Annotated in this window: 54 protein-coding genes (1 of these 54 running past the window's edge); 18 read left to right on the top strand and 36 right to left on the bottom strand. The window is 35.7% G+C overall.

All coding sequences use genetic code 11. The annotated features are described in order from the left end of the window. Together SCA31_RS00270 and SCA31_RS00265 are read left to right on the top strand one after the other, a co-directional pair. Positions 1-1,299, top strand: partial view of a reprolysin-like metallopeptidase gene (locus tag SCA31_RS00270; protein ID WP_410694752.1) — the 3' end only. The gene continues 1,632 nt to the left of window position 1, outside the view; 1,299 of the gene's 2,931 nt are visible here — the last part of the coding sequence; its start codon lies off the left edge, out of view; the stop codon is at positions 1,297-1,299. Between the two features lie 178 nt (positions 1,300-1,477). After that, a complete protein-coding gene (locus SCA31_RS00265; protein WP_410694751.1) occupies positions 1,478-3,709 on the top strand; it encodes a reprolysin-like metallopeptidase in 2,232 nt (743 codons plus the stop codon). Between the two features lie 236 nt (positions 3,710-3,945). Here SCA31_RS00265 and SCA31_RS00260 read toward each other — a convergent pair whose 3' ends face one another. Continuing rightward, on the bottom strand, positions 3,946-5,073 hold the full coding sequence (locus SCA31_RS00260; RefSeq protein WP_410694750.1) for a hypothetical protein: 1,128 nt from the start codon (positions 5,071-5,073) through the stop codon (positions 3,946-3,948). Positions 5,074-6,013: 940 nt separating this feature from the next. Here SCA31_RS00260 and SCA31_RS00255 point away from each other — a divergent pair. The 6 genes from SCA31_RS00255 (at position 6,014) to SCA31_RS00230 (ending at position 9,575) form a co-directional block, all read left to right on the top strand. Next, positions 6,014-6,724 (top strand): hypothetical protein, encoded by a 711-nt coding sequence (locus tag SCA31_RS00255; protein ID WP_410694748.1) that lies wholly within the window; start codon positions 6,014-6,016, stop codon positions 6,722-6,724. A 14-nt stretch (positions 6,725-6,738) separates the two neighbouring features. Further along, complete coding sequence (locus SCA31_RS00250; protein ID WP_410694747.1) at positions 6,739-7,158, top strand: hypothetical protein; 420 nt, start codon at positions 6,739-6,741, stop codon at positions 7,156-7,158. A gap of 161 nt (positions 7,159-7,319) precedes the next feature. Next, on the top strand, positions 7,320-7,787 hold the full coding sequence (locus SCA31_RS00245; protein WP_410694745.1) for a hypothetical protein: 468 nt from the start codon (positions 7,320-7,322) through the stop codon (positions 7,785-7,787). A gap of 3 nt (positions 7,788-7,790) precedes the next feature. After that, positions 7,791-8,354 carry a TlpA family protein disulfide reductase gene (locus tag SCA31_RS00240; protein WP_410694744.1) on the top strand — a complete coding sequence of 188 codons (564 nt, stop codon included), beginning with the start codon at positions 7,791-7,793 and terminating at the stop codon, positions 8,352-8,354. A 3-nt stretch (positions 8,355-8,357) separates the two neighbouring features. Beyond that, the gene (locus tag SCA31_RS00235; RefSeq protein ID WP_410694743.1) at positions 8,358-8,963 is read left to right on the top strand and encodes a DUF4230 domain-containing protein; all 606 of its coding nucleotides are present in this window, start codon (positions 8,358-8,360) and stop codon (positions 8,961-8,963) included. Positions 8,964-9,389: 426 nt separating this feature from the next. After that, a complete protein-coding gene (locus tag SCA31_RS00230; protein ID WP_410694742.1) occupies positions 9,390-9,575 on the top strand; it encodes a hypothetical protein in 186 nt (61 codons plus the stop codon). A 148-nt stretch (positions 9,576-9,723) separates the two neighbouring features. On the opposite strand, the gene leuB is transcribed toward SCA31_RS00230, so the two are convergent. The 4 genes from leuB to SCA31_RS00210 are packed head-to-tail and all read right to left on the bottom strand — an operon-like array spanning position 9,724 to position 14,030. Continuing rightward, entirely contained in the window at positions 9,724-10,848 is a 1,125-nt protein-coding gene (gene leuB / locus SCA31_RS00225; protein ID WP_410694741.1) for a 3-isopropylmalate dehydrogenase, read from the bottom strand. Beyond that, entirely contained in the window at positions 10,829-11,437 is a 609-nt protein-coding gene (leuD, locus tag SCA31_RS00220; RefSeq protein ID WP_410694740.1) for a 3-isopropylmalate dehydratase small subunit, read from the bottom strand. Before leuD ends, leuB begins: the two co-directional genes overlap by 20 nt. 12 nt (positions 11,438-11,449) lie before the next feature. Next, positions 11,450-12,838 (bottom strand): 3-isopropylmalate dehydratase large subunit, encoded by a 1,389-nt coding sequence (gene leuC, locus SCA31_RS00215; protein ID WP_410694739.1) that lies wholly within the window; start codon positions 12,836-12,838, stop codon positions 11,450-11,452. Positions 12,839-12,866: 28 nt separating this feature from the next. Continuing rightward, on the bottom strand, positions 12,867-14,030 hold the full coding sequence (locus SCA31_RS00210; RefSeq protein WP_410694738.1) for a 2-isopropylmalate synthase: 1,164 nt from the start codon (positions 14,028-14,030) through the stop codon (positions 12,867-12,869). Positions 14,031-14,178: 148 nt separating this feature from the next. On the opposite strand from SCA31_RS00210, the gene SCA31_RS00205 reads away from it, so the two are divergent. Further along, complete coding sequence (locus tag SCA31_RS00205; protein WP_410694737.1) at positions 14,179-15,723, top strand: hypothetical protein; 1,545 nt, start codon at positions 14,179-14,181, stop codon at positions 15,721-15,723. 198 nt (positions 15,724-15,921) lie between these two features. On the opposite strand, the gene SCA31_RS00200 is transcribed toward SCA31_RS00205, so the two are convergent. Together SCA31_RS00200 and SCA31_RS00195 are read right to left on the bottom strand one after the other, a co-directional pair. Then, positions 15,922-16,896 (bottom strand): dipeptidase, encoded by a 975-nt coding sequence (locus SCA31_RS00200; protein ID WP_410694736.1) that lies wholly within the window; start codon positions 16,894-16,896, stop codon positions 15,922-15,924. 22 nt (positions 16,897-16,918) lie between these two features. After that, positions 16,919-18,106 (bottom strand): DUF4932 domain-containing protein, encoded by a 1,188-nt coding sequence (locus SCA31_RS00195; protein ID WP_410694735.1) that lies wholly within the window; start codon positions 18,104-18,106, stop codon positions 16,919-16,921. A 91-nt stretch (positions 18,107-18,197) separates the two neighbouring features. Between SCA31_RS00195 and thrS the strand changes: the two genes are divergently transcribed. From thrS to SCA31_RS00160, 7 genes are all read left to right on the top strand, one after another. Further along, entirely contained in the window at positions 18,198-20,117 is a 1,920-nt protein-coding gene (gene thrS / locus SCA31_RS00190) for a threonine--tRNA ligase (protein WP_410694734.1), read from the top strand. A gap of 168 nt (positions 20,118-20,285) precedes the next feature. Continuing rightward, positions 20,286-20,786 (top strand): translation initiation factor IF-3, encoded by a 501-nt coding sequence (infC, locus tag SCA31_RS00185; RefSeq protein WP_172625635.1) that lies wholly within the window; start codon positions 20,286-20,288, stop codon positions 20,784-20,786. Between the two features lie 147 nt (positions 20,787-20,933). Continuing rightward, complete coding sequence (locus SCA31_RS00180) at positions 20,934-21,755, top strand: alpha/beta fold hydrolase (protein ID WP_410694733.1); 822 nt, start codon at positions 20,934-20,936, stop codon at positions 21,753-21,755. A gap of 340 nt (positions 21,756-22,095) precedes the next feature. Continuing rightward, the gene (gene rpmI / locus SCA31_RS00175; protein WP_002979658.1) at positions 22,096-22,293 is read left to right on the top strand and encodes a 50S ribosomal protein L35; all 198 of its coding nucleotides are present in this window, start codon (positions 22,096-22,098) and stop codon (positions 22,291-22,293) included. A gap of 121 nt (positions 22,294-22,414) precedes the next feature. After that, positions 22,415-22,759, top strand: a complete 345-nt coding sequence (rplT, locus tag SCA31_RS00170) for a 50S ribosomal protein L20 (protein ID WP_034694451.1) — start codon at positions 22,415-22,417, stop codon at positions 22,757-22,759. Between the two features lie 301 nt (positions 22,760-23,060). Then, on the top strand, positions 23,061-24,242 hold the full coding sequence (locus SCA31_RS00165; RefSeq protein ID WP_410694732.1) for a M28 family peptidase: 1,182 nt from the start codon (positions 23,061-23,063) through the stop codon (positions 24,240-24,242). A 215-nt stretch (positions 24,243-24,457) separates the two neighbouring features. Then, a complete protein-coding gene (locus tag SCA31_RS00160) occupies positions 24,458-25,633 on the top strand; it encodes a M28 family peptidase (RefSeq protein WP_410694731.1) in 1,176 nt (391 codons plus the stop codon). A 1,056-nt stretch (positions 25,634-26,689) separates the two neighbouring features. Here the strand turns inward: SCA31_RS00160 and SCA31_RS00155 are convergent. The 23 genes from SCA31_RS00155 to SCA31_RS00045 form a co-directional block, all read right to left on the bottom strand. Beyond that, a complete protein-coding gene (locus SCA31_RS00155; protein WP_410694730.1) occupies positions 26,690-26,977 on the bottom strand; it encodes a hypothetical protein in 288 nt (95 codons plus the stop codon). 12 nt (positions 26,978-26,989) lie between these two features. Continuing rightward, positions 26,990-27,343: a hypothetical protein gene (locus SCA31_RS00150; protein ID WP_410694729.1), complete on the bottom strand. Its 354-nt coding sequence runs from the start codon at positions 27,341-27,343 to the stop codon at positions 26,990-26,992. 365 nt (positions 27,344-27,708) lie between these two features. Then, positions 27,709-28,269 carry a hypothetical protein gene (locus SCA31_RS00145; protein ID WP_410694728.1) on the bottom strand — a complete coding sequence of 187 codons (561 nt, stop codon included), beginning with the start codon at positions 28,267-28,269 and terminating at the stop codon, positions 27,709-27,711. A gap of 9 nt (positions 28,270-28,278) precedes the next feature. Continuing rightward, positions 28,279-31,935 carry a DUF6443 domain-containing protein gene (locus SCA31_RS00140; protein WP_410694727.1) on the bottom strand — a complete coding sequence of 1,219 codons (3,657 nt, stop codon included), beginning with the start codon at positions 31,933-31,935 and terminating at the stop codon, positions 28,279-28,281. Positions 31,936-31,945: 10 nt separating this feature from the next. Further along, complete coding sequence (locus tag SCA31_RS00135; protein ID WP_410694726.1) at positions 31,946-35,326, bottom strand: hypothetical protein; 3,381 nt, start codon at positions 35,324-35,326, stop codon at positions 31,946-31,948. A gap of 14 nt (positions 35,327-35,340) precedes the next feature. Beyond that, positions 35,341-36,930, bottom strand: coding sequence for a T9SS type A sorting domain-containing protein (locus SCA31_RS00130; protein ID WP_410694725.1), 1,590 nt, complete (start codon positions 36,928-36,930; stop codon positions 35,341-35,343). 199 nt (positions 36,931-37,129) lie between these two features. Beyond that, positions 37,130-37,717, bottom strand: a complete 588-nt coding sequence (gene hisIE, locus SCA31_RS00125) for a bifunctional phosphoribosyl-AMP cyclohydrolase/phosphoribosyl-ATP diphosphatase HisIE (RefSeq protein WP_410694724.1) — start codon at positions 37,715-37,717, stop codon at positions 37,130-37,132. Next, positions 37,714-38,466, bottom strand: a complete 753-nt coding sequence (hisF, locus tag SCA31_RS00120) for an imidazole glycerol phosphate synthase subunit HisF (RefSeq protein ID WP_410694723.1) — start codon at positions 38,464-38,466, stop codon at positions 37,714-37,716. Before hisF ends, hisIE begins: the two co-directional genes overlap by 4 nt. After that, positions 38,459-39,181, bottom strand: a complete 723-nt coding sequence (gene hisA / locus SCA31_RS00115) for a 1-(5-phosphoribosyl)-5-[(5-phosphoribosylamino)methylideneamino]imidazole-4-carboxamide isomerase (protein WP_410694722.1) — start codon at positions 39,179-39,181, stop codon at positions 38,459-38,461. Before hisA ends, hisF begins: the two co-directional genes overlap by 8 nt. Further along, entirely contained in the window at positions 39,181-39,762 is a 582-nt protein-coding gene (gene hisH, locus SCA31_RS00110; RefSeq protein WP_410694721.1) for an imidazole glycerol phosphate synthase subunit HisH, read from the bottom strand. The genes hisA and hisH overlap by 1 nt, the downstream gene beginning before the upstream one ends. Before the next feature lie 3 nt (positions 39,763-39,765). Further along, on the bottom strand, positions 39,766-40,860 hold the full coding sequence (gene hisB, locus SCA31_RS00105) for a bifunctional histidinol-phosphatase/imidazoleglycerol-phosphate dehydratase HisB (RefSeq protein ID WP_410694720.1): 1,095 nt from the start codon (positions 40,858-40,860) through the stop codon (positions 39,766-39,768). After that, on the bottom strand, positions 40,857-41,888 hold the full coding sequence (hisC, locus tag SCA31_RS00100) for a histidinol-phosphate transaminase (RefSeq protein WP_410694719.1): 1,032 nt from the start codon (positions 41,886-41,888) through the stop codon (positions 40,857-40,859). Before hisC ends, hisB begins: the two co-directional genes overlap by 4 nt. Positions 41,889-41,893: 5 nt before the next feature. Beyond that, a complete protein-coding gene (gene hisD, locus SCA31_RS00095) occupies positions 41,894-43,168 on the bottom strand; it encodes a histidinol dehydrogenase (RefSeq protein ID WP_410694718.1) in 1,275 nt (424 codons plus the stop codon). Positions 43,169-43,178: 10 nt separating this feature from the next. Further along, positions 43,179-44,036: an ATP phosphoribosyltransferase gene (gene hisG, locus SCA31_RS00090; protein WP_410694717.1), complete on the bottom strand. Its 858-nt coding sequence runs from the start codon at positions 44,034-44,036 to the stop codon at positions 43,179-43,181. 248 nt (positions 44,037-44,284) lie between these two features. Further along, positions 44,285-45,382 (bottom strand): glycosyltransferase family 4 protein, encoded by a 1,098-nt coding sequence (locus tag SCA31_RS00085; protein ID WP_410694716.1) that lies wholly within the window; start codon positions 45,380-45,382, stop codon positions 44,285-44,287. Then, positions 45,379-46,155: a polysaccharide deacetylase family protein gene (locus SCA31_RS00080; RefSeq protein WP_410694715.1), complete on the bottom strand. Its 777-nt coding sequence runs from the start codon at positions 46,153-46,155 to the stop codon at positions 45,379-45,381. Before SCA31_RS00080 ends, SCA31_RS00085 begins: the two co-directional genes overlap by 4 nt. 1 nt (position 46,156) lies before the next feature. Further along, positions 46,157-47,086: a glycosyltransferase family 2 protein gene (locus SCA31_RS00075; RefSeq protein WP_410694714.1), complete on the bottom strand. Its 930-nt coding sequence runs from the start codon at positions 47,084-47,086 to the stop codon at positions 46,157-46,159. Between the two features lie 5 nt (positions 47,087-47,091). After that, positions 47,092-48,261 (bottom strand): glycosyltransferase family 87 protein, encoded by a 1,170-nt coding sequence (locus SCA31_RS00070; protein WP_410694713.1) that lies wholly within the window; start codon positions 48,259-48,261, stop codon positions 47,092-47,094. A gap of 31 nt (positions 48,262-48,292) precedes the next feature. Further along, on the bottom strand, positions 48,293-49,105 hold the full coding sequence (locus SCA31_RS00065) for a 2,3,4,5-tetrahydropyridine-2,6-dicarboxylate N-succinyltransferase (protein WP_106915771.1): 813 nt from the start codon (positions 49,103-49,105) through the stop codon (positions 48,293-48,295). An 83-nt stretch (positions 49,106-49,188) separates the two neighbouring features. Next, positions 49,189-49,800 carry a methyltransferase family protein gene (locus SCA31_RS00060; RefSeq protein ID WP_410694712.1) on the bottom strand — a complete coding sequence of 204 codons (612 nt, stop codon included), beginning with the start codon at positions 49,798-49,800 and terminating at the stop codon, positions 49,189-49,191. 139 nt (positions 49,801-49,939) lie between these two features. Further along, positions 49,940-50,311, bottom strand: a complete 372-nt coding sequence (locus tag SCA31_RS00055; protein ID WP_410694711.1) for a DUF2255 family protein — start codon at positions 50,309-50,311, stop codon at positions 49,940-49,942. A 108-nt stretch (positions 50,312-50,419) separates the two neighbouring features. After that, positions 50,420-50,746 (bottom strand): LytR/AlgR family response regulator transcription factor, encoded by a 327-nt coding sequence (locus SCA31_RS00050; protein ID WP_410694710.1) that lies wholly within the window; start codon positions 50,744-50,746, stop codon positions 50,420-50,422. 27 nt (positions 50,747-50,773) lie between these two features. Next, positions 50,774-51,346 (bottom strand): C40 family peptidase, encoded by a 573-nt coding sequence (locus SCA31_RS00045; RefSeq protein ID WP_410694709.1) that lies wholly within the window; start codon positions 51,344-51,346, stop codon positions 50,774-50,776. A gap of 96 nt (positions 51,347-51,442) precedes the next feature. On the opposite strand from SCA31_RS00045, the gene SCA31_RS00040 reads away from it, so the two are divergent. Beyond that, positions 51,443-52,138 (top strand): hypothetical protein, encoded by a 696-nt coding sequence (locus tag SCA31_RS00040; RefSeq protein ID WP_410694708.1) that lies wholly within the window; start codon positions 51,443-51,445, stop codon positions 52,136-52,138. Between the two features lie 36 nt (positions 52,139-52,174). Here the strand turns inward: SCA31_RS00040 and SCA31_RS00035 are convergent, their stop codons facing one another. Beyond that, positions 52,175-52,543, bottom strand: coding sequence for a hypothetical protein (locus SCA31_RS00035; protein WP_410694707.1), 369 nt, complete (start codon positions 52,541-52,543; stop codon positions 52,175-52,177). A 389-nt stretch (positions 52,544-52,932) separates the two neighbouring features. Here SCA31_RS00035 and SCA31_RS00030 point away from each other — a divergent pair, with 389 nt between their 5' ends. Further along, the gene (locus SCA31_RS00030; RefSeq protein ID WP_410694706.1) at positions 52,933-53,619 is read left to right on the top strand and encodes a hypothetical protein; all 687 of its coding nucleotides are present in this window, start codon (positions 52,933-52,935) and stop codon (positions 53,617-53,619) included. Between the two features lie 134 nt (positions 53,620-53,753). Here SCA31_RS00030 and SCA31_RS00025 read toward each other — a convergent pair whose 3' ends face one another. The 5 genes from SCA31_RS00025 to SCA31_RS00005 form a co-directional block, all read right to left on the bottom strand. After that, the gene (locus SCA31_RS00025; RefSeq protein ID WP_410694705.1) at positions 53,754-54,086 is read right to left on the bottom strand and encodes a helix-turn-helix domain-containing protein; all 333 of its coding nucleotides are present in this window, start codon (positions 54,084-54,086) and stop codon (positions 53,754-53,756) included. Beyond that, entirely contained in the window at positions 54,034-54,333 is a 300-nt protein-coding gene (locus SCA31_RS00020; protein WP_410694704.1) for a hypothetical protein, read from the bottom strand. Before SCA31_RS00020 ends, SCA31_RS00025 begins: the two co-directional genes overlap by 53 nt. Positions 54,334-54,349: 16 nt before the next feature. Continuing rightward, positions 54,350-54,787 carry a transposase gene (locus SCA31_RS00015; RefSeq protein WP_410694703.1) on the bottom strand — a complete coding sequence of 146 codons (438 nt, stop codon included), beginning with the start codon at positions 54,785-54,787 and terminating at the stop codon, positions 54,350-54,352. Positions 54,788-55,730: 943 nt separating this feature from the next. After that, a complete protein-coding gene (locus tag SCA31_RS00010) occupies positions 55,731-55,928 on the bottom strand; it encodes a hypothetical protein (protein ID WP_410694702.1) in 198 nt (65 codons plus the stop codon). Positions 55,929-56,491: 563 nt separating this feature from the next. After that, positions 56,492-57,253 carry a hypothetical protein gene (locus SCA31_RS00005; RefSeq protein WP_410694701.1) on the bottom strand — a complete coding sequence of 254 codons (762 nt, stop codon included), beginning with the start codon at positions 57,251-57,253 and terminating at the stop codon, positions 56,492-56,494. Between the last annotated feature and the right edge of the window lie 418 nt (positions 57,254-57,671).

The raw sequence follows: 57,671 nt of genomic DNA, 5'->3' as shown, positions 1-57,671 counted from the left end.
GCAGTAATCTCTGTTAATGGAACTGCTGGTCCGTTTACTGTAACTTCTCAAAACTCATCAACAACATACACTGGAGGAAGCTCTCAAAACATAACTTGGGATGTGGCAGGAACTACTGCAAACGGAGTAAATACAGCTAATGTAGACATTCTTTGGTCAACGGACAGCGGAAATACATGGACTACTCTATTATCAGCAACTCCAAATGATGGTTCGCAAGCGGTAACTATTCCTAACGCTACCACTACCACAGGAAGACTTATGGTAAAAGGCTCTAACCATATTTTCTTTGATGTAAATAATGCTAATATTTCTGTAAATGCAGGTTCAGGAACTCCTGATACTATTGCACCAACCGCTCCTACTCTTGCTGCTTCAGGCACAACATCAACAAGCACTAACCTTTCCTGGTCCGGAGCTACAGATAATGTAGGCGTTACGGGATATGATGTATATCAAGGAGCTTCATTAATTGGTTCTACAGCATCTACCACGTATACAGCAACAGGGTTGACACCTTCTACCACGTATAGTTTCTCCGTGAAAGCAAAAGATGCAGCAGGTAATGCTTCTTCTTCAAGTAATACCGTAAGTGTTACTACTCTTGGAGGGGGAACTGTTACTTATTGTTCATCTTCTGCCTCCAATACAGCAGATGAAAGAATAGGAAATGTGAAATTCGGAACAATTAATAACACTTCAACAGGAACGGCAGGGTATGAAAACTTCACTTCTATTTCAACAAACGTTACAAGAGGAAGTGCTTATACGCTATCAATCACACCAGTTTGGACTTCTACAAAATATAGTGAAGCATATGCTGTTTACATTGATTATAATGGAGATGGAGACTTTACAGACAGTGGAGAACTAGCATGGTCAAAAGCCGGTTCCACAACAACTCCGGTTACAGGATCTATTACGATTCCGGCAACTGCTACTGTAGGTTCTACAAGAATGAGAGTAATGATGAAATATAGTTCTATCCCTACTTCTTCATGTGAGGCTTATACATATGGACAAGTTGAGGATTATACACTTAATATTGTTTCTTCCGGAAGAGGTGAACTTAGTAATACCAAAGATTTGATCACAGGTATTAAGTTATATCCTAACCCTGCAAAAGACATATTAAATATTTCAAATACGACATCTGAAGATTATAAGATCTTAGATATGGGTGGAAAACTAATTGACTCAGGAAAACTTCAAAGAGGTTCTGTAAATGTAAGCGGCTTGATTAAGGGAGCTTACATGATCCAGATCGGAGAAAAGGCTCAGAGATTCATTAAGAATTAATAGTCTATTAAAATTTTAAACGATGTGAAGGCTGCTCTGTACAAGGGCAGCCTTTTTATCTATTTATAATCAATAAGTTAAATATTTTTCTTATTCCTTATTTTGAATTATTCTAAAGAAAAATTATTTTCTTACTAATATTTTTGCTAGTTTTGACCTACAAAAAATTCACGGCAACATGAAAAAACAACTATTAATGATGGGAATGCTTGTCCTGTCAGGTCTTTCTTTTGCACAAACAGACCGTCTATGGACCAAGGGAACTCAAAAAAAATCTTCATCTATCTTTGAAAACATGTCAAGTATTGATGGCCCAAGACTTTTTCACCTGGACATCAATAGTTTGAAAAGTTTACTAGCAAGAACTCCAAAAAGATTAACAGAAAAATCAGAGATTATTATTTCGTTTCCTAATTCAGTAGGAAAAATGGAGAACTTTAGAGTCACTGAAAATTCCAATTTTGATCCTGAATTGGCAGCAAAGTATCCGGATATTAAATCTTATATAGGCCAAGGAATAGAAGATCAATCTTCAACAGTTTATTTTAGTATTTCTCCTCTAGGGCTCTCCTCAATGGAGATATATGGAGATAAATCCGCTGTTTTTATTGAGCCTTACACCAAGGATCTTTCTACCTATGTTGTTTATAAAAAGTCTGACAGAAGAGACGATTTAAATAAACTGGAATGTAAAGTACTTGAAACTGCTGAAAAAGGAACTTCTAATACAAATACAGCTAAAAATGCCAATGATGCTGTATTGAGAACCTTCAGACTGGCACTTTCATGTACCGGAGAATATACAACCTATTTCGGAGGAACAAAGTTACAGGCTTTGGCTGCCATGAACAATACCATGACAAGAGTAAATGCAATATTTGAAAATGATTTTGCAGCAAGAATGGTACTTATTCCTAACAATGATGCAATTATTTATACCAATGCTTCCGGAGATCCCTATTCTGACTCTTTAGAAATGGATAAATGGAATTTCGAACTTATGAATGCACTAAGTTCTATCATTGGCAATGAAAACTTTGATATAGGCCATTTGTTTGGTAAAGATGGTGGTGGTGGTAATGCAGGATGCATAGGTTGTATCTGCAGCAATGACATGTCTACTTATGTATACCAAGGAATAACTTATCCTAACGATTATAAAGGAAGCGGATACACATCTCCTGCCAATGGAATCCCGTCCGGAGATACCTTTGACATTGATTATGTAGCTCATGAAATGGGGCATCAATTTGGTGGAAACCACACATGGTCTTATACTTCTCAATCAAGTTTACAGCCCGTAGAACCGGGTTCAGGGTCCACTATTATGGGATATGCAGGCATTACACCATATGATGTTCAAAAAAATTCAGATCCGTTTTTTCATGCCAGAAGTATAGAACAAATTACAAATACCATTAAGGCAAAAACCTGTTCTGTCAATACACCAACGGCTAATACAATTCCTACAGCCAATGCAGGATTGGATTATACGATTCCTAAAAGTACCCCTTTTGTGTTAACAGGTACCGGAACTGATGCAGACGGAGATTCTCTTACTTATATCTGGGAACAGGTGGATAAAGGAACTTCTTCCCAAACAGGAAGTAATTCTGCTGCTACTGCTACAAAAACAGCAGGTCCTACATTCAGATCATGGGTCCCTACAGCTTCTCCTGTAAGATATTTTCCAAGAATGGCCTCTGTTCTGGCAGGAGCAACCACTACGGCGGGAATGGAAATTAACGTAGAGGCCTTATCTTCTGTAGCAAGAGATCTTAATTTCAGATTTACAGTAAGAGACAATAAATTAGGAGGTGCCGGAAACAGCTCAGATGATACTAAAATCACCGTGAATGCTGCTGCTGGACCTTTCACAATAACTTCACAAAACAGCGCTTCTTCTTATACAGGAGGCAGTTCACAGACTATAACATGGAATGTAGCAGGAACTACGGCTAACAATATCAATGCCGCGAATGTAGATATTCTTTGGTCAACTGACAACGGAGATTCGTGGACTACTCTATTAGCCGGAACCCCAAATGATGGATCCGAAGCGGTAACAATTCCTAATGCTGCAACTACCTCAGGAAGAATTATGGTGAAAGGAAGCAATCATATCTTCTTTGATGTGAATAATGCCAATATCTCCGTAACAGCAAGTGAATTGTCTACCTCAGAAACAACACTGGCAGGATCTACAGAGATTAAGCTTTATCCTAATCCGGTGAAAGATATACTTACCCTTTCAAATACGAAGAATGAAGAGTATAAAATTTATGATATGTCAGGAAAGCTAGTAATGGAGGGCGCTCTTCAGAGCGGCACTCTCAATGTAAGCAGATTGGTAAAAGGTACCTATGTACTTCAGGTTGGAAAATTTGCCAAAAGATTTATTAAAAAATAAAGAATATTAAAATCTCCCTTTTATCGCGGGATGATCGCGACTATGAAATGATCTTAATAGTCTATTCAATATAGGCTTGTTAAAAATAAAATGGTATGAACCTCAATTGAGGTTCATACCATTTTATTAAGTATTATGTTAAGACAATTGCGTTATTTAAATAACCTGATTGGCTGACGCAAAACATCAGTTTCTATTCTTCACAAATAGTAAGTCACTGTTGTAAAAAATATTTATTAATTGAGAGCAATGGCAAAAATAGAAGTTTCGTCATGATAATTTCCAAATTTAGATAGTTTAGTGGTAGGGATTGATCTATTTGTTTCGGTCCTTCCTGCCAAATATCTATACGTTTTATTACCTCCTGATGTATTCTCAATAATAGTATTCCCTTGAATAACAGAAACTTGATAATTCGGCAACCCTGCTTCTGATCCTTTTAACCTAAAACATATCCAGGGAGCTGCCTTTATATCAAGTGTCCATGTTCCCTCATCTCCTATGTTTAAGTTTTGATCAGAAAATATAGTTCTGACATACATCCAGTCATCAATTCCTAAATTACCTTGAATATCAGTCATTTGAATCGTAGTAATCATCCATTTCCCGGGTGGTAATGTAATATAAACACCGGTATATCTTAATGCTTCATCGTGGACAAAAGGAATATCAATACCAGACCCTGCTTCTAATCCTCCAATTACTAAATTTGTCTTGGATCTTTCCCAGGAAGGAGCTGCTCCGCCCCCATTAGAAGTAAGAACCTGACTAACCGTTCCGGATGAACCCTGTGAAGTAGCGCTTCCGCCTACATTCAGTTCATCAGTAAGCTGCAAACTTCCATTAATATGTAATTTTTTTTGTGGGGAAGCGGTACCTATCCCTACCCTGTGGTTTGAAGCATCTACAGACAGGTTATCCCCATCCACTGAGAATTGATTAACTGCTGATCCTGTAAAGGCCAATGTATAATCTCCTTGATCGACCACCCTGTTCCCTTCCAGGCTTCCGTTGGTATTATAAATATTCATATTGGCCGATGCAGGTATTAACTTTTTCCATACATTACCATCGTAATAATAATACCCGACAGCATCTATATTTACGGCTGTTCCTGTGATGGTTCCCGTTGTAGTATCATTAACGTAGATCATAGTAGAAACTGGTACACGAGCCATACTTTGAGCCCTTTCCCTATCCACTCTTGGAATTAAAAGTCCATCCACATGAGTACTGTTTCCTGTTGCATTTTTTGCTGTAATATCCAGGCTGGAAGCTGGATTAGATGTATTTACACCGACTTGAGAATAAACAGTTGCTGCAAAAAAAAATGCAATAACTGATAAATATAATTTTTTTTTCATACTTGTTTTGTTACCCTATTATAGTATAACGTGTTATTAAAATTAAATTAAAATGAAAAAACAACTGTATGCTAGAAATTCATTCAAAAAAAATTCTGGGGGAAGTCATTAGCTGACTTGGGAATTCCTCAAAGAATTAATGGGAATCATCCCATGATTTAGTATAATCTTTTTTTCATCATTTTTTTACGTTACAAAAATATACTGAAGTTTCTACATCTACAACAAAATGGCTGTTAATATTCGCGAATATTAACAATATAAAAACATCATAAAATTCTGATATACAACAAGTTACACTACGACTCGGTTCAAGTAATTTATACTTCAAAAATTAGAGTTATTTTAAGTGCCAAATGGATATTTTCAGTATGACAATGGTATTTTAATTTCAAAATTCCCCTATGCTATTTCAAATCGCTTAAGGAAAACTGGATGTATTTATTCTGTAAAAATCTGCCTCGTTTCCAAGGTAGATTAACAAAAAAACAAGAATAAAAAATTACTTATCGTATTATTTTAATCGTTTTTTGTGTGTATAGATCCATCTTTTAGAAACCATATTATCTTAAATAAAAATCACTTATAAACATTTATACATGCATCTAATTTTTAATATTTTCTTTATTTTAAAATAATATCACTACTATTTGAGTTTTTTAATTAAATTTACACTCGATACTATTCTTAGCATTGTACCGCTTACCCAGTTTGTATTTAAGGGAAGACTCATTGGTTATTTCTTGACCATTATGGTACTTTTTCGTTATTTATTTTCGTAGATACACTTTGCTTTAAACATGCTACATCAAAACATGATAAAATATTGTTGTCCTGTAAAAACATTGTCAATGATTGAGAAAAAAAATCAAAATAGATTTCTACTGCTCTTCCCGGATAATACCTGACTAAATTTTCTACATAATTTTAATTTTTATATATGAAACATTTATTTAAGTACATTTTTTTCTTTACCATTGCATCTTTTTCCATTGCCTGTAGTTCGGACAGAGAAGACGAGATTGAGAATCCCCCCAACCCTGTTAAAATTGTATTCTATAAAAATGCTGATGAACTTGCAGCAACCTATGATACAAACGGTACAGTAAACCAAACTATCAGAAATCAGGCCTACGACTTATACAAGCAGGGCAAATGGAAAGAATTGGAAGCGCTCTTTAAAGCCAATAACCTGAATGGCGGTTGGCCTCCGGCAAATGGAGGATTCAATATCGTAGATGAAGTTCCTATTCTGGCAGGGCAAAAGTATGACAGATATAGCGGAGCCATTAACTATAGCGGAAGCGGAAATCCTACCTTAGGAGGAAGTTTTACCAGCCCAATCATCAATGGATATGTGTATACTTTTACGGAAAGAGCATTAAATCAGGAAGAAAATAAATATGATTTCTATTATGAAATTGATGTTTTAAACAATGCACTCCCTTTCAAGTCTCAAACTGCCGATATTATCCCTTGGTTTAATCAGAAAGGAAACGGTAAGCAAACCATGTGGAAAATTCCCATTGATATCACAACAGGATTTCAAAAAACATGGAATAAACTGGCTGAAGAAGGATATGTAAAGATCACCATCAAAAAAAGTCCAAGCGGAAAATACAATAACTTGGTAGGAACCGTTATTCAGTAATAAATTAAACTCAGATGTATTCAATATCAAAAAAAATAAGCATTGGTAAAAAGGCTACTATTGCAAAGAATAAGTTCATCAATGATGAAACTATTCCTGCAGCAAAAACTACTTTCACCTGCTGTCACTGTACCCAGGAAAATACCATTGAAATTTCTCCATATCAATCAGGGTTTCCAATCTTTCAAATCTACGCCGACGATAAAGTATTGTCAAAAGCTGAACTATTGAAACACGGCATGACTACAGAAACTTCACAAAGAATGCAGCATTTTGGGGAACTTACGGTAAATGATTTACCCACCTTATATTTCGGAACCAATTGTTCATCTTGCTCATCAACATATATTTGTGTATTTAGCTATGGTGAATGGCAGCCGGGATTAGAAGTCTTAAACATTTCCGGAATCTGGGAATATAAAGAAACAGAATAATTGAATACCAACCATAAATTTTAAAACAAAAGCCACAACTTTGAAATTGTGGCTTTTGTGTTTTTAAATATCTTATTCTTTCTTTCTCACAGGCATATTTTACGCTGTACATTTTACCATTAACAAATCGTTTTCTATCTTTGTCATAAATAAAAAATTTCATGGATAAAATTGATAGTTTGAACCAAGTAGCAGAATTCCATACTACTTTCAAAGCCCCTATTCTAGACACCCCACAAATCCCTTCCCCAGAAAGATGCAATCTTAGAGTAGAACTTCTACAGGAAGAATTAAATGAACTGAAACAAGCCATTGCAGATAATGATATCGTAGAAATTGCTGATGCATTGTGTGATTTACAGTATGTTTTAAGTGGTGCAGTACTGGAATTTGGACTTGGCAATAAATTTGTAGAGCTATTCAACGAGGTTCAGCGTTCTAATATGTCGAAAGCATGTGATAATGAAGAGCAGGCCAATGAAACTGTTGAATTCTATAAAGAAAAGGAAGTAGAATCTTTTTATGAAAAGTCTGGAGAAAAATTTAATGTATACAGAAAGGCTGACCATAAAGTATTGAAAAACAAATATTACTCTCCTGCTGATTTAAAATCAATTATCGAGAAATAAAATATGAAAAAATTTATTACAAATATTGTTGCCACTTCAAGTTTATTTTTAGCTACTCAGCAGCTTAGTGCTCAAAAAGTAGTGGTTAATCGTGAGGTTGAAACTCAGAAGGATGGAAAAATGCTTTTGGGAAACCAACTAAAAGAGCAGTTCTTAAAAGCGCCCTACGCAGATTGGTATGTAAAGGAACATGATGAGTATGCCCTTGACCAAAAGGCAATCAGTGAACTAAAAAAAGAAAAGCTGGGAACCTACAATATCATTACGTTCATTGGGACGTGGTGTGAGGACAGCCACAGAGATTTCCCAAGATTGATGAAAATACTGGAAGAAATAGGCTATCCTGAGAATAAACTGACGATTATTGCGGTTAACCGTAAAAAAGAATCTCCTGCGGGGGATGAAACTCTTTATAATATACAAAAAGTACCAACCATTATCCTTAAAAGATATGGAAAGGAAGTGGGACGAATTGTAGAAATGCCAACCAGCGGTTATATTGAAAGAGATTTGGTTGAAATTCTGAAAAAGAATGACTCTTCTGTAATTAAAGAAATTTTTAAATAGATTTTGAGAAATAATAAAACAATCATATCGTTTGTTGCAGGTGCAGGGGTCATGGTCCTTCTGTTCTTTGGTCTTAAATCCTGCCTGAACCTTGGTGAAAAAACGGAGAAATCGGATTATTATATCCTGACCAACCAGATCTCCAAGATGAATAAGATGGTGGTAATGGAGCAAAACAGCTCCAGCATGCAGAAAACCAAAATGGGATATGAAGTATTGGGTAAGGAAGTATCAAGCAATAGTATTATTACTTATACAAAGACCACTGCGCAGGTTTCCTATGATCTGAATAAAATGAAGATTGAAGTAGATTCCATCAATAAAAAACTGGTTATTACTGAACTTCCTGATGCAGATATAAGAATTACACCAAGTGTTGAAATCCAATCTCTGGATGACTCTTTTTTCAATAGAATTTCAGAGAAAGACATTAAAAATGTAACCGCTAAAGCTAAGGAAACGGCTATTAAATCTATTGACCAAAATCAATTAAGAAACGAAGGACGTAAGCAGCTCATAGAGAATCTTAATAATATCTTCGTTTTGGCCAAAGCCCTGAATTATACCATAGAAGATGAAACCGGAAAAGTTGGTATATTAGGACTTTAGATTATAGTTAGTAAAATATATGATAAAATTATTAGAAATCATTAATTTAATCTGCTCGCTCCTATTTTTTTCTTCGGGAATTTTGGTGTATTATAGAATTTTTCTTGGGCCAAATGGATGGCTCATCAATTTTATAGTAGGCTCATTATTTATTTTGTATTCAGCTTTTAATTATGGCAAGATTAAAACTATAATAAAATTTATTAAACAAAAAAGAAACGACGAATACGCAGACAAAGCAATTATATATGAACTGGTTTCACAATTTTTTATATTCATAATATCACTTGTGCTTATTTCAGGTATCATTTCAAGAGTTTTTATAGAAAAAACAAGTGTGTTCGATTAGGCATAATTAATATTTTGTATTTTGGCAAAGACTTTGGACTATATTCTCAATATTTTTGAAATTTAAAATTTGAAGTTATGGTCTCAAAAGAAAATAGCAAAAAGAAAGAATCTGCCAATACAGCAGAAACTAAAGGACAGAATCAGGATTTCCAGAATATACCTGCTTCCTCGAAAAAGGTTAATCCACCTGATATTAAAAAAGAAGACATCCAAAAAGCTTCCAAGAATACATCAGGAAAAACGGATAATACCAAAGAGTAAAATGAATCATTAAGATTTTAATAATTTCATTTTTCTTACTAGTTTTAAGACTATTATAAAACAATTACTAAATAAAATCGAAAGGTTCTGTCTCATTACGAGGCAGAACCTTTCTTCTAACTATCCTAATTTAAGTGAACTTTAAAAACTATACAATGGTAGATTTTCCGATTTTTACATTTTCAAAATTATAATACGACTTATCAGAATACCTGATATGATCTGCAATAAAACTTCCCACTTCACTGGTAGAATAATACTGCTTCGTATTAAGGTCAATGGTAACATATTTATTTTCAATGGCATGTTCTACAGACTGTCTCAATTTATTGGCTGCAGGCTGTAAGCCAAGATGATCCAGCATCATAGCCACACTCAAAATAGAGGCAATAGGATTGGCAATGCCCTTTCCTTTTGCTTGTGGATAAGATCCATGAATAGGTTCAAATAATGCATTATTTTCACCAACGGATGCAGAGGGCAGTAATCCGATAGAACCTCCAATCACACTGGCTTCATCAGAAATAATATCACCAAACATATTCTCTGTTAAAATAACATCGAACTGCTTTGGATTAAGAATCAGCTGCATAGCTGCATTATCCACAAACATATAATCAAGCTGTACCTCCGGATATTCTGAAGCAATTTCCTGACAGATCTTTCTCCATAATCTTGACGTATCAAGAACATTGGCCTTATCAATAAGGGTAAGCTTTTTATTTCTTTTCTGAGCTTCCTGAAATGCCATATGAGCAATGGGAAGAATATCTTCACGGCTGTACTTGCAAACATCATAAGCATATCCGCCATCAGGATCCGTAAATTTTTCGCCAAAATAAATTCCACTTACCAACTCCCTGAAAATCTGAATATCTGCGCCCTCAATAATTTCTCTTTTAAGCGGACTTTTTTCAATCAGTGAAGCATAAGTTTTTAAGGGGCGGATGTTGGCAAAGAGTCCCAATTCCTTACGAAGTTTCAATAATCCCTGCTCGGGTCTTACTTTGGCATCAGGATTATGATCAAATGCAGGATCTCCTATCGCCCCGAAAAGAACAGCATCAGATTCCTTACAAATCTTCAACGTTTCTTCAGGCAAAGGATCTCCGGTTTTAAAAATAGCTTCTGCACCAATCAACCCATAGTCGAAGTGAAACTTATATTGAAAAGCTTCTGCAATGACATCCAGAATTTTGATACTCTCACTGATGATTTCCGGTCCAATTCCGTCTCCTGGAAGAACCGCGATTTTAAAATAATTGTTGCTCATTTGTTTTCTGTGTTTTTAGTTCAAACTGTGTGATCGCCTGTTTTCTGCTGATTAAAAAATCAATATCGTCATACCCGTTTAGCAGGCATATTTTTTTATAAGAATCAAGCTCAAAGGTTTCAGTGGTATCTTTAAAGCTAACTGACTGTAACTCCACATCAATGGCAATTTCATTGTCAGGATTTTCATTGATTCCTTCTAAGATTTCTTTTAAAAACTCTTCAGAAACCTTTACGGGAAGAAGCCCGTTATTCAAGGCATTCCCTTTAAAGATATCTGCGAAATAACTGGAAATAATCACTTTAAAGCCATAGTCCGTTAATGACCAGGCAGCATGTTCACGACTGCTTCCACATCCAAAATTGTTTCCTGCCACCAGAATCTCACCGCTAAATTTAGGATTGTTTAAAACAAAGTCAGAATTTGGTTCTCCTGTATGAATATTAAATCTCCAGTCTCTAAACAAATTTTCTCCGAACCCTTTTCTGTCTATACTTTTTAAAAATCTTGCCGGAATAATTTGATCCGTATCTATATTTTCTGCCGGCAATGGAACTGCACGGGATTTTATAATAACTAATTTTTGCATGTACTTCTCTATCTAATTTAAGTTTTCAAAGGCTGAAATCCTACCTTCTATTGCTGCTTTTGCTGCGGTAAGCGGACTTGCCAAAATGGTTCTTGCTCCCTGTCCCTGTCTACCTTCAAAATTTCTGTTGGAAGTAGATACGCAATATTCTCCCTCAGGAATTTTATCATCATTCATAGCCAGACAGGCAGAACAGCCTGGTTGACGGATCTGGAATCCGGCTTCATTAAAGATTTTGTCCAATCCCTCGTCATAGATTTGCTTTACCACCTGCTGTGAACCGGGAACAATTAATGCTCTTACTGCATCTGATTTACTTTTCCCTTTAATATATTGAGCTGCAGAACGGAAATCTTCTATCCTTGCATTGGTACAGCTTCCTATGAAGACATAATTCACCTTGATACTGGAAAGAGCCTGCCCTGCTTCCAGCCCCATATACTGTAAGGCTTTTGCTTCAGATTCACTTTTTGGTGAAGGAATAGCCTCATGAATTGAAATTCCCATTCCAGGATTTGTTCCATAGGTAATCATCGGGTAAATTTCTGAAGCATCAAAGGTCAATTCTTTATCAAATACAGCTTCTTCATCAGTCTTCAAGGTATTCCAATAGGCTACTTTTTCAGCCCATTTTTCTCCTTTTGGAGCAAACTTTCGCCCTTGTACATATTTAAAAGTAGTATCATCAGGAGCAATCATTCCCCCTCTGGCTCCCATTTCAATACTCATGTTACAGACAGTCATCCTTCCTTCCATAGACATTTCTTCAAACACATTTCCTGCGTATTCACAAAAATATCCGGTTCCGCCATCTGTTCCGATTTTTGAAATAATATAAAGAATAACGTCCTTAGGCTGAACATGTTCATTAAGCTTACCATTTACGGTAATCCTCATTGATTTCGGTTTATTCAGCAACAGACACTGGCTGGTAAAAACCTGAGCTACCTGGCTGGTTCCAATTCCAAATGCAATGGCTCCAAATGCTCCGTGAGTCGAAGTGTGACTATCACCACAAACAATACTCATACCGGGTTGTGTAATGCCAAGTTCTGGCGCAATAATGTGTACAATTCCCTGATATTGATGCCCTAATCCGAATAATTCGATATTATTTTTCTGGCAGTTTTCTGTCAGTTGCTGAACTTGATTTCTTGATAGCTCATCCCGAATAGGCTGCTCCTGATGAAGTGTTGGTACATTATGATCAGCTGTTGCGACAATCTGCTCCGGTCTGAATATTTTCAAATCTCTGGATTCAAGTTCTGCAAAGGCTTGTGGGCTTGTTACTTCATGTATCAGATGTTTGTCTATATAAATAATTTGTGGCCCGTCCGGTACCGTATCCACCACATGAGCATCCCAAACCTTATCGAAAAGTGTTTTTTTATCGTTGTTCATTTTTACTTTATCTTGAATTAAATCAAACCTATACTATTTTTCTGCTGCAGACTTCCATGATCAAGGCTAGATCATCATTGTCTATTTCTTTCTTAAGGTCTGCTATCTTTAAGAATTCCTGATACAGATAATCAAGTTCATTCTTCGTTACATCATATCCAATATGCTTAAAGCGATATGCCAATGCTGAGCGTCCGCTTCTTGCTGTAAGAATAATAGTCGAAGCATTTACACCTACTTCTGCAGGATCAATAATCTCATAGGTTTCCCTGTTTTTGATCACCCCATCCTGATGAATCCCGGAACTGTGGGCAAATGCATTAGCTCCTACAATTGCTTTATTGGGTTGCACAGACATTCCCATCAGGTCGGAAACCATTGTACTCATTTCATTCAGCATTCTTGGATTGATATTAGTGTACAGATTTAAATCTTTATGTTGTTTCAGGATCATTACCACTTCCTCTAAGGCAGTATTTCCGGCTCTTTCGCCCAATCCGTTAATGGTACATTCAATTTGGCGGGCACCATTGATAGCTCCGGCAATGGAATTTGCAGTTGCCAAGCCCAAGTCATTGTGACAATGACATGATAAAACTGCTTTTTCAATTCCCTTTACATTTTCTCTCAGGTATTTTATTTTCTGACCATACTCCTCAGGAAGACAATATCCTGTAGTATCCGGAATGTTCAGAACAGTAGCTCCTGCTTTTATTACAGCTTCACACACCTGAGCCAGATAAACATTATCTGTTCTACCAGCATCTTCAGCATAAAACTCTACATCTTCTACATAAGCCTTGGCATAGCGTACCGCTTCAGCAGCACGTTCAATAATATTTTCTCTTGTTGAATTGAACTTATACTTGATATGAGAATCAGAAGTACCGATTCCGGTATGTATTCTTGGTTTCTTTGCAAACTTTAAAGCTTCAGCTGCTGTATCAATATCTTTTTTATTGGCTCTTGTCAATCCACATACCTTTGCATTTCTTACCAGTTTTGAAATTTCAGAAACAGATTCAAAATCTCCAGGACTGGAAATTGGAAACCCTGCTTCAATGATATCAACCCCTAGTTCATCCAGCCTTTCAGCAATAATCAGTTTTTGCTCTGTATTCAGTTTACATCCTGGAACCTGTTCCCCATCTCGCAGTGTGGTATCAAAAATTTCAATTTTTTCGGAATTCATAAATGAAGTTTTTTACTTAATTTTGGTTCAAAACTACAGCTTGCAATATTTTTAAATTTTCAATTTTCCTGAAAATTACAATATTCAATAGTTGAAAAAATAGTTTTATCTATTTGAAAATTAATTATTTAAATTCCAAAAATTTACAATGGCAGAATTGCAGAAAGATTTTTTGTTTGTATTGGTAAAGTCATTGACCACCTCCGAGAAACGGCAGTTTAAACTATACGTGAACCGTCTCGGTATTAATGTAGATGCTAAATTTTTGCTCCTTTTTTCTGAAATGGATAAGATGAAAGAGTATGATGAAACTATCATCATTGAGAAAAAAATATCTACAAAACAGCAGCTTTCAAATTTAAAGGCACACCTTTATAAGCAAATTCTGGTAAGCCTCCGTATGAATCCCAGTCATCAGAATTATAGAATTCAGCTTCGCGAACAGCTTGATTTCGCGAACATCCTGTACCAAAAAGGGCTTTATAAGCAAGCCTTAAAAATTCTTGACAAAACAAAACAAACGGCCCTGGAACTTGACGAAAAAAGTATTGCTTCCGAAATCATCGATCTCGAAAAAGTAATTGAATCACAATTCATTACACGAAGTATTGAGGGACGGGCTGAAGAGCTGATCAGGCAATCTCAGGAACTCAGCAAACAGAACCGATATACCACGAAACTCTCTAATCTTTCTCTGAAATTGTACAGTGAAATGCTGACTCATGGCTATGTGAAAAACGATGCAGACAGAGAAGAAATTCTTGAAGTTTTCAATGCTCAGATTAAAAACATCAGATTTGACAGATTGAATTTCACTGAAAAACTTTGGTATTTTAAGGCTCATGTCTGGAAAAATCAGCTTCTGCAAGATTATAAATATACCCTGAAATATGCCTATCAATGGGTGGATTTATTTCATAAAAATCCTGAGATGATCCATAGCCATCCCGTTTGGTATATAAAAGGCAATACCTACCTTTTGAAAATTCTCTTTCTGTATGGGAATATTGATATTCTAGAGGAAAATTTTGAGAATTTCAACACCATGGTTAATGCCGAAAATTTTTCTCAAAATGAAAACCTTCAATCCCTTATCTTTCTTACCCATTATAATACATTAATGAATATTCATTTTGTAAAGGGTGAGTTTTTTACAGGAACAAAGCTTATTCCGGAGGTTGAACTGAAAATGGAAAGGCTTCGGGAAAGAATTGACGAGCATCATTTTATGATCCTTTATCTTAAGATGGCAGCCATGTTTTTTGGAAGTAAAATGTATAAGAAAGCCATTGAATACTCCATGCGTATCATAGAGTCGAAAGGCAATGTACAGGAGGATTTACTATTCCATACCCGAATCCTGATTTTAATGTCAAAATATGAGTCCGGAAATGATGAAGATTATGATGAATTTATCACTTCCACACTTAAGTTTGCCAAAAAAATGAAAAAACCGGAAACGTTTCATTTTGAAAGCATTCAGTTTTTTAAAAATCTGAATAATCAGGTATTGGACCAAAGACAAAAAGCATTCGAAAGTTTTGATAAAAAGCTGGAGGAGTTCTCTAATAATGAATATTATAGACGGTCATTATTTTATATCGATATTCATGGATGGATCAAATCTAAAGTCCATAATGTAGATGTAATTGAAATTATTAAGCAGAAAGTGAAGTACAAAAGAAAACATTAAATAGAATATCATAAATATTTATTTTAAAATAAGTTACGGTATTTTATTTAATGTAAAATTGAACATTAAAAACAAAGAATTTATTTTAATGTTAATCTCTCGCAGATTGAGCTGATTCCACAGATACACATAAAAAATCTGCCTGCTTTGCTAAATCTGCGAGAGAAAAAATGATCTTAAATATTCTAAACGCAAGTTTTACTTATAGATATTCTCTATAAAATTCAACACATTTCCATGACTGATTTTTTCTGCCAATTCAGATGAAAATCTCTTTTCGATCTCGTTATTGATTTCAGGATATACTGAAGCATTGGAATGTCCTGTAAAGAAGAAAGGATGGCGTGATTTATCCGGATGGTCTTTCCAATAAAAATAGTCTGCTCCGTAAGCTATGCTGTTTTCCCCACCCAGATCCAATCCGTACTGAATGTGTTCATAAAGTTTTTCAGGATTTTCTAGGTCAATATAATCCTTGATAAAGTTGAGACCAATCAAACCTTTTCTTTTAATCACTTCTTTGGCTAATTCATCAGGTAGGTTCCTGTTGTTCTTATAGACTGTTCTGTAATTGGAATGGCTTGCCAGAATTGGTATTGAATAATTTCTTTGATCAATATAGGTAAAAATATCATATGCTAACTGATCACTGGTATGAGCCAGGTCGATAGCAATTTTTTTATCAGCAATATAATCAATTAATGCTTTTCCGTCCTCTTTCAATCCTGCTTCAGCATTGTTTCCGCCGCCAAAACGGTTTTCCAGGTGATGGGTAATTCCTATATAAAGAACTTTCTGTGTGTTCTCAATAATGGTTTCCAGCTTTTTGAAACCGGATTCCAGGCTTTCAGTTTCATCACAGAAAGAAGAAGCATTTTCGATGGAAGCAATGACTCCCACCCGATTTTCATTTTGTGGATTTTTATAATTTTCGTGCTCAAAGAGAAAAAAGTTTTCATTTTTGATCAAATTTGAAAATAATTTGCTTTGTTCTAATCCATACACTGTGCTATCTGCACCTGTTCCAGAATAGATCGCCATTATCTGAAGCTTTACATTCCCCTCTTTTAAATAAGGTAATGAACAACCCAGCTCTTTATCATCAATGGTTGAATTTGATCTTAATAAATGGTATAATAGATCACAGTGTAGATCAATGTTTATTGTATTCATAGTTAGGTGCAATTTATGGTTTTTATTTCTGGTCCTGCGTCAACGCATTATTGATAAATTCAATACTGCTATTTTCAAAAACCTCTAGCAATTGAGGAACAAAGTCTCCAAATGTTTTATATTTTTTCCTATTGGAATTATATTCCCTCAATTTTTTCTCTAATGGTAGAAGAAAAATAAAGTTGTTTTTTAAATGATACTCTTCCAGCCTCTTTGCTCTTTCAAAATCTTTTTGAATTCTTGCCGTTTGAATTTCACCCAGTCTCACCAGATGTTCAGCAACACAAGTCTGATAATCACCGTAACCTCCTGTTTTGATCATCACTTTCTTTAGTCTTGAATTTTCAAACAGGGTCTGAAATTTTTCGAGCTTATCTTTGTGTTTGTATACTTCTTTATTAACGAATGAATGTCCAAATTCATGAACACTTAAAAATCTTGCCTGAAACTGATTGTCATACCCAAACTGTCCCTCTTTTTGAACCTTCACAAACGGACTTGCAATCTCATAAATATCCTTAGCTCCCGATTTTAAAACTACGTCTGTGCCAATTCCTCTTCCTTCATTATCTTCAATGGGCCACATCATCATAGGTGAAATAAGAATGGTATAGGTATTAAAACTTTCACCATAAAATTGCTCCATTGCATTGGTAAATCCAGCCGGAATCTGTTGGCTGTATTCTTTTATTCCACCATTGTAAAAGCTTTTATTTTCGATAAAAAACTGTTCAATATTCTCCTGAATATAAAATTTTGAAAGCTCTGCGAGATAATTTTTAATTAATTGAGTGACTTCTTCGTTCTGTTCCTTTGTCAGATTGTTGCTGCTGTATTCGTAATGATTGAGCCATTCTGTGGAAGGAAATTCTTTATGATAGAGTAAGGATTTCATCAAAATATCATTCCCTGAACCATATTTTTCCAGCAAAATATCATTAATTTCAGCTGTAGAAACAGCAATGTTTGAGTTTTTCAATCTACTATATTTCGATAACGCACGTTTTACAATAGGTTGATATTCAGAACACTCTTTTATTTTATAGAGTTCGAAGTCTTTATTATTTTTTCGATGTTCTGCTGAAAGGATTTCTGCCAGAAAATAGGTTTCAATATTTTTATTGTAATTAACAGAGAATTTGGATGTAATTTGTTGTGAAAAACCAAATACGGAACTCAGAGAGACAAAAACAAGCAGTATCTTTTCCATTTTTAAATTAATTATCATTCTAAATATATGCTAATATAGTATATTATCTAAAAAATGCGTATTTTTGCCTCTTAAAATTTCTTAGTAAACAATGATAAAAATTACACTTCCAGACAGTAGTGTCAAAGAATTCGAAGGAGCAGTTACTCCTCTAGATGTGGCAAAATCGATAAGCGAGGGATTGGCTAGAAATACCATTTCCGCAATTGTTAACGGTACACAAGTAGAGACGACCACGCCTATAACCACGGATTCTACGGTACAGCTTTTGACCTGGAATGATGATCTTGGAAAGAAAGCTTTCTGGCATTCTTCTGCTCACCTTTTGGCGCAGGCTATCCTTGAGTTTTATCCTAATGCTAAGTTGACCATTGGTCCGGCGATTGAAAGCGGATTCTACTATGATGTAGACTTCGGGGATGAAAGCTTATCTGAAAAAGATTTCGAGAAGATTGAAAAGAAGATCCTTGAAAATGCAAAGAAAGGTTCTACTTTCTCTTTGTACCCGGTTTCTAAAGAAGATGCTTTAAAAACCTATGCAGACAATCCTTACAAAGTAGAATTGATCTCTAATCTTAATGATGGGGAAATCACTTTTGTAACGCATGATAATTTTACAGACCTATGCCGTGGAGGACATATTCCTAATACAGGAATTGTAAAAGCGGTTAAGATTTTAAATGCAGCAGGAGCTTATTGGAGAGGAAATGAAAAGAACCCTCAGCTAACAAGAGTATATGGTATTTCTTTCCCTAAACAGAAAGATCTTACTGAATATCTTGAAAGACTTGAAGAAGCAAAAAGAAGAGATCACAGAAAATTAGGTAAAGAGCTTGGAATATTCGCATTCTCTGAAAAAGTAGGTGCAGGGTTGCCACTTTGGTTACCAAAAGGTACTGCTTTAAGAAGAAAATTAGAGAACTTCCTTTCGGATGCTCAGAAAAAAGGAGGTTATGAATTCGTAATGTCACCACATATCGGGGCAAAAGAATTGTATGTAACTTCCGGACACTGGGATAAATATGGAGCAGACAGCTTCCAGCCTATCAAAACTCCAAATGAAGGAGAAGAGTTTTTGTTGAAGCCTATGAACTGTCCACACCACTGTGAGATCTACAAGACTTCACAATGGAGCTACAGGGATTTACCAAAAAGATATGCAGAATTCGGTACTGTCTACAGATACGAGCAAAGTGGAGAGCTTCACGGATTAACAAGAGTTCGTGGATTTACTCAGGATGATGCTCACCTTTTCTGTACTCCGGATCAGCTTTCTGAAGAATTTGAAAAAGTGATCGACTTAACTCTTTATGTTTTCAAATCTTTAGGTTTTGAAGATTTTGTTACTCAGGTATCATTAAGAGATCCTGAAAACAGAGAAAAATATATCGGATCTGATGAAAACTGGGAGAAAGCCGAGAGCGCCATTATCAATGCAGCTCAGAAGAAAGGTTTAAAAACAGTTGTTGAATATGGAGAAGCGGCATTCTATGGTCCTAAACTTGACTTTATGGTGAAAGATGCATTAGGAAGAAAATGGCAGCTAGGAACTATTCAGGTGGACTATAACCTACCGGAAAGATTTGATCTTCACTATATTGGTAACGATAACGAAAAGCACAGACCGGTGATGATCCACAGAGCGCCATTTGGTTCTATGGAGCGTTTCATCGCTATCTTGCTTGAGAATACTGCAGGAGATTTCCCATTATGGTTAAGCCCTGATCAGTTTATTATTCTACCAATCAGTGAAAAATATGTAGATTATTCAAAAAAAGTTTCACAATTTTTGGAAAATCACGATATTAGCGGTCAGATTGATGACAGAAACGAGAAAACTGGTAAAAAGATCCGTGATGCTGAATTGAATAAAATTCCTTTCATGCTTGTAGTAGGAGAAAATGAAGAAAATGAAGGCACGATTTCTGTAAGAAGACGTGGGGAAGGAGATCTTGGAGTGATGAAACTGGAAGATTTCGTAACTTACTTCAAAAAAGAAGCAGCGATTTAATTATTAAAGATTAAAAAATAAAAATTACCCAGGGTAAGATAGTCTTTTAATCATTTGATTTTTAAATGTTTTAATAAATAGAAAATTAACCAATAAAATTATAATACAATAGCACAAAGATTTAACAACAGGGGCCCACAAAGACGTCCTGTACAGGAGGACTTACACTTGATCAACGATAAAATTCGTGTGAGAGAGCTTCGTTTGGTGGGCGATAACGTAGAGCCAGGAATTTACCCAATTGACAAAGCAAGACAAATTGCTGCGGAACAAGAATTGGATTTAGTAGTAATTTCTGATAAAGCAGAACCTTTTATTGCTAGAATATTAGAATATAAAAAATTCTTATATGAGCAAAAGAAAAAACAGAAGGAACTTAAAGCTAAGCAAGTAAAAGTGGTTGTAAAAGAGATCCGTTTCGGACCTCAGACTGATGACCATGATTATGAATTTAAGAAAAAGCATGCTGAAAAATTCCTTGAAGAAGGTTCTAAATTAAAGACCTACGTATTTTTTAAAGGACGTTCGATTATCTTTAAGGATCAGGGAGAAATTTTGCTTTTAAAACTTGCTCAGGAACTAGAGCATGTTGGTAAAGTAGATCAGCTTCCTAAGCTTGAAGGAAAAAGGATGATTATGATGATGAGTCCTAAAAAACCAGCAAAATAATTAAGTCATTATTTTAAATATAAAACCTCAAAGTTTCTTTGAGGTTTTTTTTATTCAATATTACCCTACATCAATTCATATAAAAAGGTTTAGTCATACATTTGCTATAATAATCAAATCAGTTTATTAATAATAAAAAAAGAAACAATGAGTACACTTACTTTACAAGACGGAACAGAAATTTACTATAAAGATTGGGGGAAAGGACAAGCCATATTCTTCCACCACGGATGGCCACTATCCAGTGATGACTGGGATGCGCAATTATTTTTCTTTCTGGAGCAAGGTTACAGGGTTATTGCTCATGACAGAAGGGGACACGGAAGGTCAGAACAGACGCCTTATGGGCATAATATGGATACCTATGCTTCTGATGTTGCCGAGATTGTAGAAGCCCTGGATTTAAAGGATGTAATCCATGTCGGACATTCTACAGGTGGTGGTGAAGTGATTCGATATGTAGCAAAACATGGTCATGGTAGAGTTGCAAAAGCTGTATTGATAAGTGCAGTAACTCCTATTATGATTCAAAATGAAAATAATCCAAACGGAGTTCCCATTTCTGTTTTTGACGACATCCGAAATAATACAGCTAAACATAGATCGCAATTCTTTATTGACATCACATTCCCATTTTATGGGTACAACAGAGAGGGAGCCAATGTTTCTGAGGGCATCCAAAGAAACTGGTGGCGACAAGGGATGAGTGGCTCCATTAAGGCACATTATGATTGTGTAAAAGCCTTTTCTGAAACAGATTTTACAGAAGACCTTACAAGTGTGGATGTACCTGTTCTGGTGATGCATGGTGAGGATGATCAAATTGTTCCTTTTGAAACAACAGGTAAAGTGGCTGCTACCCTACTTAAAAACGGAAAATTGATTTCTTATCCGGGTTTCCCCCACGGAATGCCAACTACAGAAGCTGAAACGATTAATAAAGATCTTTTGACGTTCATTAAATCTTAATTTCATCTATAATAAAAAGGCATCAGAGAAACTGAAAATAGTATTATCAGGCTATAATTACAGTCAGGAAAGGATCTATATTTCATTCCTGGCTGTAAACAGTATTATTGAAAATGATAAGGTAAATGGATAACAGACCTTGGATTTTTGAAATCATTTACATGCTTTTATTTGCAAAAAGCCTTAGATTCTACTACTCATGTCTGCCTTTTACTATTCTAGGGTTTAAAATCTTTTTAAGTATCACTTTTTTTTTGTACTTTTGCACCCTATTATTCCTAATGTCCTTAGGGATAACCAAAACAGATATTGATAACAAAAACAATAAAAAAGCAAAACAATGCCAAAATTAAAAACGAAATCAGGTGCTAAAAAGCGTTTTGCTCTTACTGGTTCTGGTAAGATCAAAAGAAAAAATGCTTACAAAAGCCACATCTTAACTAAGAAAGAAACTAAGCAGAAGAGAAATCTTACTACTACTTCTTACGTAGCTAAAGTGGACGAAAAAAGCGTTCAACGTCAATTAGCAATTAAGTAGTTTTTATAAATCTATATTCGGTTTATAAGAATTCAAAACAAATTCAACAATTTAACCCTGAAACGGTGCTGATAAAGAGTAACAACAGTTACCGCCCTTTTCAAAAAAAACAATTTAAATTATGCCAAGATCAGTAAATGCCGTAGCTTCAAGAGCTCGCAGAAAGAAAATTTTTAAGCAAGCTAAAGGTTTTTTCGGTAGAAGAAAGAACGTTTGGACTGTAGCTAAAAACGCGGTAGAAAAAGCAATGCAATATGCTTACCGTGGTAGAAAAGAGAAGAAGAGAAATTTCAGAGCACTTTGGATCACTCGTATCAACGCGGGAACTAGAGAGCACGGAATGTCTTACTCTCAATTTATGGGAGCTCTTAAAAAGAACAACATCGAACTTAACAGAAAAGTTTTAGCAGATTTAGCAATGAATCACCCTGAAGCTTTCAAAGCTGTTGTAGATCAAGTAAAATAATGTAGAATAGTATTTGTTATCAATATAAGTCCCGGGTTTTGCCCGGGATTTTTTTATTTCTTACATCGCCGATATCATTTGGGAATTGCATTTAAAGTAAAAACATCATTCATAAAGCCAATAAGATGTAAAAAATTAATAAATTTCCTTTAATTAGTAAATTTTACAACAACATATTAATAAACAACATAATAACTTATATATTTATTAATAAAACAATTAAAACCTCATTAGTTATTTAAAATATTCACTGTATTTGTCTATTAATTATTATATTAGCAATTCTGAAATGTAATTAATAATGACGAAAATCGCTGCTTTCTTATTAACCTCAATGATAGCACAAAGTATTAGTGCACAGACTTTTATTCAAGCTTATAAAGACAGGGCCGATGCTGTTTCTCAAACGGATATTATCACTAATCTGCAGCAATTTGCAGGGTTTGGTGTAAAAACAACCGGTTCTCAGGAAAATACCAATGCTTTAAATTGGTTAAAAAACAAGTATCTTTCCTATGGATACACTGCCGATCAAATTGTAGAGGATCCATTTAGTTTTTCAGGAACAAGCTCCAAGAATTTGGTTATTACTAAAACAGGCACCGTTTATCCCAACAAATATGTGATTATCTGTGGACATTTTGATACTATAAACGGCCCGGGTGTGAATGATAATGGCAGCGGAACTACGATCATGTTGGAAGCAGCAAGAATCCTAAAAACGGTTCCTACTGAATATTCCATCAAGTTTATTCATTTTTCAGGAGAAGAACAAAGTTTAAAGGGCAGTTATCACTATGCCAATACAGTTGCCTATCAGGGAAATTCGCGTGTCATGGATATTAAATTGGTTTTCAACCTAGATCAGGTAGGCGGAAAAATGAGCAATAGTGCCAATAATACGATTGTTTATTGTGATGAAGATCAGGGAGGTCTTCAAAGTAACAATGCTGCTTCTGCTGCTGTGACTCAGCAACTAAGAAATTGTACAGCTCTATATTCACCGCTTCAGACAGAAGTGGATCCCGCAGCAGACACAGATTATATTCCTTTTGAACAGAAAGGTGAAGTTATTACCGGTTTTTTTGAAAGAATAAGAAGCAATCTACCTCATACTGCTAATGATACTTTTGCCAATACGGATCCTGTATACATTTACAATATTGGAAAAGCTTCCGTGGGAGCGTTGCAGCATTTTGCTGTTGCCACAGGTACATTAGGCACCCATGAAGTAATTTCAAAAAATTCATTGGAAGGGGTAAACCTCTACCCTAACCCTGTAAAGAATATTATAAATATTGAACTGCCTGACTCAAAGGTAAAAAGTTTCACCTTTGAGATTACAGATTTTCAGGGACGTTCTTTATTCAAGACTTCTAACCAAACCAAAATTGATGTTTCAAGCCTTGAAAATGGAGCCTATGTAGGTATTTTAAAGGCTGGAGATCAGACTGTGGTGAGAAAAGTTCTTGTAGCTAAATAAATTTATTCTTAATATTTTTTTAATAATATAAGTCTTTGAATTTCTTCAAAGACTTTTTTGTTGTTATAGAGAATAATTATAAATCAATACTTTATCTATTTATCAATCACTTATTTTCCTATTTAATGGTTAAAAATTTATGTTATCCATAAAATATTAAACACTTTATTGTGATTTAATTACTACATTCGCAATACCAAACTAAAATAAATAATATGAAAAAATTTACTACATTATTATGTACCTCATTAATGATTCAGGGCATGGTAGCACAATCTTTTATCCAGACTTATAAAGACAGGGCTGATATGGTAACCCAAGCTAACATTACAGCCAATCTTCAGGATTTCGGTAGTTTTGGGATTAAAAAAACCGGAACAGTCGCCAATACTAATGCTTTAAACTGGATTAAAAATAAATATACCTCTTATGGATATACTGCCAGCCAAATTGAAGAGAGTCCCTTTACTTACGGATCAGCCACTTCCAAAAACCTTATCATCACAAAAACAGGAACACTTTACCCCAACAAGTACGTAATTATTTGCGGACATTTTGATACCATTAATGGACCTGGGGTAAATGACAATGGTAGCGGAACTTCGATTATTTTAGAGGCAGCCAGAATCTTGAAAAATGTACCGACAGAATATTCTATCAAATTTATCCACTTCTCCGGTGAGGAACAGGGATTGATAGGAAGTACTCATTACGTTAATAATGTGGTATATCAAGGAGGTGTACGTAAATTGGATATTAAAATGGTCTTTAATCTAGACCAGGTAGGAGGTGTAAAAGGAAACAATAATAATACGGTGTATTGTGATGAAGATATGGGAGGACTTTCCAGCAACAATGCTGCTTCTGCTTCTGTAACCCAACAGCTTAGAAACTGTACTGCACTTTACTCTACTCTATTAACAGAAGTGGATCCTGCTGAAGATACAGATTATATTCCTTTTGAACAGAAAGGTGAAGTTATCACCGGATTTTTTGAAAGAATAAGAAGCAACTACCCTCACACTTCCAAAGATACTTTTGCCAACGTAGACCCGGTATATGTATATAAAATTGGAAAAGCTACTGTGGGAGCTTTACAACATTTTGCCGCTGCCTCTGTTACCCTGGCAGCAAATAAAACGGCTTCTACCAATGCATTGGAATCGGTAAAGTTTTACCCTAACCCGGCAAATAATCTTCTCAATATTGAACTCTCTGATCTTAAGGCTAAAAATTTCAGCTTTGAAATTACAAACTTAACAGGAAGATCTTTGCTTAAGGTAAATAATGAAACCAGAATCAATGTGTCTGCATTGGAAAACGGAGTATATATTGGAATTTTAAAGGCAGATGGACAAAGTGTTGTAAGGAATATTCTGATTGAAAGATAAAAACAATCACTTTTAATTACTTAATAAAAAAGAGCGGGATAATATCCTGCTTTTTTTAGTTTTAAGGCTATAGAAAATTAGTTAAGCTATTATATAAAAACAATATACTTACACCAAAAGAGTATATTTTATATTTATCGACTGTTTGAAAAAAGGGAAGTCTTCAAAAAAGGGAAGCTTTCACTTCTGCGTTTTTCTTTTCCAAAACCCAACCTTACCTTTTCAGAATAGACAATATATTATTTTGTATTACCATATAGCAATAGTAGCTTACAGAATTTTATTTTAATAATGGTGTTATCGAACAATTCAAAGTATCAAGTTTATAATACTTTATTTCTTCCCTATGTTCAAACGTAAATTGTTTTTTATCCAGTTTTATAACTTTACCCGATACATTATAGCAATTAAAGTATTTATTCCTTTTATCAGTATATAAAAAAACAGTATCATTCTCTAAAAGTTGACACCCAACAAAATTTAGAGAAACCGGAGATTCTTTACATTTAACAATCTCACAGAGATTTTGTGCATTAACATTAAAGAGACTTATCACATATACGGATCCGTCCTTAGAAATGGCATTGTCTTTTTGTAATATGCCAATGATATTTTTGTTTATGATTATTTCTTTAAGTTCTCTCTTTTCTTTACAGGAAAGGAGGAACAATAAAAAGATTATTAGAAAAAAACACCAACTCTCATTTTTAGTTAACCTTAAAAATCATTTTGGGTTTTGAATATTAAATAATTCTCTCTTTTTATTATATAATATTTTTCTCCCGAAAAAGAAACATTATCACTTTCGATTAATGAACTTTCGTATTGTAAATTTAAAGATAATTTATAGATACTTTTCAACATAACTAAGGTATATTAAAATAAAATCAGAATAGGAAAATTCCTACTCTGATTTAAGTATATTTGAGTGAGTAAACTAGTCAACCTTTTTCAATACTAGTTATTTGCCATATGATGAAGTTGTGCGGGAGCAAGCAGGTGGGGTAGCTGGATAAATCTCTTTTGTCCTAAAAAAAGATAGAAATTCCATCTCTATTAGCTAAAAACTAGATAATTGTCAACTTCATTGTACCCTTCATCCAAAACAGATACATAGTAACCTAAATTTATTTCATTTGATAATAAATTCAATCTTACCTCAATAAGGTAAGAACCAGTGTTTATAGCTGAATATTTAAATTTCACTGAATCTTTTTCAAATTGAAGATCAAATACAGATATATCAATTTCATCTGATAAAAAAGAGTTTTCACTTTTTTCAATGCATCTTTTGTAAGATTTAATTGCGTTGACATAGTAATTTTCTAGTATTTCACTATTCATTTTTTCTTCATATTAATATTCTGTTACTTTATTAAATATCATATATCCAGTAGCATTAGGATTTCCATAAATTCTTACATTTTCTCCTTTATCCAATATTCTAAGTTTATATGTATTTCTCAGATCATTATAAAAAATAGGATTATTAAACGCATAATCATACATACTCGTTTCTTGCAACTCCTTACCATTGTACTTGTAATTCTTGTAAGAACCCTGCCCATAAAACGAGTGCCCCGTCTTCAAATGGTTCATCCCAAATGGGTAGTAGTCATTGGCATCTACAATTTCGAGAGCGCCTATATTATTTCTACCAAAGCTTACCCTCGTGTTTCCTAAATAATTCCTATACTGGTAAATATACATTTTTCTTTGAATTACAGCATCCTCAATGAAGCGCCCTTGAAAAATAGTATGATACAAGACAAAATCATAATAGGAAGATTCTAAAGACTTCTTTAATAAAAATGTAGCTGCGCTATAAAACAATAAACCCTCGCAATTTGCGAGGGTTTATTGTTTTATAGCGCAAAGTCACAGACTTTGCGAAGCAGTGGGTTTTTATTATCTGATACGAAGTTACAAACTTCGCAGAGCGGGGAAACAGAAAAAAAATCCATCTTCAATATTATCGATATTGCCATCAGTAGAAAACAATTAAAAGACAATCTTGCAAACGTTTTACAAGGTATATAATATAAAAAAACCTCGCAAAAGCGAGGTTTTTTTACTTATTTTGATTCAAATTTTTCAATGTTATAATATCCACCTCCATAATCATTCATTGTAATTAAATATCCATTTGAAAACATTTCGTAAAGAACTGTTTTTAGACTTGACATACTAGATAGGTCTTTTGGAATCAATATAAAAGATTCTTGTTCTGACTTTAAATATCTTTTTTTTATATTTTTAATATTCATATTTGATATCTTTTTATCAATATCATAAATATTTAAAAAATAACCTTTATTCTTATATATATCTATCTCCTCTATTTTTAATGGATTATTCTGAGTAAATAAGTCTGTTAAAAAAGCATTCAAGTTATTTTTATAAGTTTCAACATAATGGTCTTGATAAAGTTTATATAAAAAAGTTATATTGGTCTCTATAAGTTTATCATCGTCGGTTTTGAAATATAAATAATAATTGAAGTAAGGAGAAGGCAGTCCATTTTCTATAGAAGCAAGTCTCTCTATAAATTCTGGATTTGCTTTTTCATTTTTGCACGAATAAAATATTAATCCGAAAGAAAAAATTAATATCAGGTATTTTATTTTGTATCTCATAACTATATATTATTTTTTCTTCTTATCATCTTCTGGCACATTATAATTTGGTGGATTAGGATTAACCGGTATTCCTCCATAAGTTGTTCTCGCAGGTAATTTTTCTATTTTTCGTGCTTCATTTTCAGTTTTCACAGCCCTTTGTTCAGATGGGTTATCTGCATCACTAGTATTGGTTGCATCGGATTGATTATTAGTATCTTTATCATATTGATGTTGCATTTCGTGAGCTACTGTACTTAAATCAGAATTTGGAACACCTTCCATTTTCTTAAATCTATCTTTTTCTTCTTGGCTTGAAAGATTAAATATAGTTTGAGAACCTCCGTCTGGAGTTCCTTGTACACCTGAACCTTGATTTGGAGTTTGGGGGTCAAAAATATAATGCTTATTTTCACTATTTTCAAGTTGATGCAACATTCCTTTTAGAACTTTGCTATCTGAATGCTCAATTTTCCTATAAGCTCTTGCCAATCTAAATAAATTTTGACTTACTTTATCCTTTCTACCATCGTATTTTTGTCCTTTTTTATCTCCATTTAAATAATAAAAATTCCCTTTATTATATTTTAAATGTACCTGGGTTTTTTCATTTACCACTTGTACAAAAATAATATCTCTTCCATCTGGGTCAATGTAATTGATTGGATTGTCTACAGCATAGTTATAAGGCGACCATCTTCTGTATTTCTCTGCTAGTGGGTCTATAACTCCCCATCTTCCGATATCTGCCATATAGAATCTCGCCCCATAATCGTACATACCGGTCTCTTGCAATTCCTTGCCGTTGTATTTATAATTCTTGTAAGAACCCTGCCCATAAAACGAGTGCCCCGTCTTCAAATGGTTCATCCCAAACGGATAATAATCATTGGCATCTACAATTTCAAGAGCTCCTGCGCTGTTTCTGCCAAAACTTACCCTTACATTTCCAAGGTGATCCTTGTACTGGTAAATATACTGATCTTTTTTATAATCATAATATCCCTCGGCAGTAGGAAAAAATACAAGGTCTTCATCCTTTGTAGGAAGCACAATGATGCCTCCTCCACCGCCAATGGGAGGGTCAATACCAGGTTCTAAAGGCTTTATAATTCCATCCATAGTATAGGCCTGCGTTTCCATGGCCTTGGACATCTCCCTGCTGGCAAGCAGTAATTCGGTACTTCCGCCTCCTGTGGTTGTCCTGTTTACATACTGAAATCCGTCAAGGTAGTCTGCAATTGTATTAACGGTGTAGCAGTTGATAATTCCACACTCCATGATGGAGTTGGTCTTTTGAAGCTTTGTTCCGTTGGCCGTATACTTGTAGCCAATGGCCCCATCCTGTATACCGAAAATCTCAATTCTCTCAGGCAGGTTAAGGAAGTTATACTTTATGGAGGTCAGCTTTTTATCCTTCATATTCTCCATATTCCCGTTCAGGTCATAGGTAATGGTATTTCCGCCTCCCTCATACCCTGATGGGTTGGTGGATATATCATTGATGCTGGTAAGCTTGTTTCCTGTGTAATTATAGGTAAGCTTATCTATGACCGTAGCCGTTGTATTATTATCCATAATAGAAGTTCGGTATAGATTGGAAATATTCCCATTGACATCATAGTCCATCACCTCGGTATGTTCCTTGCTCCATGGATTGTTGGGGTTCTGGTAGTATCCTGCAGTCAGCCTGTTTAGTGTATCATAGGCATAGCTATACCTCTTCGGCTCCAAGGGAGGATTGGCTCCGGGTGACTCCATTGTTCTCCAATCGACCTCTGCAATGTTACCATTATACATGGGCTTCACATTCTTACCTGCAAAAAGACTGGTATCAGGGTTGGTAGTTCCATCCTTTTGGTTGTATTTTATTCTGTAGGAGAATAATTTTCCATTTAGATTCGGTACAGACATGTCATTTTTATTGATGTCTGTCATCCATCCCCTGATATTGTAGGCATAATCTATACTCTGCAGGTTGTTGCCTACCTTTTTATTCGTGAGCTGGGAGATATCATTGTACTTGTTTTCAGTTAATAATACCTCCGGATTACTATCCACCTGATGCCAGTGCTTAGTCAATCTATTGGTATGGTCATATTCAAAACGTTCATTAACCTTTACTCCAATATCGCTGGTTTTTCTTTTGTGAGTGGTAACCATCTGGGTTGCCATTCCGGAAAAATCCAGTTTTGTTTCAGTTATGGTATACCCTCCCAGGTGATTCATGGAATGGGTCCCGATTTTTCTTCCTTTACGATCATACCAGAAATAGTCCTTGGTCCAATTAAAATCATTTATGTTTCGGACAAGGCTTGCAGTAAGCAATCCTCGGGTTGACCGGGTTGTTCTGGTATTAGAGACGGATATTATGGTTGGGTTTTGAGCGAGTGTTGGCTGCTCCAGGACGACTTCAGGGCTTGCCGGAACATCAGGAGGATACAGATCATAGTAATTGACACTCAGTATGGTTATAGGTCCAGTGGGAAATGCTTCATTGGTATAGTAGGTATTTGTTCCATTCTGGACAATGGGAGTTTTACTAAAGATTTCATTATTTACAGCATCAAACGGCATGATATCCAAAGAATTCTGCACGGTAAGCCTTGTTTCCGTATTGGCAAAAAATCCTGTATATGCTACATTTCCAAACTTGTCATATTTTGTAAATAACCAACCGCGGGCCCCAAAGTTGTTGTTAGTTGTCCTCAGGTTTCCATCCTGCATCAATACCATCCTGTCCTGCTGGTCATATACCATAAACTCCCAGTCCTTTCCCGGAAGCTTCTTTTCCACCATCCTGCTCTGATTGTCGTAGTGGTACTGATAGCATAAATTATCCAGTACGGAGGAAGAAATTGTATTGCCTGCCGCTTCAATGGATTGTATGGCCAGCGGAGGGAGTACAAATGCCAGGGCTCCATATTCATTGTACCCATAATAGGTATCAACATTCCGAATACCATCATTCCTTCGGATTAAAATATCCTGTCCTTTACTATTGGTAAACTTAATAACCATATTCCCGTCTTCATCAGTTGTGGTATTTTTATAGAGTGTCCCTTTTTTATAGTAGCCGGCAGAAGCATATTCTGTATTTTCTGTGGAAATACTTAATGTGGGTGTACCTACAGCAACATTGGAAACCGTGGACCATGAAGTAGCAACAATGAATTTCCTTACCTCTGAATCATTATTGGACTCATAAGCATACTTCATTGTTTTTCCAGTCCCCATCTTCCATGGATCTCCCGGAGCGGCATTTTCCAGAAGTCTGTCCAGTGGTGATTTTTCAATTTTATTTTCGCTGTAGTAGTTAGAAGCCTGTCCATATACGGATGCTGCTCCTGCCATATCCGGTGAGGGGAAAATTCCGCCATTATTAGTTCCCTGCTGAGGTAATGGCAGCATGTTATTGATCTGCCTGCCATATCCATCATACTCAATTGGGGTAACAAGATCCTTTCCCCCTGGCGTTGCCTTAATGGAGACATTCTGCTTGGGCCTTCCCAATCCGTCAATATAACTGACTTCCTGTATTTGCTTTGCCGTAGTACTGGAAATGGTAGCGGCTTCCAGATAAGTTCTGCTGTATACATAATTTTCTGTCTGGGTTAGATCCTGCGATTTTACTAAGGAAATTGCAGAGAGTAAAACCGTCAGTGAAAGCAAGTATTTATTCATGATTTGTGCTTTAGTGTTTATAATTATAGTTAAACTCCTTTAGGATATTATTATTAACATCCACTATGGACTGCAGCCTGTTTGAGGAATCATATTTATAGTATTCTCGTATTCCTGTTGGTGGAATTATACCGGTAACTCCAATGAGTGGATCATACGTATAGGTGGTAACCCTGTATTTTTTAGTGGCAAAGCTTTCTCTAAAGGTATCCTGGGAAATCATCAGTGCCTGCTCACGGGCGGCATCTACATCCTCATTCGATTTGGCAATAATATCTGCTGCAAGGCTAAAAGCCTCCTGATAAGTGGCTCCCTCTATTTTGGCAATAGGCAAAGTATTGTTATACCCCCATATAATGGACGTAGGAATCCCTCCCTTGGTAGTATACTGCAACAGGTTTCCATGGGCATCGTACTGGTCATATTTAATAACAGTCTTTGCAATGGAGGAATTATCCTGATCATATGTCTGCACAGACACGGGAAGTATAAAATTATTGGTTTGAGTATTCTTCCCATATAGGGTTTTCACCTTTGAAATAAACTTTCCGTTTTCCTTAGTTTCAGTTTGCAGTGGAATCCCCACCATATTAGCAGCAAGCATATTGGCATTATTTTCCTCATGGGCATATGTATAGCCTGTTAACTGCTGGGAATTGTCTGAACCTATCGTCAATTGCCCCGTCGATTGGTAATGCTGGGGATTATTATAAAAATACTGTGTCTCGGTCTTTACAGGAGTTCCATTCAGAAAATCGGTTGTCTTTTGTGATTGCAGATAGTCAAAACGGGAAATATTCTTGTATTGTACAATGGATATATTACCAACAAGATTATTGTGTATAAATTCAGTTCCGGTAGGTTTTCCATAGCATTCGTCATAGGTTGTTCTCAGGATATTGCTAGCCCCTGCATTGATGCACTTTCCATCATACCATGTATGTTGGTGGTTTGCTGTACATTCATATTCCGAATACTTTATATTGACATCATGAATAGAACATTTCCTTACCGGAGCTTGTATATAGGTAATTTCATAGTTCTTTCTTAGGCTGAGTCCAATGATAGTACTTCGCTTTTTAACATCCTCAACAAAGTTATTCTCAACTTTCTTTAGCGGCGTATTAATGGAGTCATAGTAAGTGGTGGTTAATTCCTTTCCGTTTAACCAACCACGATTCGTCCAGGGAGAACTCACAATATCAGCTCCTCCTCTGATGTTTCCATAAATATCTGTACTTGTCGAATACTCATGGACAATGGATCCACCATTTCTATATTCGGTTACCTGCTCATAGAATAGGTTTGGATGGGTAGCATTCAATGAACGTACATTATCTGATGAAAGGTGAACAAGGGGGAAATCATAATTGCTTCCTATGCATAGTTCTCCACTGGTCGTAAAGTCTATAAAATAGGGAGGCCTCACCAAAACTCCGGTTGAAAAATTGTCTGCAGCATCATACTTATAGCTTATGGTTATAGGAGTACTTGAAGCATTTTCATAGGTTGTTGTTGTTTGGGCAACCCTTGAACCACCAACAGGAACATTTTCAATTTTCACGATATCCGGTAAAGCATAGTTAATAAAAGAAGATCCAGTGGTACATCTGAAAGCAACATGCAAATTAAAGGTGACCATCCCCTGAGGCACACTAAAACATGTTATACTATTTCCTCTCACAGTGGTTCCGACTTGGGTTCCGGGAGAGGGATTCGGCCAACCCGGGCATAGGCCCCCGGGAGGAGCAAACAGAGACTGCCCATTTTCCTTGGTACCGCTTATGGTGGCTTTATGATGGAAACCTGTATCCTCGGCAGAATCACAGTCATTCGAATTAAAGTCACCACGTAGGCTTACGTACATGTTTTGGGCCATCTCGTTGTAAAATGTAACGGTATCTGTGGGTTTGTCTGTGGGACCCTGATCAGATGTACTCCATACCTTGAGTTGCTTGGCAGTCTTAGGTGACTTGTAGATCCTTGTATCCTTTATCGTATTGGGTTCATACTTGATCATCGTAAAGCCCCCTGTTGGATAAATAATCTTTGTTAAAAGGCCGGCCTGTGTTTTAACGATGTCAACCTCCTGGTCAGCCCCGGGATAGCTTACCTCCTTTATCAATGGCACATCAGGAAGAGCCGGGATCAGGTTAGTGTTTGTCTTTCCATTAAAATACCCCCATTTGTCGCGGCTGTACGAAAGTCTTTGTGGAATTAACGATGGTGTTATGTATTCAAACAGGTATTTTTTTCCTGACTTATTATCTACGATCTTTTCAAGATAGGCACGGTCAAGAGATGGTGTTTTTATAAATGAAAATGAGTACGATTCAATAACCACACTATTAATTGTTTTTTTAACCTCATTGATCTGCGCTGCATCATCATCAAACAGTTTTTGGTAAGTCAGCTGTATTTCCCCAAACATTGGTCTGTTACTGTATATTCTTGTTAATCTCTTCCCGTTGATAGCCTGCATATGAGAAACCGCAGGGGGGATGTATGGACTTACTGCAACACCATTCATACAGTTTCCATTAGAGTCTTTTACAGAATAGGAAGCTCCAGGTATGGTAAAACTCATGGTTTGGCTTTTGGCGCTAATTCCATTAGTTTCATCAGCCTCATATTCAAGATTGACTTCCAGTCCATTGGTATCGGTGATCTTACTCAGGTACCAGGCAGTTACATTGATGGATGGAATTGAATGCCCTCCTCCAAAAACACGATTGGTGGTTGTTTCTTTTTGGTCAAATAAATATTTGACTCCATTTTCCAATATAATGGTAAATGAGGATCCTCCTGATGTACCCTCAATAACTGCATTTTTGAGTGAAAGTATCCTCGGTTTACCCCATTTATCGAAAACAAAGCTAAGGCTTACCCCTCCAAAATTGGCATAGTACATGTCTGGTTCAGAATCCACTCCGCCAGAGGTTGCATTCTGTAAAAACTCCCTCACTTTTCCATCTTCAACATTCAATGAATCAAGGTCAGGAGGGTTCACAAAATGCCCCGGATTTTGTCCATCTTCATCAGGAATCGCCCTGATTACCCTTGTTATAACTCCGCCCGCAATAAACTTCCAGCCAAGCCCTGCTTTTCCACTCAACTCATCAACCTTTATTCCATTGGAAGAGTAGTTAATTTGAATGGGAACATTAATATTTCCTGCAGTAAAGCCCATGATCGGAATATCGATATTGGGAGTTCCGGTAAACATTCCTACAGGTGTATTTCCATAGCTTCCCAGTTTAAATGCCTCTGGGGAGGGTGGAAAAATATTGGGCTGAAATCTTGAGGGATCAGTCGTATTTGCTCCAGGTTGTTGGGCATGCACGGTTCCCATCATAAGCAGTATGCCTATGGGAATAATTATTTTCTTCATTATTATTAGTTTTTTTATTTTTTTATCAGTTTAGCATTTGCGGTCTTGTTAGTATCAGTCTTGATGGTCACCAGATAAGCTCCCTGAACCAAAGCCTGGGTATTAATTTTAGTAACCCTGTTTTTGGTCTTCAGGTTTTGCAGTTGTCTTCCACCCATGTCATAGACCAGAATATCAGCCTCCTTGAAGTCAAAGCCTATTTCAACATAGGCATAATCAGATACCGGGTTTGGATAGATCTTGATATCATACTTTTCAATCAGGTCATTCACCTGCCTGTCACCCAGCTTTACAATCTTCCAGTTTTCCTTCCCTAGTTCCTCGGCACTCGTTCCTGCCAGAATAATGGAACCATCCCTGTTGAGTCTTACATCTGAAAGTCTTTCCTCACGCTTCTTGGATTCTCCCTTGATGTGCTTTCTCCACTGCTCATTTCCAGCTCCGTCCAGGTATAGTAACCAAAATGTTTCATCTTTCTCTTCCATTCTTCCCTCAGCCTGCGTATAGCCACCCAGCAAAATTCCCTTGGTTAGGTCTTGATTCTGAATAACATTCATTCCCATCAGGATATCCCTGTTTCCAAAGGTGTAGGACTTCTGCCACTGCTCATCCCCACGCTCATTCAAGGATATGATCCAAAGGTCTGTTCCCTTTTCAATTCCCACGGTCTTGTTTCCTGATCTTTCCGACCTGGATTCCCCGCCAATAATGTAGCCATTGGAAGTCAATGCAAGGGTTCTGATGTGGTCATCTCCCTTTCCGCCAAGGTTCCTTTCCCATTCAACCTTGCCGTTCTTGTCGAGCTTAATGATCCAATAATCACCCTCACCAAAGTTTTCGCTTTGCTTGGAGGTTGTAGACGGCTGGTTGCTGTTAGTCGGTTTCTCTGTTGATTGTCCATTATTATTGACAATCCCACTTCTGGAATAGATGCCCAATAATGCGCCGCCATCCCTTGTGGGAATCATTTTTTCAACCTCGTCAAGGCCTCTTCCCCCCAAAATAAGTTGGGAAAGCTCCTTGCCGTTTTTGTCAAGTTTCACCACCCATACATCCTTGGAGCCATGGCCCTTGGGGGAGTTTTGAATGTTTCCTGCCACAATGAATCCCTGGTCCGTGGTTTGGATCACGGACCTTGCTTCCTCATCCGAGGAGCTTCCCAGGGTTTTCTGCCACAGCTCATCCCCAAATTCATTGATGCGAATCAGCCAAATATCTGAACCACCCTTGGAATCATCCTTTTTATCCAGTCCCTTGCCTGAATAGGAGGTTCCTGCCAAAAGAAATCCACCATCCTGGGTGGTTACCGTTGCTGAAAGATAGTCGTGGTTGTTTCCTGAGAAGTATTTTTCAAAAACCGATTCTCCCTGCTGGTTCAGTTTTACCAGATGGAAGTCGTAGCCGTTGTTTTGTTTGCTATTCTGCTGAAGCTTGTCGCCCTGAATGGAGCTTCCCGTAATCAGGTACTGCTGATCGATGGTGGTGGTCACCTGGCTTAGAAAGTCCTGTGTGGAGGACTTGATGTCCCGTTGCCATAGAACTTCCTGGGCAGATACCCCCAGCACAGCGCACAAGGTAAATGCACCGAGATAGATCTTTTTCATCTTATGTTTTTTAAGTTAGAAATTAGTTTTATTATTTTGGCATAAATTTAACTTTTTTTACAATTCAAAAAATAAAACAAAGTCATTTTATACACCATTTTAATTACAAAATCATTTTACTATTATTTATTAAGTTACAGTAAAAAAATATGACGTATTATTTTCACAATAAAAGAGCCTTTGAAAAATTTCAAAGGCTTCATTTATTCCTGTTCTGAAGAATTTTCTCTATATCTTCCAGCGAAAATCCTTTTGCTTTCAATAAAATAAGAAAATGATATAAAAGATCTGCAGCTTCATTTTTAAAGAGGATATCATTATTATCCTTAGCCTCAATCACTACTTCTACGGCTTCCTCTCCTACTTTTTGAGCTACTTTATTTATTCCTCTCTGATACAGCGAATAGGTATAGGAGTTTTCTTCTTTATGATCAATTCTTTGAGAAATTTTCTCTTCCAATTCATATAAAAATCCCTTAGGCTCCTTTTCTCCGAAACAGCTGAAGCTTCCTGTATGGCAAACCACATTGGTTGGGGTGGCCTTTATGAGAACAGTATCCTGATCACAGTCTATGGCAATACTTTTTACTTCTAAAAAATTGCCGGACTCCTCTCCTTTGGTCCATAATCTGTTTTTGGAGCGGCTGAAAAAAGTAACTCTCCCTTCGTTACTTGTCTTTTCAAATGCCTCCTCGTTCATATAGCCCAGCATCAAAACCTGTAATGTTCTGTTGTCCTGAATAACTACCGGAACAAGGCCATTATCTTTACTAAAATTAATGTTCATCGTACTTCTATTTTTTGAGTTTTTAACTGTTGTTTTAAATCCTGTATTCCAATTTCATTAAAATGGAATATACTGGCTGCCAACGCTCCTGTAGCATTGGTCTCATTGAATACTTTAACAAAGTCCTTTACAGCTCCTGCACCTCCGGAAGCAATGACAGGAATACTTACATTCTCCGAAACCAACTTTGTAATTCTCAAATCAAAGCCATTTTTTGTTCCGTCACCATCCATAGAAGTTAAAAGAATTTCACCAGCCCCAAAATTTTCTGCCTGCCTTGCCCATTCCACAGTGGTAAGCTCAGTCGCCTTTCTACCTCCATGAATATGAACAAGATCAACTTCTCCTACCCATCTTGTATCAATGGCAACTACAATACACTGACTGCCAAATTCATTTGCCAGATCAGAGATAAGCTTCGGATTTTTCACTGCAGAAGAGTTGATACTAATTTTATCTGCTCCTGCTTCCAAAAGTTTTCTGACATCTTCAACAGACGAAATTCCACCACCTACCGTAAAGGGAATACTTAGCTCCCTGGCAATATCCCTTACTAATTCTACAAATGTTTTTCTATCCTCCAGGGTTGCTGTAATATCAAGAAAGACCAGCTCATCAGCTCCCTCCTGTTCATATTTCTTTGCCAATTCTACGGGATCTCCTGCATTTTTCAGCCCCTCAAAGTTGATTCCTTTTACCGTACAACCGTCCTTAATATCCAGACACGGAATAATTCTTTTTTTAAGCATTTTCAATAAAATTTTGAAGTTGTTGGAGGCTTATTTTTCCCTCATAAATAGCTTTCCCGATAATAGTCCCGGAGCAGCCGATATCTTTCATTTTATGAACATCCTTGATGCCGGAAATTCCACCGCTTGCCACCAACTGAACTGAGGTTTTATATAAAATCTCAATATACAGACCGGTTGAGGGACCTTCCAGCATTCCATCCTTTGAAATATCGGTACATATTGAACTCTGAATTCCTTTTTCCTGATATTGAAGAATAAAATCAATAATGTCCTCATTGCTTTCCTCCTGCCATCCGGAAGTCTTAATTTTTCTGTTATCACAGTCGGCCCCAAGGATAATTTTTTCCGGACCGTATTTTTCGATGGCACGATAACAAAACTCAGGATCCTGAACAGCAATACTTCCTAAGGTAATTTGCTTCGCACCGGAATTAAATGCAATTTCTATGTCCTGCTCTGTTTTCAATCCTCCTCCAAAATCAATATGAAGCGAAGTTGAGCCTGCAATATCCTCCAATACTTTTTGGTTCACAATATGCTTGGATTTTGCGCCATCAAGATCTACCAAATGCAGGTATTTAATTCCAAAATCTTCAAATTCCCTGGCCACTTCTACAGGGTTTTCATTGTATATTTTCTTTGTGCTGTAGTCACCTTTTGATAAACGCACACATTTTCCATCAATAATATCGATAGCGGGAATAATCTTCATTAGGATAAGTTTATAAAGTTTTTAAGTATCTGACGTCCTATGCTTCCCGATTTTTCCGGGTGAAACTGCATCGCATAGAAATTATCTTTCTGTAAAGACGCACTGAATGGCAGAATATAGTCACAAATTGAAGTGGTAAAGTCCGATATTTCACAATAGTAACTGTGTACAAAATAAACATCATCTCCTTTTTCAATGCCTGAAAATAGGGATGAACTCTGCTCTGCAACAGTATTCCAACCCATATGCGGCACAAGACCCTGAGGCGGAAACCTTTTCACATTGATATCAAAGATCCCCATTCCTTCAGTATTTCCCTCTTCATTCGCTTTACACATTAACTGCATTCCCAGACAAATTCCCAAAACAGGCTGTTTCAGACTTGGAATAAGCAAATCAAGGCCTTTTTCTTTTAACAATTTCATGGTTGAAGACGCTTCACCTACCCCAGGAAAAATAACCTTATCAGCTTTTAAGATAACTTCAGGGTCATCTGTAATAACGGAGTCTGCCTGAAGCCTGTTTAAGGCATTCTGTACAGAACTTACATTACCACCATTATATTTTATTATTGCAATCATATGTTATAAACTTCCTTTTGTTGAGGGTAAACCGTAATTAGTATCCGACTGGTTGACGGCCATTTTAACCGCCTTTGCAAAGGCCTTGAAAATAGATTCAATCTTGTGGTGTTCATTGCCTCCTTCCGCTTTAATGTTCAGATTAGACCTTGAGGAATCTGTAAACGATTTGAAAAAGTGAAAGAACATTTCTGTCGGAACATCTCCTATTTTTTCTCTTTTGAATTCAGCATCCCAAACTAACCACGGTCTTCCGCCAAAGTCAATGGCCACCTGAGACAGACAATCATCCATAGGAAGCAGAAAACCATATCTTTCAATACCTTTTTTCTTTCCCAATGCCTTTACAATGGCTTCTCCCAGAACAATTCCGGTATCTTCAATCGTGTGGTGCTCATCCACCGCAAGGTCTCCCTTTACCTTGATCGTAAGGTCCATATTTCCGTGTCTGGCGATCTGTTCCAGCATATGGTCAAAGAAATGAAGCCCTGTTAAAATGTCAGAATTGCCACTTCCGTCAATATTCACTTCAATATCTATTTCTGTTTCATTGGTCTTTCTGGATACTCTGGCTTTTCTCATACCCTCTTTTAAGAAGCGATAAATCTCATTCCATTCTGTGGTAACAAGGCTTGCCTCCTCATTAAAGTTTTGGTTTAGAAAAATTGCCTTAGATCCTAAGTTTTTAGACAGTTGCACATCTGTATCTCGATCACCGATTACATAGGAATTTTCAAGATCATAATTTCCATAGATATATTTTGCAAGCATTCCAGTACCCGGTTTTCTGGTAGGTAAACCCTCATGTTCAAAGCTTCTATCTATCAGAATATCGCTAAAGATTATCCCTTCATTTTCAAAGGTTTTGAGCATCTTTTCATGAGGTTTTATAAAGTCTTCGAATGGAAAGCTTTCGGTTCCCAGACCATCCTGATTGGTGACCATTACCAGTTCATAATCCAGCTCATTGGCTATTTTGGATAGATTTTGGAACACACCGGGATAAAATTCAAGCTTTTCCAGTGAATCCACCTGAAAATCTGTGGGTGGTTCGATAATTAATGTTCCATCCCGATCTATAAACAGTACTTTTTTCATTCTGGTATGTTTTTTAAAAGATTGATCAGCTTTTCATTGTCCTGACGATTTCCTACATTAATTCTGATACAGCCAGGAATGGCCGGATCTCTTCTGCTCGTTAAAATTTCCTGTTCCAGCATGATCTCGTATACCTTGTTTACATTCTTCATTTTAATTAAAAAGAAATTGGCGTCCGTAGGAAATACCTTTGCAATACATTCGATATCCTTGAATTGTTCCTGTAACCATTCTTTTTCTGCCAAGATTTTATTTATATTTTCCTGAAGCCTATTTTCTTCCTCCAGCGTTTTTAAAATCAATTCCTGACTTAATATATTGACATTGTAAGGAGCTTTTACCGTATTGATCAGTTTAATGATTTCTTCTGAAGCGTAAGCCATTCCCACTCTTGCACCTGCAATTCCCCATGCTTTTGAAAAGGTCTGAAGAACAATAAGATTTGGGTATTTAGCCAAAAGTTCCAGACTTGACTTCTTTCCGGAAAATTCGATGTAGGCTTCGTCTACCACAACAATTCCATCAAAATTCTGAAGATAGAACTCAATATCGTATACACTATTTCCAGTGGGGTTATTAGGGGAACATAAAAAGAAAACCTTAATGGGCTGCTCTTTGACAGTTTTTAAAAAATCATCTTTTACAATGTCAAAATTTTCATCCAGATTAATCTGTAAAACCTTGTTTTCATTGATGGCAGCATAAAAACCATACATAGCAAACGACGGATTCATCATCAGAATAGCATCTTTTTTAGGTTCGCAGAAAATCTTAATGATTAAGTCAATCAATTCATCACTTCCGTTTCCTATTGCGATCTGTGATGGGGAAACATTTTTAAGTTCTGACAATCTGCTTTTAAGCTTTCTCTGGGTAGAATCCGGATAGCGGTTACATGGTCCAAAAGGACTTTCATTGGCATCTAAAAAGGCAGGATCATTAAATTGATTATGGTCCCTAAAACTGATATAAGGCTGTAATTTTAATATATTTTCTCTTACTAAATTATGGATACTGATTGTGTTCATTTTTATTATTTTAATCTGATTGATACTGCATTTTTGTGGGCAAACAGACCTTCTGCTTCCGCCATTATCTCGATTGTTTTTCCTAAATTCTGAAGTCCCTCCTTTGATAAGTGTTGAAACGTTATTTTCTTTACAAAGCTATCTAAGGACACTCCACTGTAATTTCTTGCATAGGCATTAGTAGGAAGCGTGTGATTGGTTCCGCTGGCATAATCTCCCGCACTTTCACAGGAGTAATTTCCCAGAAAAACAGAACCTGCATTTTGAATCATTGGAATGTATTTTTCAAAATCATTGATCGCTAAAATGAGGTGTTCCGGAGCATAAAGATTACTGAATCCAACAGCTTCTTCCAGGCTGTTCATTACTATAAAACTGCTATTTCCCAGCGATTGATTTGCGAATTCATTTCTCGGTAAATCTCTGACTTGTTGCTCAACAGCACTAATTGTCTCATCAAAGACTTTAAGATCAGTCGTAAGGAAAACAACCTGACTATCACTTCCGTGTTCTGCCTGTGAAAGAAGATCTGCTGCACAAAATTCCGGAACCGCCTGTTCATCTGCTATCACCAGAACCTCGCTTGGACCTGCCGGCATATCGATAGCTACTCCGTAACGCTGGGCATATTCTTTTGCAGCCACAACAAACTGATTTCCGGGTCCAAAAATTTTATACACCTTAGGAATACTTTCAGTTCCCAAAGTCATGGCAGCTACAGCCTGCGCTCCACCAGTTTTAAAGATTTTTGAGACTCCGCAAAGCCTTGCTGTATACAAAATAGCAGGATTGATATTCCCATCTTTATCTGGTGGTGTACAAAGGATAATTTCTTTGCATCCGGCTAGATTGGCTGGTACAGCAAGCATTAATACTGTTGAAAACAAAGGAGCTGTGCCTCCCGGAATGTAGATTCCTACTTTCTCCACAGCTCTATTCTCTCTCCAGCAAACCACTCCTTTTGTAGTTTCAATCTTTTGGATTTCAGAAAATTGAGAAGTATGAAATGTAGAAATATTCTCTTTCGCCTCCTGAATTGCTATTTTTAATTCATGACTGATCAGATTTTCTGCTTTTTCAATTTCTGCGTCTGTCACAGAAATACTCTCTGTCTCAGCCTTATCAAACTTTTTGTTGAACTCTATTAAAGCTTTATCTCCTTTTTTTTCTACTTCTGTGAATATTCCGGAAACAAGTCCTGAAATCTCTTTCTGCTCAAAAATTGGACGCTTTACCAAGTCTTTCCAGATGTCTTTTGTAGGATATTTGTATATTTTCATTTGTATATTTTTAAATAACCATTTTATCAATTGGAATAATCAGGATATCCTGTGCTCCGTTTGCTTTCAGCTCATCAATGACTTCCCAAAAACGCTCCTCATCAATCACAGAATGAATACTGCTCCAACCTTCTTCCGCCAGTGGAATAACCGTGGGACTTTTCAACACAGGAAGAACCTCTGCTATTTTTTGAATTTTATCATTGGGAACATTCATCAGGATATATTTTGAGTTTTTTGCTTTTAAAACCGACTTAATTCTGAATAAAAATTTATCTAGAACAGCCATTTTATCTTGCGATAACTCTGGTGTTTGAGCCAAAACAGCTTCTGATTTCAGTAAAGTAACGGTTTCTCGTAATCCGTTTTTAAACAAGGTACTTCCGGAGCTTACAATATCACAGATACCATCTGCCAGACCAATGTTTGGAGCTATTTCCACAGAACCTGATATAACGTGAATATCTGAGACGATCCCTTCTTTTTCTAAAAAGTTTCTAAGGGTATTCGGATAAGAGGTTGCAATTTTTTTGCCTTGAAAATAGGTTAGATCATCCGTTTCAATATCCTTTGGAACAGCGATGGATACTCGGCATTTTGAAAAACCAAGCTTCTGAACAATCTGAATATTCTTCTGCTTTTCAATCAAAAGGTTTTCCCCTACGATGGCAATATCCACCACCCCATCTTCAAGGTATTGTGGAATATCCGAATTCCGGAGATACATGATTTCCATCGGAAAGTTGTCTACGGAAACTTTAAGCTGATCTTTCCCATTATTGACGAAGATTCCACAGTCTTTAAGGAGCTGTAAGGATTCTTCATAAAGCCGGCCGCTTTTTTGGATCGCAATTTTTAATTTACTCATTTCGTCTTTGTTGAGTCCGAGTAAATAAAAACTGATCTATTGAAGATTTCTGAGATGAATTCAGGAAACAAAAAAACCGTCTATTTACTCAGACGGTTTTAATTATTTTTGATTTTAGCATACACATATATCAATCAATTCCGCCTAACAGAGATGATGATAATAATGATGTAATGCTAAAAATATTGGTTTCATTGTATTGAATTGTGATGCAAATGTAGGATTTATTTTTAAAATGCAAAGTTTTTTTAGATAATTTTTTGATAAAGATTCATCAATTCATTGGCAATTGGCTCGTCATTAAATTTCTGAACAAACTCAAAACCCTTTTCTTCACGGCGTTTTCTTTCAGATTCATTATCCCACAGAAATTGTATCTTGGCTCTGATATCAAGATCATTTTTAGGGTCAATGTAAACAGAGTCCCTTCCCCCTGCTTCGGGAAGACAGCTTGTATTACTTGTTACAACTACAGTTTTTGAAAAAAGTGCTTCAATGACAGGAATTCCGAAGCCCTCAAAAAAGCTTGGATAGACAAAAATATCTGCTAGTTTATAGATTACAGCCAATTCATCCATGGAAACACCTTCCAGGAATATGATCTGTTTTTCCATTTTATTTTTTCTCAGGAAGCGTTCTATTCTCTGATAATATTTTGTCTTTCTGCCTACAACGACCATCGGAATTTCAGTTCCGCTGATTGCTTTTACCACACTCAATAGATTCTTACGATCTTCAATGGTACCTACATTCAGTATGAACCTTTCAGGAAGCTTATATTGATCTTTTACTACCTGAATAAGCGCTGCAGACTGCTCTTCTTTAAAAGCCTTATGACAGCCTTGGTAAATGACTTCAACCTTACTTTCAGGCACCTTTAAATACTGAACAATATCTCGTTTAGTCTGTTCTGAAATAGCAATGATTGTATCAGCCATATTCGCCGCTTTTTTAAACTTCCATAGGTGTATTTTCCTATCGAAAAAAGAATAATACTGCGGATATCTTACAAAGATCAGATCATGAATGGTCACGATCTTTTTAATGGGCTTTTGATCCCATTTCAAAGGAAGTTCACCTGATAAACCGTGGAAAATATCCGCACCTTGCTTTTGGGCGTCTTTCCCCATCTTTAACTGACGGGAAAATTTTCCTTTAGAGGTTTCAATAAATGTAACATTGGGACGTTCCAGAATATCCTTTCCGCGCTCAGATTTGTTCTTATTAAGCAGCAGATATTCATGCTCAGGATAATACTCAGAAAGCATTCTTACAAGATCCCTTGAATAATTGCCCAGGCCGGACGTATTGTGAAAAAAACGTTTTGCGTCAAAGGCAATCTTCATCGTTGTATTTGTTTTTGAAATTCCTGAAATGTACCGAATGTATGTCCTTTGTCTTTCAACCAGCCAACAAATGAATCAAATCTTTCTACCATCTCTTTTCCTGAATTTTTTACAGTAAAACCAGGCAGTTTAAAGGCTTCTTCCTTTATTTCTGCAAATTCCCAAGGATGGAAATAGATATTCAGATAGTTGTCTTTTTTCAAGGTATCAGCAGCCAGCTTTTTATAGAATGACAATGGAAAATTATGAAAACTTAACCAAAATAAAGGAATTCTGAAGTTTGGAGACACGGATGCTGGCACCTGCGTTACGTTTCCTTCTTTAAAATAAGTTCTCGATACTTTTAGATTATTATATCTTCCTGGTAAAAAGGTAGGATTTATGGAAGAGTTGTAAGAATACCCTGCTTTTTCAACTTCTTTTTCGTTGACAGGCATCATTCTCGGCATTCTTAATCCGGTTACCTTTGTTGAGAATAATTCTTCCAGTTTTTCTCTTGATTCTTTCAAATGTTTTTCTTCAAACTCTGAATGAAACCATGTGTGTGAGGCTAATTCATGCCCCTCATTCAATAACCTTTCAATAAGGTGTTTGCTGTTTTCTGCAAAGACTACTGTAGAAAAAAAGGTAGCCTTGGCATTATATTTTTTAAGGATATCCAAGATCCTTTCCAGTCCTGTTTGCGAAATTGAAATTTGCTTTTCAAAGGGAATTTTACCCTTATACTCTAATGGCATATCAAATTCTTCAATGTCAAAACTCAATAAAACCATTTTAAAAATTTTTGTTTTTAATAATATAATTAGGTCTGTCTTTCACCTGTTTAAAGATTTTACCTAAATAAATTCCCATGATCCCCAAAATAATCAACTGAAGTCCTCCAAAGAACACAATAGTCATAATTAAGGATGCCCAACCTGAGATTTCTGTGTGGGCTATAAAGGAATGAATTACATAAATTCCATAACCAGTGACTGAGATCGCCGAAAATAGAAACCCCAGATAAGCAGCAAGATAAAGAGGTTTTACACTGAATGCAGTGATTCCTGTAAACGCAAAGGTGAACATCTTTTTAAGGTTATAGCTACTTCGCCCGTAGAGTCTTTCTGCTGCCGTAAAATCGATTCCGATTTGCTTGAATCCCATCCAGCTTGTTAATCCTCTCAGAAATAAATCATCTTCATTGAATTTACGCATCACTTCAACGGCACTAGCATCCATCAGTCTGAAATCTGAACCACCTCCTTTTGTTAAATTAACGTCAGAAAGACTTGATAATAGCTGATAGAAAAGATCCGATGTTTTTCTTTTAAAATAAGAAATTTCCTTGGGGTAAGTTCTTACGGTAAAAACGACATCATACCCTTCTTCCCATTTTTTTATCATTTCCGGGATAAGTTCAGGCGGATGTTGAAGATCACCATCCATAGAGATCACTGCATTTCCCTGAGCACTATCCATTCCGGCCTTTACAGCAGGCTGATGGCCAAAGTTTCGGGAAAATTCGATGAATTTTACTTCATCATATGTATTGGAAAGTTCTTCCAGCTTTTGCTGCGTATTGTCTCTGCTTCCATCGTTTACAAATATGATTTCAAAGTCATAGTTGCTTAGCCCGTCAAAAACCTCCTTGATTTTCTGATGAATCATGGCTACGTTTCCTTCTTCGTTATAGGCGGGTATTACAATTGAAATTTTCTTCATATTTATTAATTCAAGCTGTAATTTTTATCAAAATCTTTGGTTAAAAGTTCGTAGGTTACCCTTAGCCAAATTACAATGCAAGGTACTGCCTTTAAGGAATATTTGATAATATAATTTTCTTTTACAAATTTCGGAAATAGATCCGAAGTTGAAAAACAGGTAAAAATAATGACAAAAACGAGTAACCCAATGATGAGGGGCGTTCTTTCTTTTTGTAGGAAAAACCAGATTAAAACGCCTACCACTGCAATAATGTACGTTGGAGATTCTGAGCTGGAACTGAACAATACTAAAAACAGTAATGTTGACGCCAGGATCATCAATTGGAATGCATAATGCTTATATTGCTTAATTCTGATATAAGGCAGCGCAAAAAGCGGCAATCCAAATGCCAAAAATACAAGATTGGAAATGGAAGCGTCCCCTAAAATTCTTCTTACAAACCCCATCAATGAAATATCCTGCATATTCCCAAGCACCTGATTCTCACTATTCTTCTCTACAATCGACTGAAACCAGTCTGAATAGCACTGAATTACAAATTTCGGGCTCGAATACGCCATTGGAAGTGCAAAAAATACAGCCGCAATAACAATTCCGGAAAGAATGAATTTAGCCTTGTTTTTAATAAAGAAAAATTGGGTAAGCCCTACAATTCCGTAGATTTTCACAAATATTCCTATTAAAATCGCTGTTACTGATTTTACTTCTTTTCTTTCGTAGATATACACTGCAGACAACAATAAAAGGCCTGTAAGAGCCACATTAAACTGTAAGCTTAAGGCTGCTGTAATGTATTCCTGAAGACACAGCAATCCGAAAATGGCCTTTTTGGAATCTGAAAACGGCAGTTTATGAATGGCATAGACGAAAATAAAGGTATTCCCAACATTCCAAAGGGAAATCCCCAACCAGTCAGGCATCATTGCAAACGGAGCAATCAATGCACTAAAGAAAACTCCGTAATGATTGAGATCAAAGTAGAGATTAGGATAATGGATAAATAAATTCTTCTGATGAATGGTATTAAAGAATACATTTTTGAAGATCAGGTAATTATTGATCGCATAATCTCCTCTAAGGTATTTGGAAATTGCGGTAACAACCGATATAATAAGATAAACCCCAAATATATATTTAGGGTTTAAAAGTATTTTAAGAAGTTTTTCTTTCAAGATTGTGTGGTATTAGCTTAAAAATTGAATCTTAAACAGCTACATTATTATCTCTCAATGCATCATTCAGAGACGTTTTCTTATCTGTAGATTCCTTTCTCTGACCGATGATTAATGCACATGGAACCTGATATTCTCCTGCCGGATACTGCTTTGTATAGCTTCCAGGGATTACGACAGAACGCGCAGGAACTCTTCCTTTAATTTCGATGGGGGTATCTCCCGTTACGTCAATAATTTTTGTAGATGCTGTTAATACAACATTCGCTCCCAGTACAGCTTCTTTTTCTACATGAACCCCCTCTACAACGATACATCTTGAACCAATGAAGCAATCGTCTTCAATGATTACCGGAGCAGCCTGTAGTGGCTCCAATACTCCACCGATTCCAACACCACCACTCAGGTGAACATTTTTACCGATCTGAGCACAGCTTCCAACAGTTGCCCAAGTATCTACCATGGTTCCTGAATCTACATATGCACCAATGTTTACGTAAGAAGGCATCATAATTACTCCTGAAGCTACGAAAGAACCTTCTCTCGCAATCGCATGAGGAACTACTCTTACTCCTTTTTCTGCATAATTTTTCTTTAAAGGAATCTTGTCATGAAATTCGAAAGGACCTACTTCAATAGTGACCATCTTCTGGATCGGGAAATACATTACTACTGCTTTCTTCACCCATTCATTTACCTGCCATCCGTTTTCTGTAGGTTCAGCTACACGAAGTTCTCCGGAATCTAATAAAGAAATAACCTCTCTAATCGCTTTTTGGCTGTCTTCATTTTGTAATAGGTCTCTATTATCCCAAATGTTTTCAATAGTTTGTTGTAACGACATGTTTCTTATTTAAATTAGTTTGAAAAATTATACCGGCCAAAGATACAAAAAAGTTCAGCAAAACGATTTCAAACATGATGCTTTTAATAAAGGCTCAGCATACGTCCCACCCTCTTTTTGTAGGTAAGATATATTGAGCCATGCTGTTTCAGCAAAAACTCTTCCTCCAACCTGATCTGAATTTGCATTAAAATACTACCGATCAATAAAAATATCAATGTAATAAAAGTCGGGAAAGCCAGAAAGAAACCGACAAGGCTCACCGTCATTCCCAAAAATATAGGATTTCTTGAAAACCTGAAAAGACCTTGGGTGACAAGCTTGGTTTTGGAATCATTATCAATTCCAATTCGCCAGGAATCCTTCATTTGCCATTGAGCTGTAAAAACCCATACCAAGGCAATAATCATCAGAATTACACCTAAATACCGGAAGAAATCATTGCCCAGAAAGCTTATTCTAAAGGAACTCCATATGATAGCAGGAAATAAAAACAGCAGAATTGTATAGATCAACAGAAAGAATAAAGTCAGTTTAAAATACCAGCCAATAAGTCCATATGCAGAATCGTCTTTAGGAAGAACATTGGGATTCTTTCCAATTCTTTTCGCAACAGCAAAACTAATTCCTACAAATGAAACAAGAAAAAACAGGATAAAGTAAAGCGGAATAAAGAATCTGATAAAATCTGTCATGGTATACATATTTTGGACAAAATTCATCTTTTTTGGTATGCAATGCTATTGCAATGATTTTCTTCAACCACAGAAAGGTTAGTTTAAAAAACATCAAACGGACTAAAAGAATTATTCTGTCAATCATAAATACATGTATCTAATCACAAATAATAAACTCCATTGTCCTTTCAATATGCTTTTCCTGAATAATACCTATTGCATACTTCCTGTTCCTGCCTATATTATATTTCGTCAAATAGGCCTGATTAATCTTATCTGTAAGCTCCTCATTATCACTGGGAATCACTGCCTTTATGTTAAAGATGGTATTTCCACATTGGATCTGGCCGTTTGGATCTTTTAAAAAAGCAGTGTACCAGCTTCTTTCAGCCAGCCCCCATGATCTGGCGAATATCCGGTCCTGAGCAAGCACCATCCATATTTCAAGAAAACCGGGTCTTTCTGATCCTGCTTTAATTCCGATAAGAGTATGTGTTCTGATATAGTTCAGTACTTCGTCTTTATTCATTGTAATAAGTTTTTGTAAAACTATGATAAGAGAAACTGAATAAAAACTTTTTTATGTAGAGGGACCGAAATATGATGTGAATACGGTTTTTATTGATGTAGATGGTTTTTACAGCATCATTTTGCAGAGAGCTTCGGTAAGACAATCCTTATAGCTTTTGGCCACTGCAATTTTTATATCACCGCATACAAGCTGATTATCTTCAAAGGATTCAATATTAATCAAATTGACAATATAAGAGTTATGTACCCTCATAAATTCATCCGGCAGGCTATCAATAAGATCCTTGAGCGTTTTATAGTAAATATACCTTTTCCCGTTCAGGGTATAGACTTCCACATAATTGCCCAAGCCTTTGATGATCATAATATCCTTATAAAACAGCTTTATCAGTTTTTTATCTGTTTTAACAAAGGCAAAGGTTCTGTTCTCCATTACGGTTTATAGGGGGTAGGCATTGTATTATAAAACACGCTGAGCATGAAGATACGCCTTATTCCAGTATTTTTCGTTCAATGATGAAATGATCACTCCTTTGGAAGTGGAGGCATGAATAAACTTAACTTCTCCATCGGAACCAATGTCATGAACAATACCTACATGAGAAACACGGCTTCCTCCTGCTGTGGCAAAAAATAACAAATCACCAGGCTTCACATCGGTAATATCAATATTCTTCCCGGCTTCTGCCTGATCGGAAGATCTTCTGGGAAGGTTGAAAGAATTTTCTTCAAATACCTTTACAGTAAATCCGGAACAATCGAATCCTGATGATGTATTTCCCCCAAATTTATAAGGAGTTCCAATATATTTTTCAGCATCTTTCAAAATATCATTGATCGATCTTGGAACCTTACCGTCAAATCTGGAATCCAGCTTTCTGAGGTTTTCAGACTTTACAACAGTTTTACTTCCTGATTTTTTATGGGAAGAAACTTTCTTCGAACTCCCGCAGGACACTACAAAAGCAGATGCAATCAGTACTACAGACAGCTGCTTTATTCTTATTCTGTTTTCAAATAATCCCGTTCTCATATTCCTCTGATTTTTACCTAATTAACAATTGATAGACAAATATACATTTTATATTTTAATTATAATAAAACTATACTACAACTATATGATAAATATATGTTAAAATTTTTATTTACATTATTTATTCCTATCTTTGAGTTCAATATTTACAATATGGCAACATATGAAAGTGTAATTAAGATCACAGGAGCGGTAGGTGATCTTGTTTTTTATAACCTGAATGGGAAAAATGTAGTTCGGAAGAAAAGTGGTTTCAATAAAACAGCTTTTAAAAAGAATCCATCCTATGAAAAAGTAAGGCAAAACAGCTCTGAATTTGGACATTGCTCCAAAGTCGGAAAGATCATTAGAACTTGTCTGGACTTCTACATCAAGAAAGCAGGTGAACCACTCCTCTACCAAAGATTTGCAAAACTGATGACGGAAATAAAGGATTTGGATACGATTTCTGAAAGGGGTAAACGAACGGTAGAAAATGGATTACAAACTGAAAACGGAAAAAAACTTCTTAGACAATTTCAGTTTGGATCAATAAAAAATATAGCGATCAACATTGAAATCGAGAAGCAGGTTCTTTTAATAAATGGAATAAAAGAAATTGATAAAGCAGTAATCCTTACTATAAAACTGGACTCTGAAAACCTGATGACAGAATATTATGAAGAAGAAGTCTTGTTGAATCATGACGAAGAGATCTCCTTTAAAGAACATTTTGGAAAGGCAGATTTCCGCCTCTATTTTGTAGCATTAAAGAATGAAAATAATGAAATTCTCCAAATGGGATTTATATAAATAGAAAAGTCTGCAGATTTGCAGACTTTTTATTTTTTATTTCTTTTCACCTTTCCAGGTTCCGTATTGTGCCGGGGTTGGAAGTAAGTTACCCCAGCTTCCGTTTCCTTTTTTATCCGGATTAAGTTTTCCTTTAAAATCTCCTTTTGATGGAAGTCCTACTGTCCCGGTCAGATCTCCTGTATTACTTAAATTACCGGAAATGTTGTAATTTTCATTATTAACATCGGAATGCATGGTTCCCGACACCTTACCGGTATTGTCTACTACAAAATTCCAGACTCCCTTATCGCCACCCTCATATGTTCCCGACCATGTTCCTATATAGTCATAGATCGTTTCATCATCAGAGCTGCAACCGATAAATACAAATGCCGTTAATAAAAGTAAAAAAAGTTTCTTCATAGTTTCAGTAGTTTATAACCTAAAAATCATGGTATTCTCCATTACACACATTCTAAAAGCCATGTAATAAAGAATGAGCTTATTATTTATTATTTTTTGTTCCGTGCAAATCTACTAATTTTTTAATTCAAATTATCTGAATTTTAATTAGTACCCAATATGTTTGTTAAAAACCAACATATTTCGGCTAAAATACAAATATTTTTCAAACAAAATCAAGAAGCCTGAATTCCGAGTTAATACTTAATTCATATTGTTTAAAATTTTCATCAATAAATCAAATTGACTTTAAATACAAGGATATAACATATAATTAATAAGTTTTTTATTCTTTATCAATACATATTTCTTACCTTAGTGAAAAATTTAAACGTTATTCAATTTATACCATGAAAACAAAGACTTTTTTTTTGACAGCGCTTGCTTTTTGCAGCTATATGAGCGCTCAAGTAGGAATAAATACTACAACACCTACAAGCACGTTGGATATTAATGGATCAGTAAGGGTAAGAAACCTGTCAAATACAGAACAAAAGATTGTTACAGCGGATTCTGATGGTACATTCAGCTTAATAGCTCCAGAGGAAATTTTCTCACCAAAAGCGATACTTAATACTTCTACCAATGGTACAGAGCAAAGATCCACCATTTATGAGGGAAAATGCTTTCAGCCTACAGATAATGCCTCTTCGTGTACGGTTTCCCTCAACCACTACAGTTCATGTGCAGGTTTTAATACTCCGGTAGAAACCAAAATTGTAGTAGGACAAAATATCAATACTTCAAACGGACAATTTTCCGGTGTATGGAGTGCCCGATACATTGACAATAAAGGATTCACCGGAAACGCACCTATCCCCAACCAGCCGGTTCCGGATTACCCAAGAATTTCTTATCCAAATGCCAACATCTCTAATTATCTGGCAAGTTCCTCTCTGGCCGGGCAGCAATGCACAGCTGATCTGGTTGCTACAATCAACCCAACAACCGGGGAAATTAAGTTAGAATCTGTAAAACGAAATATGTACGCCCACCTGGTTTATCTTCTTTCAGTAGCCCGTTCAAGAACTTTATAATACCATATATCTAAACAAAAAACAGCCGCAATGAGTATTGTGGCTGTTTTTTGTGGAGAATACGGTAGAACTTCCTCTCTTATTCTTTGTAATACTATACTTCAAATAGGTTATCAAGTTTTTGAATAACAAATTCAACTAAGGAAATTTTTCTTCCATTTTGCAAGAGTATTTCTGCTTATTTTAAAGTAAATAGCTGTTTGTACATTATTGAGGTTGTTTATTTTCTGATACTTCAAAATATATTGTACCGTCTCCTTATCGTAGGATTTAAATTTTTGATTACTTTTTGAAGCATCTGATTCTTTCCTGGTGCCAAATATAAATGAATTTAACAGGATAACATCCTGAGTAGTTAATCTTTTCTTTTGAAGCAAAGATTGACATTTCTCTTCCTTTTCCGGATATTTTTTCTTAATAATATCCTGAAAGATTCTTGAGTAATTTGGTGATTGATATTTTTCCATATTCTGTTCTGATATATTTTTCTTCTACTTTATCTTTTTTAAAACGCAGACTTATTATTCTTTTTTTACCATACCAGGTTTCAGCCAATATAAAGCGGTGCATTTCATTCTTATATTCACATCGGTAACCACTTAATAATAGTTCTACTTCTTTCTTTGCCCTCCCGAAATATGTAATATTTTCAACCTTAATCTTTTTTAATTTCTTCCTTGTATTTTTCAAGTGAAACACGAGTCTCCAATCCATTTTACTTTTCTAATAATTACTGCCCGCTATGATTATATTTGCTTAACCACTTATGTAATGTGGTCTTTGGAATTCTATATTCCTCAATGACCTCATTTCGTTTCATAGCTCCTGTATTCAACTGTTCCATTACAAATGAAATAAGTTCCTTTGTATAAATATTTTTTCTGAATGCAGGTAAAACCGTTGATTTTGATTTCAAATGTTTCTCTTCACCTTCAGGGGGTGCATACAGCAAAATATGTTGGGTATACAATCTAAAAAAATCATAGCTTAAAAGCTTACTCCATTTGAGAAGCAGATCGGTCCGGATATATTCTTCTTCGTACATTTTTTTAACATCCTCTTCCTGACATTTAAAGAAATTACAGATTCTTACGATATCAATCTCGCATTCTTTAACTCTCTCCTCGATTAAGTTTCCAATATTAATATTTTTTAAATCTATATTCATTGTTGGTCTATTTATTAAAATTATCAGCAGCAGTCATTTATTGTATTCTTGAGAAAAATCCATGATGTGTAAAAAATAGAGCGTATGACTACTTGTATAAAATGGTTTTACTCATCTTGAAATAATCCTATGGAGGCAGATAAAACTGGGGAACCCTCCAAAGGAATTTAAAAAAAATGTTATGAAATCATCATTGTGTTTCTGATTGTATTTCTAGGGACAAAATTAAGAAGCCTTTTTTTTTCAAACAAGGAATAGGCTGTCACTATTCACGAATAATAACAGCCTAAAACCAATACAAGTCATTGAAAATAAATGAAATACAATTTAAAAGCCCTGAAATAATAATTGAACTAAAAATTAGAATTATAGATCATTTTTTTCATTTGTAGATCATTTTTTTTCTTAGAAATGTTATCTTTTTAAATGGGTGGAGCCTCTCAATTCTGCTAACAATTCCCATAAAAAAAGCTGCTATTATCCGTAGATAATAACAGCTCAACACGAATGAAAAAAAATTTAATCCGGATCTCATAAATAAAAAAAACTCTTTGAAAAGGCAGTTGTACTATCAAAAAATTGCTGATATAAAAATGGTTTCAGCCTTTCAGGTCTTTGATAAATAATGTTTGTACTGAGTTCAGTTTACAAACTGAAACTGCTCTTTCATAAAATCTTTGGAGGTTGAAATTACTCATAAATCCCCCAAAGAAGTTTAAAAACTTATGAAAATAAGGATCTTACTTTCCTTTCTAAAATTATCCCAATAATGGGAGATAAAAAACAGAATAGCTGTCATTATTCGGAATAATGACAGCCTAAGAAATAAGCTATCATGAGTTTAAGTCATTGTTTATTCTGTAATAACCCTATTTGCACTGTTTTCAATAATAATTTTAATGACTGAGATATTGTGTTCTGAATTTTTCTCCTTGTACAGAATTTACGCTAACTCCATTATCTGATTCGTTCCTTTCGGAATCAGTTCACAACTGAAACCAGCCTGTAAACTATTAAGAGTAGTAATCATAATGTTTGTATTGGAATTCATATATAAATCCTTTGTTATTCGTATTGGTAATAATATAAGCTGTTCTAACTGTCTTTGCCAGGTTTCTAATCCGTAAACATATTTAACCATAAATTGGTTTCTCCTACTCTACGGAAATATTACTTTTTCCAGTACGCCCTTTGCATTGAGATCAATTGTGAGATAGGTTCTATGTATAATAAGTACCCTTAAGTTTTTGCTTATTACCTTAGGCGAACGTATTATCCGTTTTTATTTTAGGTAGCTAAAGTCAGTTTAAGTATTTAAAAAGATGGATGTGTAGAACTTATAGACATTGGTAATGGCCATTGATTCATCTAAAAAAGGCGACCCTTCCATAGTAAGATCCTTATAAGATCACAAATTCTGTGTTTGCAATAAACTACTTCCTGTAATTAAAAAAACTTCTTAGGGGCTTAATCACCCCTAGGAAGTTTACCAAACACAATATTAATATGAAAAAAAGATTTTCATTGAGAACAAAAGTAGCTTTAACCAGTAACTACTCCTAGAAAATGGCTGTCACAATTCGCGAATATTAACAGCCAAAGTGCGATCATATGCTTAAAAACCATGTTTCTGTTTTGTTAAATAAAAAAATCAGAAAATTATTATTATCCAATCAAAAAAGGACTTTGCAATCGATATTCTGGTTATTCAAACAACCTTTTCCAAAATCCTTTTTTCTGGTTTAACCTGTTCTCCGGGATACAATGAGTGAGATTGGTATTTTTATTTTTTTCAGCTTCTTTTATTTTCTTCATGGCTGCTTCTATGTATAGAAACAATCCTTCCTGATCACAATTATACATATTGGAGTAGTACAGCGAGTTATTAAGTTCCCGAACATTAGGTTCCACCACTTCGGCGGCTTCCAGAATTCCCATTTTATTTTTCTTCGAAAATTCAAGGGCTTTAATAAACACAGCTATTCGTTCATTAGAGTAAAAGTCATCCAACACTTTCTGTATATTTTTATTCGACCGGTAATCACAAAGTAATGCTTCAACCTGCTCCAACGGAATGAAAACTCCTGAACTGTAATTTTCTGTGATCTTATTGTTCACAGGATTTTCTATAGGGCGATTCATCACTTCTGTCCATCCTTTAGTATATTTCTTAAAGTCGGGATAACGGTCTATTAAAAAAGAAAAAGCAGAATTTCTAGTATAGAAATACGTTCTGAAAAATCCTTGAACCAAAGAAATATAACGGCCATGGCACATATCAAAAAGCTCTGTGGACTCTGCCTCTTTAGCAAACAGAATAATATCTTCATACTTGTCTTTATAAAAAGGCTCTATATTATTCTCCAAAGCTATTCTTTCAATAAGGGAAACATCATTCATGGCATCAAAATACCAATGTTGTATTTCATGCTCCCTGATAGGGTGGTAAGTTATATCAAATCCCATATTTTTAAATTTTAGTACAGTTATTAAATATGTAGTAAGAGCTGCGAACACTCTCTTCTGTTTTGTACAATAAAAATATCAATGGTTGGTGAAAACAAATTTATTATGAAATAACTCATATCGCAAACAACAGGCTGTCTCTATTCACGAATAATAACAGCCATAATCAGATGTGAGTCTTTAACTTTCCTAATTAGGGTATTCATAGGTGGTATACCTATATCATTAATTCACGTTAAAAGGAGTATTAATTGAAAATTATAAGAGAAGTCTGGCAGCAAGTCAAAATTATTATTGATTCATCTGAATAAAAAAATTTCCTTAAAGGTGTAGAAATTGATTGCCTGTAAATCGTCAGCAAAAAGTGTACTGATTTAGGCTTTCACTTAAGGAGTGTTTCATAAGAGATTAATTTTTA

This window comes from Chryseobacterium sp. SIMBA_028, assembly GCF_046535285.1.
Lineage (GTDB): Bacteria > Bacteroidota > Bacteroidia > Flavobacteriales > Weeksellaceae > Chryseobacterium.
The sequence above is the reverse complement of the archived record's forward strand: the minus strand, read 5'-3'. Positions and strand labels throughout refer to the sequence as shown.

Bases quoted from the DNA above. Each gene is read 5' to 3' on its own strand.
- SCA31_RS00265 (WP_410694751.1), top strand. From the start codon at position 1,478: ATGAAAAAACAACTATTAATGATGGGAATGCTTGTCCTGTCAGGTCTT.
- SCA31_RS00260 (WP_410694750.1), bottom strand. From the start codon at position 5,073: ATGAAAAAAAAATTATATTTATCAGTTATTGCATTTTTTTTTGCAGCA.
- SCA31_RS00255 (WP_410694748.1), top strand. From the start codon at position 6,014: ATGAAACATTTATTTAAGTACATTTTTTTCTTTACCATTGCATCTTTT.
- SCA31_RS00250 (WP_410694747.1), top strand. From the start codon at position 6,739: ATGTATTCAATATCAAAAAAAATAAGCATTGGTAAAAAGGCTACTATT.
- SCA31_RS00245 (WP_410694745.1), top strand. From the start codon at position 7,320: ATGGATAAAATTGATAGTTTGAACCAAGTAGCAGAATTCCATACTACT.
- SCA31_RS00240 (WP_410694744.1), top strand. From the start codon at position 7,791: ATGAAAAAATTTATTACAAATATTGTTGCCACTTCAAGTTTATTTTTA.
- SCA31_RS00230 (WP_410694742.1), top strand. From the start codon at position 9,390: ATGGTCTCAAAAGAAAATAGCAAAAAGAAAGAATCTGCCAATACAGCA.
- leuB (WP_410694741.1), bottom strand. From the start codon at position 10,848: ATGAGCAACAATTATTTTAAAATCGCGGTTCTTCCAGGAGACGGAATT.
- leuD (WP_410694740.1), bottom strand. From the start codon at position 11,437: ATGCAAAAATTAGTTATTATAAAATCCCGTGCAGTTCCATTGCCGGCA.
- leuC (WP_410694739.1), bottom strand. From the start codon at position 12,838: ATGAACAACGATAAAAAAACACTTTTCGATAAGGTTTGGGATGCTCAT.
- SCA31_RS00210 (WP_410694738.1), bottom strand. From the start codon at position 14,030: ATGAATTCCGAAAAAATTGAAATTTTTGATACCACACTGCGAGATGGG.
- SCA31_RS00205 (WP_410694737.1), top strand. From the start codon at position 14,179: ATGGCAGAATTGCAGAAAGATTTTTTGTTTGTATTGGTAAAGTCATTG.
- SCA31_RS00200 (WP_410694736.1), bottom strand. From the start codon at position 16,896: ATGAATACAATAAACATTGATCTACACTGTGATCTATTATACCATTTA.
- SCA31_RS00195 (WP_410694735.1), bottom strand. From the start codon at position 18,106: ATGGAAAAGATACTGCTTGTTTTTGTCTCTCTGAGTTCCGTATTTGGT.
- thrS (WP_410694734.1), top strand. From the start codon at position 18,198: ATGATAAAAATTACACTTCCAGACAGTAGTGTCAAAGAATTCGAAGGA.
- SCA31_RS00180 (WP_410694733.1), top strand. From the start codon at position 20,934: ATGAGTACACTTACTTTACAAGACGGAACAGAAATTTACTATAAAGAT.
- rpmI (WP_002979658.1), top strand. From the start codon at position 22,096: ATGCCAAAATTAAAAACGAAATCAGGTGCTAAAAAGCGTTTTGCTCTT.
- rplT (WP_034694451.1), top strand. From the start codon at position 22,415: ATGCCAAGATCAGTAAATGCCGTAGCTTCAAGAGCTCGCAGAAAGAAA.
- SCA31_RS00165 (WP_410694732.1), top strand. From the start codon at position 23,061: ATGACGAAAATCGCTGCTTTCTTATTAACCTCAATGATAGCACAAAGT.
- SCA31_RS00160 (WP_410694731.1), top strand. From the start codon at position 24,458: ATGAAAAAATTTACTACATTATTATGTACCTCATTAATGATTCAGGGC.
- SCA31_RS00155 (WP_410694730.1), bottom strand. From the start codon at position 26,977: ATGAATAGTGAAATACTAGAAAATTACTATGTCAACGCAATTAAATCT.
- SCA31_RS00150 (WP_410694729.1), bottom strand. From the start codon at position 27,343: ATGTATATTTACCAGTATAGGAATTATTTAGGAAACACGAGGGTAAGC.
- SCA31_RS00145 (WP_410694728.1), bottom strand. From the start codon at position 28,269: ATGAGATACAAAATAAAATACCTGATATTAATTTTTTCTTTCGGATTA.
- SCA31_RS00140 (WP_410694727.1), bottom strand. From the start codon at position 31,935: ATGAATAAATACTTGCTTTCACTGACGGTTTTACTCTCTGCAATTTCC.
- SCA31_RS00135 (WP_410694726.1), bottom strand. From the start codon at position 35,326: ATGAAGAAAATAATTATTCCCATAGGCATACTGCTTATGATGGGAACC.
- SCA31_RS00130 (WP_410694725.1), bottom strand. From the start codon at position 36,930: ATGAAAAAGATCTATCTCGGTGCATTTACCTTGTGCGCTGTGCTGGGG.
- hisIE (WP_410694724.1), bottom strand. From the start codon at position 37,717: ATGAACATTAATTTTAGTAAAGATAATGGCCTTGTTCCGGTAGTTATT.
- hisF (WP_410694723.1), bottom strand. From the start codon at position 38,466: ATGCTTAAAAAAAGAATTATTCCGTGTCTGGATATTAAGGACGGTTGT.
- hisA (WP_410694722.1), bottom strand. From the start codon at position 39,181: ATGAAGATTATTCCCGCTATCGATATTATTGATGGAAAATGTGTGCGT.
- hisH (WP_410694721.1), bottom strand. From the start codon at position 39,762: ATGATTGCAATAATAAAATATAATGGTGGTAATGTAAGTTCTGTACAG.
- hisB (WP_410694720.1), bottom strand. From the start codon at position 40,860: ATGAAAAAAGTACTGTTTATAGATCGGGATGGAACATTAATTATCGAA.
- hisC (WP_410694719.1), bottom strand. From the start codon at position 41,888: ATGAACACAATCAGTATCCATAATTTAGTAAGAGAAAATATATTAAAA.
- hisD (WP_410694718.1), bottom strand. From the start codon at position 43,168: ATGAAAATATACAAATATCCTACAAAAGACATCTGGAAAGACTTGGTA.
- hisG (WP_410694717.1), bottom strand. From the start codon at position 44,036: ATGAGTAAATTAAAAATTGCGATCCAAAAAAGCGGCCGGCTTTATGAA.
- SCA31_RS00085 (WP_410694716.1), bottom strand. From the start codon at position 45,382: ATGAAGATTGCCTTTGACGCAAAACGTTTTTTTCACAATACGTCCGGC.
- SCA31_RS00080 (WP_410694715.1), bottom strand. From the start codon at position 46,155: ATGGTTTTATTGAGTTTTGACATTGAAGAATTTGATATGCCATTAGAG.
- SCA31_RS00075 (WP_410694714.1), bottom strand. From the start codon at position 47,086: ATGAAGAAAATTTCAATTGTAATACCCGCCTATAACGAAGAAGGAAAC.
- SCA31_RS00065 (WP_106915771.1), bottom strand. From the start codon at position 49,105: ATGTCGTTACAACAAACTATTGAAAACATTTGGGATAATAGAGACCTA.
- SCA31_RS00060 (WP_410694712.1), bottom strand. From the start codon at position 49,800: ATGACAGATTTTATCAGATTCTTTATTCCGCTTTACTTTATCCTGTTT.
- SCA31_RS00055 (WP_410694711.1), bottom strand. From the start codon at position 50,311: ATGAATAAAGACGAAGTACTGAACTATATCAGAACACATACTCTTATC.
- SCA31_RS00050 (WP_410694710.1), bottom strand. From the start codon at position 50,746: ATGGAGAACAGAACCTTTGCCTTTGTTAAAACAGATAAAAAACTGATA.
- SCA31_RS00045 (WP_410694709.1), bottom strand. From the start codon at position 51,346: ATGAGAACGGGATTATTTGAAAACAGAATAAGAATAAAGCAGCTGTCT.
- SCA31_RS00040 (WP_410694708.1), top strand. From the start codon at position 51,443: ATGTTAAAATTTTTATTTACATTATTTATTCCTATCTTTGAGTTCAAT.
- SCA31_RS00035 (WP_410694707.1), bottom strand. From the start codon at position 52,543: ATGAAGAAACTTTTTTTACTTTTATTAACGGCATTTGTATTTATCGGT.
- SCA31_RS00030 (WP_410694706.1), top strand. From the start codon at position 52,933: ATGAAAACAAAGACTTTTTTTTTGACAGCGCTTGCTTTTTGCAGCTAT.
- SCA31_RS00025 (WP_410694705.1), bottom strand. From the start codon at position 54,086: ATGGAAAAATATCAATCACCAAATTACTCAAGAATCTTTCAGGATATT.
- SCA31_RS00020 (WP_410694704.1), bottom strand. From the start codon at position 54,333: ATGGATTGGAGACTCGTGTTTCACTTGAAAAATACAAGGAAGAAATTA.
- SCA31_RS00015 (WP_410694703.1), bottom strand. From the start codon at position 54,787: ATGAATATAGATTTAAAAAATATTAATATTGGAAACTTAATCGAGGAG.
- SCA31_RS00010 (WP_410694702.1), bottom strand. From the start codon at position 55,928: ATGGTTAAATATGTTTACGGATTAGAAACCTGGCAAAGACAGTTAGAA.
- SCA31_RS00005 (WP_410694701.1), bottom strand. From the start codon at position 57,253: ATGGGATTTGATATAACTTACCACCCTATCAGGGAGCATGAAATACAA.